Below are 41,980 nucleotides of genomic sequence, written 5' to 3' on the forward strand. Positions count from 1 at the left end.
TACCGAACTTGCGATAAGAACGCATCACGAACCCCAGTCCGGAAACGGCCTGGGGTTTTTTTTGTTGTCGGGCCGATGCATAGGTCACGTTTATTTTTGTTCTGTTGATTTTCTTTCGTTTTTCTTGCACGCTCGAGGTTCGTCAGGGGGGTCCCGCCTTAAGGGACTGAGAGGCTGATTAGTGTTGCTAGGGTAACCTGCGGCACGGTGAAGCGACCCTTTGAACCTGACCCAGTTGATACTGGCGTAGGAAGACCGAGGGAATCACATTTCCATAATCGTATGGGAGTGCTCCTATCGGGCCGATTCGGCCCTGTTTGTGTCTATGTGCACAAGGGACGGCGGCTCCCTTTCTGCTTCACGTTCTCCCTGGGTCTTTTCGAGTGCGCTTGAGGAGACACCACATGAACGCTTCCATTCCCGCTATTACGACCGGCCCTCTGCCGGCCTCCAGCAAGATCCATGTCCGTGGCGTGCATCATGACATCGCGGTTCCCCTTCGGCAGATTGCGGTTTCGGGTGAATGTCCGCTGAATGTCTATGACAGTTCAGGCCCCTATACCGATCCATCCGTTAGCATCGACATCGCAAAGGGCCTGTCGGATAGCCGGGGAAACTGGCTGCGCGATCGTGGAGACGTGGAAGAGTATAAAGGGCGGACGATCACGGCAGCCGATAACGGTTTTGCACAGGGTGACCGCCTGACTCCGAGCTTTCCGCAGCAACGTCGCCCCCTGCGGGCTGTTGGAGATCGCGCCGTCACACAGATGGCCTATGCTCGTGCGGGGATCATCACACCGGAAATGGAATTCGTCGCGATCCGCGAAAATATCGGCCGGACGGAAGCCCTGAAAGAGTTTCGCGACGGCGAGGATTTCGGAGCCAGCATTCCGGATTTCGTGACGCCGGAATTCGTGCGGCAGGAAATTGCCTCGGGTCGCGCCATTATTCCCGCCAATATCAATCACCGAGAACTCGAACCGATGATTATTGGCCGTAACTTCCTTGTGAAGATCAATGCCAATATCGGTAACTCGGCCGTGACGTCTTCGATGGAAGAAGAAGTCGAGAAGATGGTGTGGTCCATCCGCTGGGGCGCGGATACGGTCATGGATCTCTCAACGGGCCGCAATATTCACAACATCCGCGACTGGATCATCCGCAACGCGCCTGTGCCGATCGGGACGGTTCCGCTCTATCAGGCGCTGGAGAAGGTTGGCGGAATTGCGGAAGACCTGACATGGGAAATCTTCCGCGATACGCTGATCGAACAGGCGGAGCAGGGGGTGGATTATTTTACCATCCATGCCGGTGTCCGCCTGCACATGATCCCGCTGACGGCGCGTCGCGTGACGGGCATTGTCTCCCGTGGTGGCTCCATCATGGCGAAATGGTGTCTGCATCATCATCGCGAGAGCTTCCTGTACGAACATTTTGATGAAATCTGCGATATCTGCCGTCGTTATGACGTGTCGTTCTCACTGGGCGACGGACTGCGCCCCGGTTCGATTGCGGATGCCAATGACGCGGCGCAGTTCGCGGAGTTGGAAACCCTTGGCGAACTGACAAAAATCGCCTGGTCGAAAGATTGTCAGGTTATGATCGAAGGGCCGGGCCATGTGCCGATGCATAAGATCAAGGCCAACATGGACAAGCAGCTTGAGCACTGCCACGAGGCACCGTTCTACACGCTTGGCCCGCTGACGACCGACATTGCGCCGGGTTACGACCACATTACCTCCGCCATTGGTGCGGCCATGATCGGCTGGTTCGGAACGGCGATGCTCTGTTATGTGACGCCCAAGGAACATCTGGGCTTGCCGGACCGAAACGACGTCAAAACCGGTGTCATCACCTACAAGCTTGCAGCGCATGCGGCGGATCTGGCGAAGGGGCATCCGGGCGCGCAGATGCGTGACGATGCACTGTCCCGTGCGCGGTTCGAGTTCCGGTGGGAAGACCAGTTCAATCTGGGTTTGGACCCCGATACGGCGCGGTCCATGCATGACGAGACCCTCCCGAAAGAGGCGCACAAGGTCTCGCATTTCTGTTCGATGTGTGGCCCGAAATTCTGTTCGATGAAGATCTCCCATGACATCCGGGCGGAAGCGGAAAAGCAGGCCGGAATGGAAGAAATGGCCGGGAAGTTCCGGGAAGGCGGCGAGCTTTATGTTCCCGTGACGGAACCGGCGGAATGATTTATTCCGTCCTGGGGGAGGGGGTTGCGGCGCTATGTTGTGCCACGGCCCTTTCCGACCGGGGTCTTGACGTGGAAGTCATCGTCCCGGAGGGCAGTCGAGAGGCGGCATCACGGTTCGCAGGGGGAATGCTGGCCCCATTCTGCGAGGGGGAAAGCGCGCCCGACCTGATCGTAGCGCAGGGGCAGGCGGCGGTAGATTGGTGGGCGGCTCATGTTCCGGGCGTCACAAAGCGTGGCACGCTTGTCGTCGCCCCACCGCGTGATGGTGCCGAACTGGATCGTTTTGCGCGCGCTACGCAGGAGCACGACTGGGTCGTCCCCGGCGATCTGGAGCCGGATCTGGAGGGGCGGTTTGCACGCGGACTGTTTTTCCCGACCGAAGCGCATCTGGACCCGCGTAAAGCGCTCGCCAGTCTGCGCGATAGCTTGCTGGCAAAAGGCGTGACCTTCCGTTCCGGGACGCCGCGCGGTCATGTCGTGGATTGTCGGGGGCTGGCATCGCGGGACAGTCTCGCCGATCTGCGTGGCGTGCGAGGGGAAATGCTGATCGTGCATGCCTCGGACGTAACGCTGACGCGGCCGGTCCGGCTGCTGCATCCGCGCTTTCCCTGTTACGTCGTGCCAAGAGACGGGGATCGGTACATGATCGGGGCGACCATGGTGGAAAGCGCCCGCCCCGGCCCGGTGACGGCACGGGCGGCGATGGAACTGCTTTCGGCGGCCTATACGCTTCATCCGGGCTTTGCCGAGGCTGAAATCCTTGAACTGGGCGCGGGACTGCGCCCGTCTTTTCCGGACAATATTCCGGCCGTCCGCCATGTCGCGGGGCGGAGTTACGTCAACGGGATGTACCGCCACGGTTTCCTCATGGCGCCCGTCTGCGCCGAGCAACTGGCGGCAGAACTTGCGGAGGTTTATGCGCATGCGGATTGATCTGAACGGCGAGATCGTCAGGACACAGGCCCGGACGCTGGCCGACCTGCTGACCGAACAGGGTTTCGATGCCCCCTGCGTGGCGACGGCCTTGAATGGTGATTTCATTGCCCGTTCCATGCGTGATGCAACCCGTCTGGACGAGGGCATGAAGGTCGAAGTCCTGTCTCCGATGCAGGGAGGCTGACATGTTTTATGGCGTTGATCTGACGTCGCGGTTGATGCTCGGGACGGCTCAGTACCCGTCGCCAGCGGTGTTGCTGGAGGCGATCGAGGCATCTGGCGCGGAGATCATCACGGTTTCGCTGCGGCGGGAGGGCGTTGCGGGGGCTGCGTTCCGGAACATTCTGTCCGAAAGCCGCTGCCGACTGCTGCCGAACACGGCAGGGTGTCATACGGCCCGCGAAGCCGTCACCACGGCGCGCATGGCGCGCGAAGTGTTTGGAACATCGTGGATCAAGCTGGAAGTCATCGGCCATGCCGACACACTCCAGCCGGACCCGTTCGCGCTCGTCGAAGCCGCGCGCGTGCTGTGTGCGGAGGGGTTCGAGGTGTTCCCCTACACAACCGAAGACCTGATCGTGGGGGAAAAACTCCTTGAGGCCGGATGCAGGGTGCTGATGCCGTGGGGCGCGCCGATCGGATCGGGGCAGGGGTTGCGCAATCCTGAAGGTCTGCGGACTATGCGGGCGCATTTCTCCGGGATTCCGCTGGTTGTGGACGCGGGGATCGGCGCGCCAAGTCAGGCGGCACAAGCCATGGAAATGGGTCTGGACGCCATCCTGCTCAATACGGCGGTGGCCAAAGCCGTGGACCCGGCAGCCATGGCGCGGGCATTTGGGCGCGCCATTCAGGCGGGGCGGGAAGCGTTCGAGGCCGGGCTGATGCCCAGACGGGACATGGCCTGCGCCTCAACGCCAGTCTTCGGTTTGGCGGAGCTGGCGTGATGACAGTGCTTGATCCGTTTTATCTTTTGGTGGGCGATGTGGCGTTTCTGGAAACGCTGCTGCCCTGTGGCGTGCGTCTGGTTCAGCTTCGGCTGAAGGACATGACGGAGCCGGAACTGCGCCGTCAGATCCGTCATGCGCGGACGCTGTGCGCGACACATGGCGCGCAGCTTGTCATCAATGATTACTGGCGTCTTGCGCTGGAACTGGGATGCGATTTCGTCCATCTCGGGCAGGAAGACATGGAGACCGCTGATTTTGATGCTCTGCGGCATGCGGGGATCCGGTTCGGACTGTCCACCCACGATCCGGCGGAACTCGAACGGGCCCTGTCTTACGACCCGGCCTATGTCGCACTTGGTCCCGTATATCCAACGCTTCTGAAGAAAATGAAATGGGGGCCGCAGGGGCTGGAGCGCGTCAGGAACTGGAAAACCCGCGTCGGGGAGACGCCGCTCGTCGCCATCGGCGGCCTTACGCCGGAGCGCCTTGAAGGGGTTTTTGCGGCGGGGGCGGACAGCGCGGCCGTTGTGACGGACATCCAGCAGGCCGAGGACCCGGTGGCGCGCTGTCGGGAATGGGTCGCAGCGACGCAGGCCTACAGACGATGAGCCGTTATTCGCGACAGACCGGGCTTTTCCCGCAGGGGGAAGCGGACCAGAAGCGCCTTTTGGACGCCCATATCCTGGTGGTGGGCGCGGGAGGTCTGGGTGCGACTGTTCTGCCTGCGCTTGCCGGAGCCGGATGCGGGCGGATGACGGTGGTCGATCATGATCGTGTGGATGAGAGCAACCTGCATCGTCAGACGCTCTTTCGCACGGACGATATCGGCCGCTTCAAGGCATCCTGCGTGGTTAGCCGGCTGTCGGACCTGAATCCGGACTGTCAGATCGTACCTGTGGCAGAGCGTCTGGAGCCGGCACTGGCCCGGAGCCTCCTGACGGATGTGTCCGTTGTCGTGGATGCGGCGGACAGCGTGGCGGTCACCTATCTGTTGTCCGATCTGTGTGCTGAAGCAGGTCTGCCCCTCGTGAGTGCTTCGGTGCTTGGACGGTCGGGATATGCGGGCGGGTTCTGCGGCACGGCGCCGGATTACCGGGCTGTTTTCCCGGATCTTCCCGCCATTCTGCCGAATTGCGCGGAAGCCGGTGTGATGGGGCCTGCTGTGGCGGCGCTCGGAGCCATACAGGCGCAGTTGGTGCTCTCCGTTCTGCTTCAGACACAGCCCTCTCCGCTGGGGCAGATCATGACGCTGGATCTGGAGCGCTGGAGAAGTTCGTCTTTCCGCTTCGATACGGCTCCTCCGGCGGAAGGAAACGGCCCTTTCGTTCTTGGTCTTGCAGAGATTGCGGAAGCGGATCGGGTGTTCGATCTTCGTGGGGCGGACGAAGAGGGCCCCCCTTCCGTGGAATGGGCGGTTCGTGGCGCGATCGAACACCCGGAAATGCTGGCTCCAGCGGCCGGAAGAACCGTTTTTGTCTGTGCCAGTGGCCTGCGGGCTTGGCGTGCCGCTAAGCGTTTTTCCGGGAAGAACGGTGGCGCCGCGTTCATTGCGGCAACGGGCCGGTGACGCGTCCCGTCCTTCTGATCGGCGGTATGGATTCCAGCGGCGGGGCCGGACTGGCGCGTGACCTGCTTGCGGTTCATGACGCGGGTCTGACGGCGCATATGGCTGTCACGATCGTCACGGCCCAGACCGATCGCGCCGTGCTGGCCGTGGAGCCTGTCTCACCGACAGTGCTGATCGCCCAGATTGATGCTGCGCTGGAAGACGGCGTGGGAGCCGTTAAGATCGGAGCCATGGGGAATGCAGCGTTCGTGCGTATTGTGGCGGCACGTCTGCCCGATGTGCCGGTCGTTCTGGATCCGGTCCTCTGTTCCAGTTCGGGTCATACCCTTCTGGAGCCGGCAGGAATTCGGGCGCTTCTTGAAGATATCCTGCCGCACACGACTGTCCTCACGCCCAATCTGCCGGAACTTGCCACGTTGGGAACTGCTCTGGGGTTTGACGTGTCCGCAGGGCAGGGGGATGTGGTGGCTGCACTTCTGGCCCAGGGCTGTCAGAGCGTTCTGGTCAAAGGCGGGCATGATCATCAGGCCCCGTCTGCGACCGATATCCTCTATCAGCGCGACGGCCTGCCTTTGTCCTTCGGGTCCGTGAGATACCCGTTCGACCTCAGGGGAACGGGATGCCAGCTCGCCAGTGGGCTGGCTGCGGGACTGGCGCAAGGAAACTTCATACCACAAGCTGTGAGAGCCGCCCGGGCCGGGCTTGAGGACCGTTTCAGAATGGAGCAGGCGAGACTTTCCCGTGCCTGCTCTGTGTGAGCCGACGGCTCAGCGATGATCGAACGGTCGTTCGTCGCTGCCGACCTGACGGAGATACAGATGACGAAAGTCAGGTTTCGTATTGACGAAAACCGGCAGCGTCATGCCGCCGATGACAGGACCATCGGTGAGGAGCGTTGCGGTTGTCAGACGGGGTAATTCCCGCTCCCGGATAGCGCTTAACGAGGGGAGGAGCGGATAGGCGCGTTCAACCAGTGCCGACAGGACCGAGTGCGGAAAGCCGCCGCTGAGAAAAATCGTTTCGGGATCAAAGGCCGTCTCCACGATCGCAACCAGAACGCGCAGGGTTCTTGCAGCTGTCTCCATCCAGTGCATGAGGGCGCTGTCGCGGCGGGCGTGCATGTTGCCAATGGCCTCTGGTGTCAGTTCCGCGACCGGACAGCGCAGCATGCGGGCGATCGCATGGAGGGAAAGCTGGTCATCGATTACGTTCCCCGCGCTGTCGGGCACACAGAGCGAGAGCGGCAGAAGACCGAGCTCGCCCGCGTTGCCACGCGCCCCTTTCATGGGCATGCCGTCCACGACGATGCCGGCTCCGGTTCCATATCCGATATAGATCAAAACGGCATTTCGCGGTGAGATGCCGGGATGAGAAAACAGTTCGGCCATCGCGGCCGCGGTCGCGTCATTTTCCATGAGGACGGGCAGGCCCAGCAGGGAGCCAAGTTTGCCCGCCATATCAAAGCCGCGCCACAGATCCCAGCCCGGCATGGTCATCTCGGCTTCATACGTATCCGCGTTCAGCGTCGGAAGAACGAGGCCTATTCCCCAGATCTTGTGTTTTTCGATACCGCTCTCACGGATCATCGTTTCCGCAAGACGTGCCATGACTGTCGCCGTAGCCGTGGGATCGGTTGTCTCTCCCGTCCACTCGATCCGCTGGCGGATATTGAGCAGAAGATCGCCGAGGACAACGGAAATCCGCCCCTGATCAACATGCATCCCCAGCGAATATCCCGCATCCGGATTGGGGGCGAGATAGGTCTGGGGCTGGCCGCGCTGGCCTACGGATTTGCCGACCTCGTGGATCAGACCCTGCGTCAGAAGTTCGCGGGTGATCCCTGAGATCGTCTGCGGTTTGAGGCCGATGCGGTCCGCGATATCCACGCGGCTCAGCGGCCCCGCCTGATGGAGAAGCTCGAAGATCAGGCGACGGTTGTAAATCCGGGAATAGGCCTGCCCGGCACCGTCTGATCTCGTATTTTCAGTCATTTGACAGCCCCCGCAGTCAGACCGGAGGCAATGCGGTTCTGAAAGAACAGGACGAGCAGGATCGGAGGGAGAGTGGCGAGGAGAGATGCGGCCATGATGGTTCCGAAAGGAAGTTCAAACCGGCCTGGGGCGGAAATCAGTCCGATACCGACCGGGAGGGTACGGGCTGAGTCGTTCAGTGTGAAGGTCAGGGCAAAAAGAAACTCGTTCCAGCATGTCATGATGTTCAGAAGTCCTGTGGCGGCAATTCCCGGCCAGACGAGTGGCAGATGAATGCTGAGGATACGGCGCGTCAGGCCACAGCCATCAAGTTTTGCAGCGTCGTCCAGTTCTGCCGGAAGGTCCCGGAAGAAGCCGCTCAATAACCAGATCGTGAAAGGCAGGGCAAAGAACAGATCAGCGAAAATGAGGCTTCCCACATGGTCATACAGCCCCAGGGCCGAGATCAGTTCAAAAAGTCCCGACAGGATGGCGATCGGGGGCAGCATGGAACACAGGAGCAGAAGAACCAGTATCGTTTTCCGGCCGGCAAAGGTCATCTGCCCAAGGGCATAGGCGGCGGGAATGCCAAGAATGAGGGACAGGAGTGTAATCGAACCGGCGCAAAGGACCGAGTTGAATGTCTCCCGCCACAGCGCCGGACCGCCAAGAACTGTTCTGTAATTGCCGAGATCCGGTGTGGTGAGCAGGGCCGTGGAAAAGAGTGTGGTTCCGTGACGGAAGGACGTAACCAGCGCCCAGTAGAGAGGGAAAAGGGTATGCAGGAGGATGAAAGCCAGCATGATCAGGCGTCCGGCTCCCGGCATGTCCGTTGTCACTCTCACGAGGAACGCAGCCACGTGGGAACCTTCAGGCACATCGCATAGAGAACGCCTGCAAGACCGATAATGCCAAGGGTCCCGAGCGCCGCTGCTGCGCCATAGCCAGGTGCGCCGAACTGGACGATCTGGGTCTGGACGAATGCCGAGAGGGTCATGCCACCTGTATCCGTTCCGTACAGCACACTGGCCAGATCGAACATCCGCAGCGCATCCAGCAGACGGAACAGCACGGCAATGGACAGGACCGGGGCAACAAGGGGCAGGGTTATGGCGATGAAGCGCTGCCGGGCAGAGGCACCATCCAGTCTGGCCGCTTCGAGAACATCCGTGGGGATGGACTGCAATCCTGCAAGCGAGAGCAGGGCCATGAAGGGCGTGGCCTGCCAGAAATCTATGGCGACCATGACGGCGATCATGCTGCGCGGATGGGTGGTCCAGGCCCCCCCCTGATGCAGCAGACCGGCGCGGACCAGCAATGCGTTGATGATGCCGTACTGGTCGTTGAGCATCCAGTTCCACAGCCGTGCGGCTACCACCGCGGGTACGGCCCAGGGCAGAAGGATGATGGCAAGTAGAATGCCCCGGGTCCTCATGCCGTAGCCCTGAAGAAACCCCGCAATCGCCAGCCCTGCACAGGTTTCGCTGATGACGGCTGCGGAGGCGAAAAGCAGGGTCGTGCCGACGGCTTTCCACCATGCCATGTCCTGAAGAAGCGTTCTGAAATTGGTCAGGCTCCACCCCGGCTCTGCCGGCATGAAGCCGTGTGGATCATCATGAAACGCAAGCCAGACTGTCCGCGCGAACGGGAGAGCGATCACCCCTGCCAGAACGATCATGGCCGGGGCAACGAGAGCCCAGGGCCGCCAGTCGAAACTCCTGAATGCAAGCCTCATCGGGCGCGGTACAGTCAGCACGGAGCAGTCAGTCCGCCGCCAGCGCGCTTAGCGCCGCACCGATGATGCCGGACTGTTCGCCCAGCCCGGCGATCAGGATGGGAATGTCCGCACAGGACCGCTCCCAGATATTCGCGCGGACATGTTCCTCCAGTTTCTGACGGTACAGCCCCTCGGAGCATCCCAGGCCGCCCCCCAGAACAATTTTCTCGGGGTCGAGCATGTTGATGGTCTGGGCGATGAGACGGCCTGTCATGTCGGCGGCATCCTCGATGACGCTCCGGGCGAGCGTGTTTCCCGCAGAGGCAAGGGTTTCAAGCGTATGTCCCCCTTCCTTCAGGCTTTCACCGCCCCGCGCGGCCCACAGGCGCTCCATCCCCAGTCCGGACGCGAAATCCTCTGGAATGGCGACGCTAAGACGGCCGCGATCCTGTGTGGGAACGGCAAGGGCGGAACTGGCAAAATGAATGGCGAACCCGTGTGTTCCTTTGTAGGGACGCCCCTTGAGGCACAGCGTATAGCTGATTCCCGATCCGAGCGAGAAATAGGCAAAACTGTCGCAGGACTGTCCTGAGCCAAAACGGGCTTCCGCGAATGCCGCGGCCCTGACATCGCTTTCCAGACGAACGGAAACCCCTGTGCGTTCACGGATGATACCTGCGAGACCGGGAAGAGCGAAATTCCAGGTGCTGCGGATCTGTCCCTGCCTGTCAACAAGTTCCGGTACCGCAATGCCCGCTGTCTGCGGCATATCCTCCGGACCGTTGGCATCCCGCCGGGCATCGGTCAGGACCTGCGTGACGACATCGCTGATATCGGAAACGATTTCGTCCGGTGTAACATGACGCCGTGTGGGAATGCGCGTGAGAAAACGGATGTCTCCCGTGCTGGGATCGACAACGCCCGCAGCGATCTTGGTGGCACCAACATCAATTCCGAGAACCGGGGTGCAGGAGAGGGAAACGGTCACAGGCCGAGCCGTTTCAGCACGTTTCTGTTGTGCCGTGCGATGGGAAGAGGCTTGTCAGGCGCACAGGGATACATGTCCTGTTCGACGACGATAAAACCATCGAAGTTCCGTTCGCGCAGGAAATCCACGACTTCGCCAAAGTCCAGAACGCCTTTGTCCAGTTCGCACATCACACCGTTCTGGAAAACGTCCATGAAGGGTGTTCCCGCAGCCATTGCCTTGGCATGGATGTCTCCGTCCAGATTCTTGAAATGATAATACGGGATGCGCGATGCGTGCTGCCGCATGAAAGCGAGGGCGTCCGCGCCCGTATAGGCATGGTGGCCGAAATCGAAGCAGAGTTCGACCTGATCGGCGGGCGTGTCATTCAGGAGCCGCAGAATTTCAGCTTCGGTCTCGATGGCGGTGCCGACATGAGGATGGAACAGGAGGCGCAGGCCGTGCTCCTGCCGGATTTCCTGCGCGATCGTCGTGATGACATGCATCATGCGTCCCCAGACCCCGGATGTTGCGATCCGGGCCTGAGGGGTAAGATACGCGTCGGAATCGTCCATCAGCAGCAGCCACGGAGTGCCCGTGGCAACCAGGTTCCGGCACAGGGGGCGCAGCCGTTCCCGCAGCGTCGCCAGAGCATCCGGGGCACTCAGGGAATGGACGACCGCTGCGCCGCAAAGGCCGAGGCAGCGACTGGACAGGGCATCCTGAAGCTGCACGGGATCAGTCGGCAGATAGCCCCACGGTCCCAGTTCGGTCCAGTCATAGCCGGATGCGGCAACCTCATCGAGATAACGCTCCCAGGGGGTCTGCTTTGGGTCGCTGGCATACCAGACGCCCCAGGCGTCAGGTGCTGTGGCGGTTCGGAAGGTCATGGCTGTTGTCTCTCAATGAGTGAACTGGAAGAGGATCGGAAAGGGGACTGTCGCGACCACTGACCCAGCAGGGCAAGACGTTGCAGATCGGAAACAAGCTCGGTAAGGGCCTGTTGCGTGACCCCCGGAGTACGAAGAACATCCTTGAAGCGGTTCGCCATCATCCATGAGACGCGGGGATAATCGACGCCCGTCTGCGCCACGGGACGCAGCTCCAGCGATGACAGGGCGGGGCGAATGGTGTCGAGGATGGGGATCGCGCGCCGGACTTCAGGATCGTCCAGAAGGTCCGTTCGGGCGGGGATATAGCCTCCTGCAAGCGCCTGATGGCGTTCGGTGCTGCCGCTGGTCAGAAAACGCAGCAGGGAGAGGGCTTCGGCCGCATGCTCCGTATTGCGTGCGATGCCGAGATAGACTGTGCCGTCCATCCCCGTTGCGGAACTCGTGGCATCCCGTGGAAGGGGGGCAACGCCGATCTTTCCCGAGACCGGGCTGTCGGGATTGTTGGCGAGGGCCCAGGCATACACCCAATTCCGCATGAACACTGCCTGACCCGACTGAAAAATACCGCGGGCATTTTCCTCGTCGTAATTGAGAACGCCGGGAGGAGAGACCGTTCCGACCCAGTGAGCGGCCCGCATCAGGGCATGCTGCAGTCCGGGCAGACTGTTTTTGACCGTTCCATCGGCTTCGACCGGATTTTCCGAAGCGTCCCATTCCAGAACATTGCAGACAAGACTTTCCGTTGTCCGACCCTGCCACACATACCCCCAGACCGGGCGGCCTGCCTGACGTTCGGCGCTCTGGATGAACGCTGCGGTCCGTTCCAGTTCGTCCCAGTGCGTCGGAACGGGCATGTGGTAGCGCTCAAGAAGGTCACGACGATAGAACAGCAGACCGATGTCGCGGTACCAGGGAAGGGCGACCCGCCGACCCCCGACCTGAAAAAGACCGGGCTGGATGCCTCTGTCATCGTCGGCAGGAGGAATATCAAGAAGAAGCGGCGCCAGGGTTCCGATCCAGGTACTATCAAGGATCAGGATATCGGCAGCAGGGTGGGCGGCCGGGAGAAGCTGCCGATACAGTGGCAGGACTGTTCCCCAGTCAGACGGAAGGGCTATGACCCTGACCTCCTGTCCCGTTTTCGCCGTCCAGGTTTGAACGGCCTGATGGCACAGTGACAGCTCGGTGCCACTGGAAGAGCAGAAAATGGTCAAAGGAGCGGCTTCGGCCGAACGTGTGGCGACCATTCCTACCAGAAGCGCGCCGCAAAATATCCATGAACGGCATTTCTGCTTCCTGCGCAGGAAATCTCTTCGATATTCTCGCTTTCTCACGGCGTTTCCGCACTCCGGGTCAGAGCATCAGCCATGAAGAGAGAGGCCGCCGTAATCTGAGCCTGTACCGACGGGTGAAACGGCCTGTCGCTCCATGTGTCGCTGATTCTGGTGCCCGCTTTTCTGGTCGCCCAGGCAGATCGTGCCTGTTGCGACAGCCAGGCTGCTATTTCGGTACATGCTGCGGCGTCGATTCCGGTTGCTGCAATATGCCCAAGTGCCCGAACGAAGATACCGCGAAAAATCCTCGCATCCGTGTTCATTGGTCCGCCGGGCTCCCTGAACGCTCCGGCCGCTGGTGTGAATGCCCGAATGGCGGCCAATGCAATCCGTAACGCTGTCTGTTGGGGCGCACCGTCGTTCGTTAGTGGGACAATTTCCAGAAGTCCATCAAGAATAACGCCCTGATTATAGCTGTAAGCCGGACCGCCATTATTGCGGCACCGGCTGTCCAGCCCATCACTGATCAGGTTGGCGGACGTGATCATTCCGCTCTGCCGAAACCATGCCCAGCTTTTGAGGGCCCAGTTTTTGTAAGCAGGATCATGCGTGGCCTCGTAGAGCCGCGCCGCCGTGCTCAGAAAAAGCTCGTTGGTGATGGCGTTCTTGTAAGTCCGCGCATGATCCCACCAGACGCCGCCTCCGCAATGCCCGTCCCAGTATTTTGAGGCAATGGTATCGAAAATGGCGCGTGCATCCTGAGCCTGGCTCGGGTTGTGAGTGAGGCGCACCATGTCGAGATCGGCCTGTGCAACCCACAGGTCATCGTCGTTTCCATCAAGACCCCGACGGTTCTGAAGTGCGCGTAAAGCAGTACGGCGGAAGAGAACGTTTCCTGAGAGGGCTTCGTAATCCGTCAGCATACTGACTGTCACAAAACGCTGCCAGGCATGCAGTCCCCGCCAGTCCGGGCCGTCAGGCATGCCGTAGCGGGTCATGAGTGTCTGGAGTGTTTTCTCAGCCCGTTGCTGATTGACGGTGGGAGCATCGTGCGACTTCCGGGAGGTCTGTGCGCAGGCATTCCGCACAGAAAGTATTGTGCCGGACGCCAACAGGGTCAGCAGAGCAATCATCCCGACTGCACGGCCGGTCCATCTCCGCCCAGCTCGCATGTGAGCTGAGGGTTTTTCAGCCTGAAATCCTGTGGGGCCTGGGCGGGGCGAAGAACAGTCTGGCATGACGTATCCGTGGTTTATCGCTTAAATTGATACTCGGAGTGGAATAAATCAGGCAAGTTGCTTTTTTATGCTGGTTCGAGCGAGAGCATGCATTCGAAAGTGGCTCAGGTGGAGCAATGGTGACAGATATCATTCGTTCTAAAAAATCCTGTTTCTAAGAGTTTTCAGGTCTTTCCTAATTAAATCTATTATTTTGTTCTAAGTCTCAAAATTTAACGTCATACGTTCACCATTGAGCCCTTCCTGACCCGCATGAGTCATATTTTTCACAGTGCTCAGGCTTTGAGGGACTTCGTAAGAAGTAAAGTGAAGTTTTTGCGAAAAACGTTTACTTCTCGGTCTTATAACATTGAAATACCTAGATATCCCCCTGTTTGTATGGAGATGTTCATAAGAATCACGATCGGTCTCGGGGGATGTCAAAAAGGGTTTTTGGGTGTCATGATAGTTTCATCAAGTTCCCGTTGCTAAACAGGCCTGCTGTCCAATAAATCAACTCCGGGAAATTAATTCGCGGCAGGGATCATTCATGATGGTGAAACGGGTAACTCTCGGGCTGATCGGTGCTGGCGAAGTGGCCCAGCTCATTCATCTCCCGATTCTTCACCAGTTGTCGGATCGGTTTGAGGTTGTTTCGCTCTATGATCCGTCCCCTTCGGTCGCGCAAATGGTAGGCGCGCACTGGGGCGTGCCGCATATCCATACCGATATCGAAAGCTTTTTCTCTGATCGGGTTTTTGATGCCGTCATGGTCCTTAGTCCGGATCAGTACCATGCCGAACATGCGCGCATGGCATTTGCGGCCGGACTGCATGTTTTTCTCGAAAAACCGGCCTGCCTGACGGAAGCGGAATTCAGTCTGCTGAACGCCGATTTTGAACGCGCCGACCGTGTAGGTATGGTCGGTTACATGCGCTGTTATGCGCCGGCGTTCCAGAAAGCGCGTGCGTTGCTGCCGGAATTCGGTCCGATCCGCCATGTCCGCATAAGGGACGTTATCTGCGAAGGGCCATGGTTTTTTGGACAGGTAACGCCCGTCGTTGTGCCGGAAGGCGATATCCCGGCCGATCTGCTGGATTCCGGCCGACGGGCACGACGCGATGCTCTTCTCTCCGTGTGCGGAGCAGATGCTTCACCGTCGCTTTTGCGGGGATATGAAGTTCTGACCGGGCTGGGCATTCATGCTTTCTCAGCGATGCGGGTTCTGCTGGGTAGCCCCGTTCGTGTGATTGCGGCGCATTTTGGCGCCACGGGAACGGAAATCAGTATCTGGTTTGATTATGGAAATTTCATCGCGTCTTACGAATGCCTGATTGACGACGTTGCACGATTTGAGTCGTCCATTGAAATACTGTCGAACACGCAGAGCCTCAAGGTTCGTTACGACACGCCGTATATCCGGAACCTGCCCGCAGGGGTCACTTTTCAGGAAACTGTCGGGGCCGGGAACCGTGTGACGGAATATGGTCCATATTACCAGGATCCTTTCAACGCCGAACTGATCGCGTTTTACGATGCCGTTGTGGCGGGTGTAGCGCCTGTCGATCGGTTTTCGAATGCGCTCGCTGATCTGACCCTGTGCCGGCAGATTATCGAAGCCGCAAAAACCACCATGTCGCCCGCCTGAGGCCACGTCTTTCCAACTGAAATCGACGCATGAGCAGGATCTTCCGGATGGGGAGGCTGTTCGTGTGTCCGCTGGAGAAATTCTGATGTCCAAATCTTACCGGCAGCCTTCGCCCTGGAAGGCGTTCAGCTGTCTTATTCCGGTGGTGATTGCAGGGGTCCAGCTCGGACATCCGGCAGCGGCCGAGACGAAATCGTTCAAGAAAGTTCATGCCCGCAAGGCTTTGAAAGCGCATGAGGTTCCTGTCGTTGCCCATGCAAAACCTGCTGTGCCTGCCCCGGTTGTGGCACCGTCCGGGCATGCTGCCCCAAGCGATCTGGTGAGCCATGATCAGGAGCAGATGCATGTCACGGGGTTCGGCACATCTTCAGGACGGCAGCTTAAAGCACCTAATGAAATGATGAGCCTGAGCGCAAAGGATCTTGCACGTCTGCCGGCGCAGAACGTGACGGAAGCGCTGGCTCGGCTGCCGGGCGTCACCGTCATGCCGACCAGCATGCAGGGCAATTTCGGCGGTATCGATACCGCTGCCCGTGGGGCAGGGGCCACGGTGTCCCTGCGTGGCATGAACGGGCAGTATAATATCAACCAGATCAACGGGATCGATGTTGCGGAAGCCGCACCGTTCAGCCGGACCGTATCTCTGGATCTGTTGCCGCCCACCGGTTTTTTCCGGATTGATGCCAATAAGACGCTGACCCCGGGCATGGACGGAGACGCGATCGGCGGTATCGTCAATTTCGAGATGCCGAATGCGTTCGATTATGGCCACGGGACGCACGGTTCCGTGCAGCTTGGCGGTCAGTATAATGAAAAAGCCGCCGATTATGGTGCGAGCGCCATCGGTGGAAATGGTGCGGCGGAAATTTCTTCGGTTTTCGGAAAGTCGGATGAATTCGGCTTTTACATGAGCGGATATTACAACCAGCGCTATTTCGCGGCCGGGGAGCAGACTTATTCAGGCGGCGAATGGGGTGTCTCGCGTGCGATGAATGCGCAAGGTGAGCTTTATCCCGGACAGGACCCGGTCAAAAGCCTTCAGCTTTTCGGCGTCGATCCCCAGGCCAGTATTGGTGTTACGAAGCGCTATGGCGGCACCGCAGGCTTCGAATGGCGCCCCGACAGTGCCACACGCGTATATATCCAGGGAACGGAATCCTATTCGGACACACAGCAGGACATTTATCAGGTCGCGGTGCATGGTAATGATGGCGGTGCTGCGGATAACGGCATGATTTCTTATGTAGAGCAGGCTGACGGCTCTTACGCGCCTTCCATCACGAGAACAAACGTCCATTACTGGTACGAAACAAACCCGACACTGGAACAGCTTGGCACGATGAAGCTGGGTATGGACAAGAAGCTCGGCCGCTTTTCCATTTCTCCCTCAGCATTCCTGAGCTGGGGCACGATCAGTCGCGATCATATCGAGACATCTGCCTGGAATTCGGGTGAAACCACTTTTGAAGGCTCCCCCAATTTCGTTTACCGGGACGGAATGCCCACACTGGGACTGACAGCAGCGCAGGCGGCGGTTGCGAATAATACGCTGAATTTTCCGTCCCATAACCGCGGCGAATATGTTCAGTCCGACGCCTGGCAGCTTCGCACAGGCGCATCGCTCGACATGAGTTACCGTCTTGAGAAATTTCATATCGACACGGTTTCCGCGGGCTTTAAATACCAGACAAGCTGGCGCAATTACGTCAATCGTGACACCGAAGGTCAGGATAACGGGGGCTCAGGCGGCTATCCCGCCGGGGGAACGCTCGCGCAGAGCGGTGTTGTGGATGGCGGACTGTCCTCGCTTATTCCGGGTGCCTATAATTTCTACACGCCGACCATCAGTCGTTCCGTTCTTCTCGGTAAATATCTGGCCGATCCGTATAACTGGAAGTATATGGACAGGGATTCCTGGAATGGAAATACGATCGGCGGGACGGAAAGCGTTTATGCCGGGTATATTTCCGCGCAGATGCATTTCGGAAAGCTTCAGGTCGTCCCCGGCATCCGGTTCGAACAATCCGACCTGCACAATACGTATTGGGCCAGTGGTAATGAAGGCGTATCGACCGCCGATGCCCATTACGGCTGGTCGGCCAGCAACAGCCATTACTTCAAGGCACTGCCGAGCATTCACCTGACCTATCGTCCCTGGCAGGACACCGTCTATCGCGCATCCGTCTGGACCAGCTATACGCGCCCGTCTTTCTTCCAGCTCAGTGGTGGCTCCCAGACCACACGTAATGATGACGGCACGCTGAACATCACGACGGGCAATCCAAACCTCAAGGCCACAACCGCCGTCAACTACGATCTGTCATGGCAGTGGATGCCGAGTTCGACCACGAGCGTTTCAGTGGCCGGGTTCTACAAGCAGCTTTCCAACTACATCTATGACAACGGCGGGTCGTATAATAACCAGACTACGACCGCAGGGATCGCCAACAGCGTATCCCACCCTGAAAACGGGGGAAGTGCTACGCTTTTTGGTGTGGAATTCGCGTTCGAACATCAGTTCAAGGGATTACCTGCTCCTTTTGACGGGTTGGGTGTCCGCGGTACGGCGACCTGGGAAATGTCCCGTGCGCATCTGAACAACGCCTATCTCAGCCCGACGGAAAATATGCAGGATGCACCGCGCTGGATGACCAATGCCGGAGCTTTCTACAACAAGGGACCGTTCCAGTTCGATGTGAACTGGCGCTTTGTGGATGCATATCTGTACCAGTATGGCCTGTGGGGGACGCCCAACAATTTCAAGACGAACCTGAACAGCAGTTCGCTGAATGCGTGGGTGCAGCCGAGCCTGAATCTGGATGCACATATTGGTTATGCGGTGACCAAGCGGCTGCATGTGGATTTCTCGGCGCAGAACCTTGGTGTGAATCGTTTCTATCGTCTGACGATCGGGCGGCACAGCAATGCGGTTCCGCAGAACATCCTGACGTCCCGGACTTTCTTCCTGAACGCCGGTTATCGTTTCTGATTTCCGGCCCGGTTTCCGGAATATCAAAACGCGCCGCCCGGACCTCGCAGTTCGGGCGGCTGCGTCAATTCTTCCACTGACGTGCCAAGACCTTAATGCGGAACACAGCCATGATCTCTTTTCCCCTTGCGTCGCGTCTGGCCATCGCCCTCATGGCGGCGGGAGGTGTCCTGACAGCCACAGGCGCTGTGGCGCAGGACAGTCTACGGCTGGATCAGCTCCAGGTGATCGGTTCGCATAACAGCTATCATGCCGGGCTGGACCCTGCGATCCGCTCCAGGCTTCTGGTTTCTGATCCTGACCTCGTAAAGGAACTGGATTATCAGCATCCGTCATTGACGGCCCAGCTTGATGGCGGCGTCCGGCAGCTTGAACTGGATCTCTATTCGGACAGGGCAGGTGGACGTTTCGCCCATCCGCATCGACCCGGTATTCCGGGAGAGGCGTGGCCGCTGTCGTTATCGGATCAGGCCGTCATGAACCAGCCCGGGTTCAAGGTCATGCACATTCCGGACCTTGACCAGCATGCAAGCTGTCAGCCCCTGCTCAGATGCCTGGGGCAGATCCGGGACTGGTCCAACGCCCATCCGGATCATGTGCCGGTTTTTGTCATTCTGGAAGTCGAGCAGCATAACGACGTCCCCGGCGGAACGGATGTGGAGCCGTTCGATGCGTCGTCATACGATGCGCTTGATGCGGCCATCCGCAGCGTATTTCCTCCTTCCGGGATCGTGACGCCGGACGATGTGCGGGGCGATGCTCCCGATCTGCGCGCGGCAATTCTGGACAGGGGATGGCCTGCCCTGAAACAGGCGCGTGGTAAGGTGATTTTCCTGCTGGATCAGCGGAATGACCGAACGCTTTACCTGAAGGGCCATCCGTCGCTTCGCGGGCGCGTGGCCTTCACGAACGCCGATCCACAGGCGCCGGATGCTGCGTTCACGGAACTCAATGACGGGCCGGCTGCCGACATTGCGGCACTTGTGCGCCGTCATTTTCTGGTCCGGGCACGGGCTGACGCCGATACGGTCGAGGGGCGTTCCGGGGACGGACAGCGTCGGGATGCGATCCTGGCCAGCGGAGCGCAGATTGTCAGCACGGATTACCCGGATGCCGAGCCTGCACGATGGAGCGGCTACCATGTCGGATTTCCTGAGAATACCCCAGCTCGCTGCAACCCCGTTTCCGCGCCGCCCGCGTGCCAGTCTCGTTTGATCGAACCACCCGCTCAGGGAGATTTTCATCTCACGCGGATGATCATGGTGATGCGCCATGGAATTCGTTCCCCGCTTGTCGGTCAGGTGCCTCCCGGCGTTGGAATTCCCGGAGGATGGCCGGCATGGAAGGGCGCGCCGGGCGATCTGACAGCACACGGCGCTGTGGGGATGATGGCGCTTGGAACCTTTGACCGGACCTGGATGACGGATGCGGGACTGATTCCGGCAAAAACCTGCCCGGCAGCAGGGAGCGTGGCCGTCCGCGCCAACTCTTCCGCCCGGACGATTGCCAGTGCCGAGGCTTTCGTGCGCGGTTTCATGCCGGGTTGTCCAATAACCGTCCAGCACAAGCCGCTTGGGCAGCCGGATGTTCTGTTTTCGCCGCTGGATGCGGATCCGGGGAGGTTCGACATGCGTGCAATCGTGCCGCAACTGCCTGATGCAGAACGGATTTTCCGCGAGAGGGAAGCAGCCCTCAGACTTCTGGGCAATGTTCTGACCTGTGCTCCAGGCGCCTGTGATTTTCTGCATGCGCCTGCGCATATTGCTGCCGATGCTACGGGACATCAGCTTGTGCTGTCGGGGCCGGTCGCGCAGGCCTCGTCGCTGTCAGAAGCGCTCATGCTGGCGTATCTGGACGGACGTCCTCTTTTGCAGACTCCATCCGGCACTCTGGATGTTGGACAGCTTGGGACATTGAGTGCGTTGCATGCCGGGATGCTGGAAGCGGTGGTCCGTCCGCGGGCGCTGGCCGAACTGTTGTCGCGCGACATGAGAACGCGGCTGCTCAAGGATCTCATGCAGGAAGACGGTCCTGTATTCAGACTGTATATGGGACACGACGACACGATCGCCCCGCTTCTGACCATGCTGGGAATTCATATCCGTGTTCCGGGTTATGCGGAGGATGAAATTCCCATCGGCTCGGCTCTGGGTTTTGCGGTGTATGATAACGGGAACGGAGAGCGACGTGTACGTCTCCTGATCCAGTCCCAGACACCCCAGGCTCTTCGCGAACCTGATAGGGCTGAACTGCCTGTCGTGCTCTACCCGCAGGTTCCTGACTGTATCCTTTCCGGCGGAATGTGCCTTCTGGAAAATCTCGCAGGCCGCCTCTCGGCGTCGCTTTAGGCTTATGGATCGTCGGCCGTTCGCGCGCTCTGCTGGGAATCAGGGCGCCGGGCGGCTTTCACAGCGTTTTTTCGATCTGACTGAGGAAGGCCGTAGCGGCTTTGCCTGGAGAGCGCTCTTTGTGCCGCAATCCGAAAAATGTTCGCGTTCCCAGATCCGCGGGGATGATGTGAAGCGTTCCCGCGGCGACGGCCGGCGCCACAACAAGCGAGGACAGGGCCGCTATTCCGAAGCCTGCCTCGACTGCGGTCCTGACACTTTCGTTTGACGGCAATACAAGAAATTCTTCAAGATTTTCCGGTCGTACACCGATTTTCCGCAGACAATCGTCGGCGCAGGACCGTGTGCCGGATCCCCGTTCGCGCATGATCCAGGGAGCCTTTTCAAGCCATGTCGCACTCACCGTACGGGTCTTGAATACTCCGGCCTGCACCAGATGAAGACGGTCCTCCCCGACAGCCCACTGGGCAAGGAGCGGGTCACGGATTTCGCCTTCGATAAAGCCCAGATCAGATTGCCCTTCCCGAATATGGGCTGCCACCTGTTCGGTATTGCCAATTTTCAGATCGACGGTCACTCCCGGGAACTGACGGCGAAATGCGCTGAGCGGTGCAGGCAGCCAGTAAGCCGCAATCGTCTGGCTGGCGACGACCCTCAGAGTGCCGCGCTTCAGGCCATTGAGTTCATCCAGAACGGCTTCCGCGCTCCTCGCCTGGGCCAGAACGCGACGGGCTTCTTCCAGAAAAACCTGACCTTCCTCTGTCAGGACGATGTTTCGCCCGACCCGGTGGAAGAGCTTGACGCCGTGGCGCTCTTCGAGAGCCGCAATGGCCGCCGAGGCGGTTGACTGGGTGATATTGAGCATGCGCGCAGCCGCAGTCACATGCTCCAGCTCTGCAACACCAACGAAAATCCGCAGTTGTTCGAGGGTCATGAGCAGCTTCAATCAATCGTTTTTGACGAACGGAATAAGGAAAACAATTTGTTATATTAATTATTTCCTCGGCGATAGAGGAGGACGCGAAAGGACAGTGTCTTGCCTCGAAATACAGCCTCACGCTTTTTTACAGGGGCCTGCGCCTCTCTGCCCGGCCTGATCTTATGCTCCGCCGTCACCCTGTTTTCTTACGGGCTGGAGGCAGGAGAACGCGCGCTGTTCGGCCGGGCATGGCTGGAAGCTCTGGTTCTGGCCATTCTGAGCGGGGCCATTGTCCGCAGTATATGGAAACCCGGGCCGCGATGGGACGCGGGAATGGCCTTCAGTTCCGGCTTCCTGCTGGAGCTTTCCGTCTGTCTGCTCGGAGCCTCTGTCCGTGCGGCGGATCTTCTCGCCATGGGGCCGCTGCTGATCGGCGCTGTTGCCATTGTTGTGGTGGGTGCTCTTGGCGCAGGATACGGGATTGGCAGAATGCTTGGGCTGTCATCGCGCATGGCGCTGCTGGTTGCCTGCGGAAACGCCATTTGTGGGAATTCGGCGATCGCTGCTGTGGCGCCTGTGATCCGTGCGAATGCGAAAGATATCGCCGCTTCCGTTTCCTTTACGGCGGTTTTCGGAATTGCTGTCGTTATCACGCTGCCGGTTCTGGGACAGGCCTTCCAGATGACGGACGTGAGGTTCGGGGCATTTTCCGGGATGACAGTCTATGCCGTTCCGCAGGTTCTTGCCGCCACGGTCTGCATGGGAAGTACCGCAGTCCAGACGGGCACGGTCATAAAACTCGTTCGGGTTCTGATGCTCGGGCCGGTCTGCTTCATGCTCTCGCTGCTGGTATCGCGCCTGCCAGACGGACCAGCCGAAAACACTGGGGTGAAAGTCGGTGAACGTCTCCAGTACGCTGGGCTGTTCAGTTTCGTCCCCTGGTTCATCATCGGATTTATTGTGCTTGCTGCGTGCCGCTCCTTTGGCCTGCTGCCGTCATGGTTTTTTCATACTGTCAGTCCTGCGGCAACGATAATGACGGTAGTTTCAATGGGTGCTCTGGGTCTGAGTGTCGATATCAGGGCGGTTGCTTCTGCGGGGAGGCGTGTGGCGGCCTCCGTTATCCTGTCTCTCTTGTGTCTGGGAGTCTTCAGCTACGGCGCGCTCACACTGTTGCATGTCGGATAAATCCAGACGTCGATCGCCTGCACGGCCTGCAGATGTCAGCCCGGGGGATGTCATGAAACTGTCAAGTGTTCCCGCGTTGAAAACAGCTACATGCAGACGCGCTCACGCTCATGCAGGTTGCTGGATTGGAAGATTTTTCAGACAATAGTTCCGGGCAGAACGCGAAAATCGAATGGCTCTCCCGGCATATCATCCCTCACGAGGGAGCCCTGCGGGGATGGCTGGCGCAGTTTCGCGACATCGATGTCGATGATGTCGTGCAGGAATGCTACGCGATGCTTCTGGACATCGAGACCGATCGGATCCGTACACCCCGCGCCTATCTTTTTCGGATGGCCCGCAATGTGGTGCTTCAGAGTTATCGGCGCGCGCGGATTATTTCCATCACCGCACTGGCGGATTTCGACACCCTGAGCATCATGGATGATGCGCCGTCGCCTCACGACGTGATCGAGGCACGGCAGGAGCTGGAAAACCTTCATCAGATGGTAACCCAGCTTCCGGAACGCTGTCGGCAGGTTTTGTTGCTGCGCCGGCTTGAAGGATTGTCACAGAAACAGGTTTCGGAGCGGTTGGGCATTTCTGAGAACATCGTCGAAAAGCAGGTGGCCCGTGGATTGCGTGCCCTCAGCCGCCTGTTTTCGGATGAAAACAGGGTGACTGCGCGCCCGTGCCCACGCTCCGGGTCTCGCGGGAAGGTAACGACAGTCGTTGACAGGTAAGGAACTGAAGGGAAACCCGGTTGACGCCATAGCCTTTGAGTGGGTGGCGCGGTCTGACAGAGCACCGCTTCATGATGCCGAACGTGCGGCCCTGAAGGCGTGGCTCGAACAGGATGTCCGGCATCGTGGGGCGTTCATTCGTGCGCGTGCGCTGTGGGCGTCAGCAGAGCGGCTGGCAGCGTTTCAGGGCATGTCGTCGTCTCCTGTGTCGTTACCCTGTGTGCCTTTGCCCGTTACGCGTCCCCTTGCAGCATCTGTCTCCCGTCGCGAGACCCGTCTGACGACAGGGCGGCGCTCTTTTGTCCGAATGGCGATTGCGGCCGGAATGGCAGGGATGGCGTTGGTGCCCGGATCTCCTGCCGAAGCGGCGCGTGTCTATCAGGCGCGCGATGGCCTGATGCATCTGCATGACGCGCATTGGGGTGACATCCTGCTCGATCAGGGTGCGCTGCTGCGGGTCCGCGAAGGACGCGGGCAGCCCTGCCTGGATCTGCTGGAAGGGCAGGTGCATCTGATTGCCGGCAATACGGATATGCAGCTCAACATGAACGGGCTGTCTCTTGTCCTGCCGCGCGCTGCCAGTCTGATGGCTCATGCCGGAAGCGGTGAAAGCGATGCCCTCGTCATGGCGGGGAATATTTCTGCGCGCTGCGCCGGGGAGCGTACCGGGCGGCTTCTGCATGCCTGCGACTGGATCCGTTACGACCACCGGCATGTTTCGATAAAGAAGGTTTCCCGGAATGATATTGACCGTTTGACGGCCTGGAGTCGGGGTCTGCTGGAATTTCGCTCCGTCGAGGTGGTGTCAGCCATCGCGCAGATTAATCGCTACAATGCCCGGAAGATCGCCTTGAAAAACTCCCGCTTGGGCGGAGAAAGAATCAGTGGTGTGTTCTCGCTCAACGATCCGGAGGCTTTTGCGCGTGTGCTGGGGGAAATCTTTGGCGCGGAAATTCTGATGTCTTCCGGCGGGATCACTCTGCGGTGAGAGCGTCGCGCCATGTCGGGCAGTGAGCGTGTAAGAAAAGCTTCATAACAGCAGGGCGGCGGATTTTCGCGTGCGTCACACCGTTTGGGCGAACCTATCCATACGGGGATCCAACCTGCTGTGTCTCGCTTGATCAGTCGTCGGTATTTCTTTCCTGTCCTTGCCACAACATGTCTCGCCGGAGGGGGGCTGACACAGGGCGCGTACGCCCATGCGGTGTTTTTCAATATCGGCCGGATGCCGATTTCCCGTGCCATCGTCGCATATGGGAATCAGGCCAATGCGCGGATCGTTCTTGCCGACCCGGCACAGCAGGGGATCGCTGGCAACGCTGTCCGGGGAAGCATGGACAGCGTAATGGCTTTGGACCAGCTTCTGTCCGGGACGGGACTTGCGGTTCTTTCCCGGCGTGGGGATGTGATCGTGGTGGGGCGTATGACATCCGCCACACATCCAGCCCCAAGGTCTTCGAAAAAAAACGGAGTGGGTGCTCTGAAAGCGGAAAGCGTCATGGTGCATGCCAGACGCGATACCGTCTCGACGAAGCGTTATGCCGCACAGATCGTTGATACGCTGAGTGCCGAGCAAATGCGGACCGCTCCAGACCTTACGGTCGTGGAGGCAGCGCGGCGTATCGTGGGTATTTCCGTGATGCCGAGTACGGATGACAACCGTTCGGACAACAACATCGAAAACATTACCATCCGTGGCCTGAACAATTCCTATAACCTGATCACGATCGACGGGGCGCAGCTGGCGAGCGCGAATAATACCTATCGTGGTGCCCGTCTCGATCTCATCCCCTCGTCAATGCTGGGCGAACTTCAGGTTCTCAAGACCATTGACGCCTATAACGATCCACAGGGGATCGGCGGTCAGGTGAACATGGTCACCAAAAATGCGTTTGATTATGGCAACAGCTTTGATACCCAGCTTCTGGGCGGCTGGAACAATCTTGCAGGCAGTGTCGTCCAGCCATCACATGAAAACTGGCGTGTTGATGGCGCGCTGACGCGTGTTTTCGGAAAACACAAGGAGTTCGGTTTCGTCCTTTCCGGAAACTATCAGGAACTCCACTCGGCGACCCATGCCATTCTCCCGGGAGACAGCACCGGAGATGGCTGGAATTACTATGCCGCTTCCGGGACCTCTGTTGGATCGCCGACGAATACGGACGCTCAGGCCGCGACGGGTAGTGCGGTGCCGGTTCGCTCACAGGACTACGCGTTTGATGACGCCTATCGCCGATACAGCCTGACCGGGAAGTTCCAGTACCGTCCTTCGCATCGTTTCGATCTGTCGGTATTCGGCGGATACTTCCACACATTCGATCAGGAGACCCGGAACGAGGCGCTGTCGATGCCGTCAGGAACATGGACGCAGGGAGACACGCCCAACACCGGTTCCGTCACGCAAGGGCAGTATCAGTTCGGTATCACGCAGCAGCCGGAAACGCAGCGCACATGGTTCGTCAATGGAAAAATCCATTATGACATCAATGACCATATGCATCTGAACTTTCTGGCGTCGGATTCCATCGCGTGGGACGACAGTTATCGCACGATGATCAAATACAACACCGGAATGAACGAAAATACCAACAAGACGACATATCAGACTAATTATGGCTACAGTTATTCCGTCGATAACGGTGCCCCCGTCATCTCGCTCAATGATCTGACATCTGCCAACAATCCCGACAATTACAATCCGCGTTACTGGCGGTTTTACGGATTTCACGTCAAAAACAATGTCCGTTTTCTGCGTGGAGACTGGCGTTGGGAGGCAGGACGGGGATTCTGGATGAACGCAGGTGTCACCCAGACCATGACCCATGTCACGAATAGTGAAACCTACACGCAGTGGATCCCGAAAGATGCGGTTGCGGCTGCTGAAATCGGCAATATGGATCAGGTCCTCGCCTCGAAAACCCTGACGATGGAATCGGCGCCAGGGCTGAAATATTTCACTCTTGATTACCAGCAGGCGCTGAACAGGCTTTTGAATAACAAATCCCTGTTCAAAACGACCAATACGCTCTCCACCACGAAGCCCGCTTATTACCGGCTGCAGGAATCCATTACGGCGGCCTATTTCCAGACGGGCTGGCACAATCGTTTCGTGTCGCTTCAGGGCGGTTTCCGCTGGGATCATACGCGTGCCAGCATAGGTAATTTCGATGGCATCACACAGGACAGCGCGACTGATTATGTCTTCCAGACCCGTGGGTCCGGCTATGACTATCTTCTGCCTTCGGTGCTCGCAACATTCAACGTGACGCCGACGATGAAGCTGCGCGCCGCCTTTACCGAAACGGTCGGGCGGCCCAATTACGGCAATTACGGTGCTGCGACGAGTACGACATTTGACGGCGCGACGGTCAATATTTCCCAGGGCAATCCCAACCTGAAACCCCGTCATGCCTGGAACTACGATCTGTCCTACGAATGGTATCCGCAGAAGGATACGATCCTGTCCGTCGGACTGTTTTACAAAGACATTCATGACGAAATCTATACCCGGACATCCTATGGGAGCGTCATGATGGACGGTGCCTCCTATGCGGCCGTCATCTCTGAGCCGCTGAACGCGCAGGGGGCGGGACTGCGGGGTGTGGAAATGCAGATCGCCAGACAGCGTTTCGGGTTTCTGCCGGGTATTCTCAAGAATTTCGGAGTGTCGTTCAATGCGACCTTCCTTCAGGGTTTCTATGAAGAGACCATGGATGACGGCTCGCAGCGCAGGGTCAACGGGTTGTCGAACCAGCCGTCCCATATCTACAACGCGTCACTCTTTTACGCGGACAAGCGCCTTGAAGCGCGTGTCGCTTATAACCGTATCGGAAAATCGCTCTATTCAACCTCCGGGACTGCCCGGTGGCAGGATATGTGGCTTCAGGAGCGGGGACAGCTTGACCTTCAGGCGAGCTATCGTTTCTTCAAATGGCTGTCCGCAACCGGTCAGGTTCAGAACCTGACGGGAGAAGGCTATGTCACCCGGATGGGGCCACGCGAAAATCTCATTCAGGATCGTCACCCCGCCGGGCGCAGTGTCTGGCTCGGTCTGCGTTTCCAGCCGGATTTCTGAGTCTATGAAAAACCTTCTTCTTGCTGCTTGTCCGCTCCTGATGATCTTGTGTCTGGGGTCAACCGCTGTGGCCGCTACGCAGGGTGTGTCGTCAGGTGACTTCACCGTTCTGCGCACGCTCCCGGCTCGGGAGGCCACGCAGGGCGTCGCGAACGACAGGCAGTTTCTGTATGCAGTCCAGAACAGCAGTATCGGAAAATACGACCGGGAAACGGGAAAACGTGTTGGCGGCTGGTCCGGGGACCCAACGGTTTTCATTCACATCAACAGTTGTCAGGTCCGGGGAAAGGACCTTGTCTGCGCGATGTCGAATTATCCTAATGTGCCGATGTGGAGTTCTGTGGAGTGGTTCGATACCGCGACCATGACCCATGTCCGCACGCACAGTTTTGGTCCAGGGCGGGGATCTCTGACCTGGATCGACTGGCATGACGGTAACTGGTGGGCGTGCTTCGCCAATTATGATGGGGATGGCGGCGAGGCCCCGCGCGATCATCGGGCTACGGTGCTCGTCAGGATGGACGAAAATTTTGTCCCGCAGGAACAGTGGCTTTTCCCTGAGGATGTCCTTGAGCGGTTCGGGCATCATAGCGCGTCCGGTGGCCGCTGGGGCAGGGACGGGCGTCTTTATGTTACGGGGCATGATGCCCCGGAGCTGTACGTGCTCGAGCTTCCCTCGGCGGGAGGGCGCTTGCAGCATGTTGCGACCTACCGCCTTCCGACACATGGGCAGGCCTTTGACTGGGATGCCGTGGATGACAGTCGTCTGTGGACGATCGACAGGGAAAGCCAGACATTGGTGACCAGCCAGCTTGCCGCGCCTCGGGCACATCTGTCGCAGGGGAAGTAAATTTTGACCGGAAGGGTTTCCTTCAGGCTCATGCCATCCCCTGGTCATAATAACTTAACTTTTAATCGTCGGCCGTTCTGACGGACAACGCTCACGGCACAAAGGGCCTTGGTGAAAAGGGAGGATGCCTTGTCCGACACAACGATATCGCGCGGGCGCTTTTCGCGAATTTCCATGAAGGGGGGAGAAAAACCCGTCTTCAGAATGATCTTTCTCGCGGTTCTGGTGGTTGTGCTGGCTTTTGTGGGTTACAGCGTGTTTACAGATCTCAAGGCCGCGGGAGAGCACGGTCTGGCAGTGAGCGCTTTCGCTCTACTCGCCCTGGCCCTTATCACCGCGCTGGGCTTCGAGTTCGTCAATGGCTTTCATGATACGGCGAATGCCGTCGCGACGGTGATCTACACCAACAGTCTTCCGCCTCTGGTTGCAGTGGTATGGTCGGGGATGTGGAATCTGTTGGGCGTCCTCGTGTCCTCGGGGGCGGTCGCCTACAGCGTGATCACACTTCTTCCGGTCGAACTGATCCTTCAGACCGGCAGTGGCGCGGGTCATGCGATGATTTTCGCTCTGCTGATTGCCGCCATTCTGTGGAACCTTGCCACCTGGGCGATCGGAATTCCCAACAGCTCTTCGCATGCTCTCGTCGGTTCGATCATGGGTGTCGGCGTCGCTAACCAGCTTATGGCGCCTGCCGGCGTGCCGACTTATGGCGTGGACTGGTCGCAGGTCGGAAAGGTGTTTTCCTCGCTGCTGTTCAGCCCGATCTGCGGGTTCGTCTTGTCCATGTCGCTGTTCTGGACCTTCCGGATCCTGATCCGTAACCGGGCCCTGTTCGAAGCACCGGAAGGTAAGACGCCACCCCCTCTGTGGATCCGCAGTCTTCTGATCGGAACCTGCACGGGCGTGTCCTATTTTCATGGTGGCAATGACGGGCAGAAGGGAATGGGCCTCATCATGCTCATTCTGATCGGCGCGGCCCCCACGGCCTATGCGCTCAACCGTGCGATGCCTGAGGCGGCCATGCCGGCCTTCGTGCAGTCCGCCAACGAGGCAACCTCGATTTTCCATACGCATGCGCTGGGCACCGACACTGTGGACGCGGCCACAGCCCGTACGATCGTCATGAACGGACTGCATGAAAAAGCGCTTGCGGATCGTCAGGTCTACGGTGCGCTGGCCGTTCTTTCGCGCGACATTACCGGTGCGGTCGAGGGCTACAAATCTCTTAACGCAATTCCAGCCGCGCAGGTGCCGAACGTCCGGACCGACATGTATCTCGTCTCCGATGCGATCCGCACCCTGAACCAGTCCCCTGCATTTGGTGGGGCGGAAGCCCAGCACCTGAAGCAGTTCATGGGGCAGCTCGATGCCGGAACACGCTTTATTCCCACCTGGGTGAAAATTGCTGTTGCCGTTGCGCTGGGGATGGGCACGATGGTCGGATGGAAACGCATCGTGGTGACCGTTGGAGAGAAGATCGGCAAGACCCATCTGAACTATGCGCAGGGCGCTTCGGCGGAGATCGTCGCCATGGGTACAATCGGGCTGGCGGAAGGTTTCGGGATGCCGGTCTCCACCACGCATATCCTGTCGAGTGGCGTTGCCGGCACCATGGCGGCTGCCGGTTCGGGCCTGCAATGGCGCACCCTGCGGACCATGGCGATGGCGTGGGTCGTGACTCTGCCGGCCGCGATGCTGATGAGTGGCGTGCTGTTCTGCATTCTGCGATACGTTTTCTGACTGTTTCGCTCCGGTACCGCAGACCTGCCGTCTCTTATCGGGCGGAAGGTCTCGTGGTGCTCATGTTTTTCTGCTGTTTTTCCGGGATGGTGGCCCGGGCAGAAACACGACCTCTGGTCACTGACGTCCTGCCGTCGGGCGTGCCCATTCCTGCTCCGGCCCCTTCTTTTCAGGTGCCCGCAGAAGATCCAGACGCGGAACTTTTGGGAGAGGCATGGGGCGCCCGGCCCTGGCTGCGGCATTACGGCGTCCATCTCAATATTCAGGATGTGGAAGAACTCTGGGGCCTCGCTGCGGGAGGCGTTCATCCCGGTCCCACCTATGACGGGATCACCGCCGCCACCCTTCAGGTCGAAACGCAACCCCTGTTCGGATGGCATGACGGACTGCTGAACATCAGCGCGCTCCAGATCCGGGGCCGCTCGCTCACTGGCGAGAGGCTTGGGGCGCTGAATGCGGTCAGCGGTTATGATGTCGGACGTTCGACGCGTCTTTTCGAGATGTGGTACGGGCAGGGCTTTTTTTCGAACCGCCTCGACATCCGCGTGGGATCGCTGGACCTGGATACGGAATTTCTCGTCAGCTCAAATGCCTCTTTTTTCCTTAATTCCAGTTTTGGGTGGCCTCTCTCGACGGCAAGTAACCTGTATTCCGGTGGGCCGTCCTGGCCATTCTCCGCATTGGGGGGGCGCGTCAAATGGGCACCCGTCGATCCGCTTGTGCTTATGGGAGCGGTGACGGACGACAATCCGACTCATGGACCATTTTACAGCTCCGTTTCCGCAACGCAGCGCGATCCGTCGGGAACAACTTTTTCCACGGCAGGTGGTGTTTTGTTCATGGGTGAAGCGCAGTATTCCCTGGACCTGGGGCAGCCCCACCCGCATCAGGACGGTCCCAGTCTGCCAGGAACATGGAAGTTTGGCGGCCTTTATGATACCGGCCGCTTCCCCGATCAGGCCTATGACAGTCGCGGCCTTCCGCTTGCTAGTCCCGGCAGTTCGGGTCAGCCACGCTATCATCGCGGAAACTGGCTGGCTTACGCGGTGTTTGATCAGATGATCTGGCGAAGCGGGCGGGACGAGCGCAAGACCATCAACCTTTTTGTTCGCGGTACGACCAGCGATGCGGTCCGCAACCGCTTTTCGCACGAACTCCAGGCCGGTCTCACTTTTGACGGCCTGATCAATGGTCATCCGGATGATACGATCGGTATCGCCTGGGGAACCAGTTTCTATTCCCATTCCTTCAAGGTGAATGCGCGGAACGCCGAGTACTTCGGTACGGATGCCTCGGGCCATCTCCAGCAGGAGCATTATGTCGAACTGACCTATCAGGCAGCGATGACACCCTGGCTTATCCTTCAACCTGATCTCCAGTATTTCCGGCATGTCGGTGGTGTGTCCCTCAATCCCGATACGGGGCGTCCGGTTCGTGACGGATTTGTACTGGGTCTGAACGTGACGACTACGCTCTAAGGCTTTGCAGCGGGTTCTCGCAGAGGCGTCTCCAGGACGATGAAGGGTTTCTGATGTGCCAATGAAGAACACTCTCCAGCCGGCTTCGGCTCTGGCGCAGCGTTCTACCAGGCTGGCTTTCCTGACCACGGTGCGTCATGTCGATGTACGGTATACGGGGCTGGGCTACGTTGCGTTTGCCAGTACGATGACGATCGGCCGACTGCTGGGCGACTGGCTTGTGAAACGTGTTTCAGGTCGCGTGCTTGTCACGGGGGGCGGCCTTCTGGCGGCACTGGGGATGGGTCTTGTAACAACGGTTCCGGTCTGGCCCCTCACGCTTGCGGGCTATGCGATGGTCGGGGCCGGATGTTCCAATGTGGTTCCAGTGCTTTACTCAGCCATAGGGCGACAGGATTTCATGCCTGAACATCTTGCCGTGTCTGCCATCACCACGCTCGGGTATTCGGGAATTCTGGCGGGGCCGGCGGCTCTCGGGGGCCTGGCGCAGGTCACCGGCCTGCCTTTTGCACTGGGAAGCGTCGGCGTTCTGCTGGTCGCGGTTGCGGTCATGGGTCTGTGTCTGCCCCGCCTGCTGCTCAACGGGGCGCCGTCAGAGGCATCGTCCCCTTCGGCCGACTGAAGCGGTGCGGGATCTGTCGTCTGGCAGGGGCGTGTTCTATAATAGGGCTCTCGGAGACGAAGGGACTGGATTTTCTTGATGCAGGGCAGCGGTGTGGGTGTTCTGGACAAATGCATGGAGCTGACGACCTGCCTGTCCCTCTCCGCGCGTGGTCAGACCGCACTGGAACTGGCGCGGCAGACCGGAATTGACCGCGGGACGGTCCATCGACTGCTCAAGGCCCTCGTGTACTGGAAACAGGTTGAGGCCGAGGACGGCCTTTACCGGCTTGGGGCAGGGGCGCTTCTGTCGGCCAGTTCCTATCTGACGCGTCTTCCGCTGCGGCGTGTCGCGCTGCCTTACGCCATCGATCTGCAGAATGTGATTTCGGATCGCCCCGCGATCGTCTCCGTCGCACTCCCCGTCGGTGACCAGATCGTCCTGATCGACCGCATGTGGACCGCCACGACGCCGTTCAATGTCATTGCCGATCTGGATGACCGCTTTGATATTGACGGCTGCACGAGCGGCCGCGCCGTTCTGGCGACATTCCATCCCTCTGCGGTGGAGATCCTCCTGGGGCAGGAGCGTTTCATAGCCGTGGAGCCCCGGCTGGACGCGATCCGGGAGAATGGAGGTTATTCACTGGGATACAGCGAGCAGCGGAAGGGGCTCTCCTCCATCGCCTATCCCATCTGCCATGCGGACAGGCCTGCCATGGGCGCCCTCGTCGTCGCGGGGCTGGATATGGAGGCAGACATGCGGGCCTCTTCGTCCCTGGCACACCATATGCAGCGCGCCTGCGCCGGGATTGCCGAGCGGCTGGTCATGTCGACCCCTTCGTGATGTCCTCCCCGAGCATTTCCAGAAGTTTGGTCTGCTGAACCTTCCCATAGTGGGATCGGGGAAGATGCGGGACGAACAGGATCTGCTTGGGCACCTTGTGACGGGACAGGATGCCCCGGCAGTGCTCGATGAGTGTTGTTGCCGGAACGTGCCTGTCGGCCTGGAGCACGATAGCGGCGCAGATGCGCTCACCCCATTCTGGATCGGGCAGCGCGAAGACATGGACGTCCTGAACGACAGGATGTTCCATCAGCGCCTCCGCGACTTCGCGCGGCTGGACGGACATGCCGCCCGTCCGGATGATCTCCTTGCGTCGACCGACGACATGGAGCAGCCCGTCATGGTCGCGTTCTCCCAGATCCCCCGTTGCAAGCCATCCATCCCGGAGGATGGCTGCCGTAAGGTCCGGACGTTTCCAGTAACCGGCCATCAGATGAGGGCCGCTAATTTCAATTTCTCCCTTCCGGGATATCGGATCCTGATCCGTCAGCCGCGCCTGTACGGTATTCAGTGCGAAGCCGACGGCACCGCTGGACTGTCCGGCTCTGCGAAGGGAGGCCAGCACATCTGCGGGAAGATAGAAGCTCCAGGGGGCTTCCGTCATGCCATAGAGAATGCTGAGACGAGGCCCCAGAAGAGCGGTCGCGCCATCAAGGACATCCTGTGACAGTGCGGCGGCCCCGACGTCGAGCGATCGGAGATTCAACAGGTGTTTCGGGGCGGACGGCGCTTCAGCTTCATGCCGGACAAGGCGACCAAGTTGTGTCGGGACGAGGGAGCTGAAGACGGCGGCTGTGGTGTACAGTTGGGACAGGAAAGCTGCCGGGTTGAAGCGGCCCCCGAGCACCACGGTGCCGCCGCTGCACAGATGAGCCAGAACGGAAATGGAGGCAATCGGCCATAGGGGGCGCACATTCAGCAGGACATCCCCCACAGAGGTGGGGCGTGCCAGACGGATGTTGCTGATGACGGCTGTAAGACTGCCGTGGGTATGCATGACGGCTTTTGGCTGCCCGGTGGTGCCCCCGGTGTAGTTCAGGGAAGCGAGAGTGTTTGGAGCAGTGGCTGGAAAGGAGGCCCCACGTCCGGCCCATGCGGTTGGGAGGGGCTGGCTGGGCACGCTCCCGAGGTTCAGAGCCTGTGCCTGTGCGGCTGTTCCGTACAGCAGAAGACCAATATCCGCGTCTTCTATCTGGCTTTCCAGTTCCCGCGGAGACAGTGAAGGATCAAGCGGAACGCGCACATAGCCGTTTGCCATCGCGCCATAATCAGCGACGAGATAGGGAATGCTGGCGTCCGAAAGAATACCGATCCGCGCGCCCCTGGGCAGGGAGAGCCCGGTCAGAAAATCTCCGAAGCCGGCCAGCGCTGCCACAAACTGGCTGAAGGTCAGGTGGTTTCCTGTGGCCAGGTCCTGAACCGCGACGGTATCGGGCCACTGTTCGGCAGCACTGGAGAAGAGAGCGCCCAGCGTCATGACGTTACCATCCGCTCAGAATGATGCGGCCGTCCACCTGTCTGGATTCAAGCAGCGCGTGGGCCCGTGAGGCCTCTGGGAAAGGCAGGATGCGATCGATCTGCGGCCTGACGATTCCCGAGGAGATCATGGCAAGAGACTGTCTGACCTCGTCGAGCGTTGCGCTGCCAGAGCCCTGCACCCGGATGCGGCGGCCAATCAGAAGGCCGGGCGAAACTGCCACATCGGCGGGCGAGACATTTCCCAGAACGACGACCCGTCCCCCCATTCCCATGCAACGCAGGGTCTGGGGGAGGGTGAAGCCCAGATTTTCCATGGCGATGTCCACACCCTGTTTTGCTGTCGCAGCCCAGACATCCCGACTGTACTGACCGTCTGAGACGAGAACCGTTCCGGCGCCAAGCTCCCTGAGAAAGCCGACTTTCCGCTCGCTGCCTGTGATGGCGATGACATGGGCCCCCAGTGCCTTTGCGATCTGGACCTGATGAACGCCCAGACCACCGCTGGCGCCATTGACCAGAACAGTATCGCCCGCCTGTATGCCGGCCTGGGAGACCAGGGCCCGCATTGCTGTGCCAATGGGACAGGACGCAAGAGCAGCCTCCGGATAGGGAACGTTGTCAGGAATGCGGATGGCCGAAATGGCGGGCAGACGAATGTATTCGGCGTAGGCGCCTTCGGTATCGATGGCTGGCAGGGAGAGGGAACGACACAGGTCCTGACGCCCGCGCAGGCAGTCCCGGCAGGTGCCGCAGAAGCGCCGCTGATACCCTACAATCCGGTCGCCGACGGTCAGGGCGGTGACGGAAGACCCTGTCTGGACGATCTCACCCGAGACTTCATGTCCCAGAATCACACCGGCGGGGGCACCAGGCAGCTTTCCGGCACGGTGCAGCAGGTCGTGATGACAGATCCCCGCCGATTCGACGCGGACCAGAACATCGTCCGGACCCACCTGAGGCACCGGAATTTCGCGGAGAACCAACTGCTCCGGGCCGCCGAAATCCTTGAGAAGAATGGCTTTCATCATGCGGTTCCCTGCATATATGTTCATATTATGAACCATTAGATCGAATTGCGAACTTTTTTATATTCCACATGGATTTCCGTTGCTATGGTAATTTAACGATCAAAAAATATGAGCGATCAGGGTTATACTATGATTTCAAGTGATATATCGGAAAACGTTCTGACGCTCACCCTTGATCGTCCCGAGCGTCTGAATGCTCTGGACAGTGCGGGCAAAGCGGCTCTGGGGCGTGCCTGGCATGATGCGCTCCGTAATCCTTCGGTGCGCGCGGTGGTGTTGCAGGGAGCGGGCGAACGCGCATTCTGTGCCGGGTCGGACCTCAAGGAGATCGGCGCAACGGGGCAGGTCGCACGGACCGATGTTCTGGCGTCGTGTCTGCCGGGCGTGGCTGAAGATTTCACCAAACCGGTTGTCGCAGCGCTTCATGGTCATGTGATTGGCCTCGGCATCAGCATCGCCATGTACTGTGATTTCAGGATTGCGGCTCCAACGGCGCGTTTCCGTTTTCCAGAAGTCGAACACGACATGCTTTCCGGTTTCAGCGCCATTGAACTGCCCTCCCTGATTGGTGAGGCCGCGGCTCTGGATATCATGCTGACCGGTCGTTCATTTGACGCGTTCGAAGCACAGAGACTGGGTCTTGTCTCGGTTGTTGAAGAGGACCCTCGGGAAGCCGCCCGTTCTCTGGCCCTTAGACTGGCGGCGTTGCCTGTTTCTGCGATGGGCTGGAGCAAGCGGCTGCTTCTTGCGGAGCGGCGGACCCGTATCGACAGGCATCTGGCTCTTGTGGACCAGGCGCGCAGGGAGGTGGGCGAGCATGAGCGCTGACGACCTTTCCCTCGCCACGCAAAACGCTGTCTTCAGGCGGATTGCCTGGCGTCTGATGCCGTTTCTCTTTGCGTGCCTGGTCTTTAATTGGCTGGACCGGGTAGCCATCAGCTTCGCCCATCTCCAGTTCCGTCAGGATCTGGGCATTACCGACACTGTATTTGGACTGTCCGTCGGCCTCTTTTCAGCCGGTTATCTGCTGTGTGAAATTCCGAGCAATCTGGTTCTGGAACGTTTCGGTGCCAGACGTTCTTTGGCACGGATCATGATTCTGTGGGGAATCGTTACGATCAGCATGGCGTTCGTGCAGGGACCATACAGCCTCTATCTGACCCGGACGCTGCTGGGGATGGCCGAAGCGGGATTCTTCCCCGGCGTGATCCTGTATCTGACGTACTGGTTTCCGGATGCCTACCGCGCCCGGATTACGTCACGCTTCATCATGGCGATCGCGGTATGCGGCATTGTGGGCGGCCCGGTTTCCACATGGATCATGACGCATCTCGCAGGGGTGTGGGGCTGGCATGGGTGGCAGTGGCTGTTCGTGGTGGACGGTCTGCCGCCGGTTCTCGCCGGGCTGTTGGCCTATCGCTGGCTGTCCGACCGCCCCGCAGACGCGCACTGGCTGAGCCCTGAGGATCGTGCCACGGTTCAACAGACACTTGGGCAGGCTCTCGGACCCGCGCAGGACCAGCGAGGCGTGGTGCTGAAAAGCACTCTCAGGGACGCTTTGGCGAACCGTACGCTCTGGCTGCTCTCCCTGAGCTACTGCATGACGATCATGTGCACCGGCAATGTCGTCAATTTCTGGGTTCCGTCCATTCTGCGGGCTTCGGGGGTGCGGGACCTTCAGACACTCGGAAATCTCAGCGCTCTGCCCCATGTCATCGGGATCGGCGCCATGCTGCTGGCCTGCAGGAGCTCCGACCGGAAGGGTGAGAGGCGCTGGCATTTTGCAGCGGGCGGCGGTCTGGCCGTGCTGGGCATGCTGCTGTTGCCCTGGAGCCTGCATCATGCGGCGCTGACCATGGTCTTCCTGACGTTGATGGTCTGCGGATATCTGATTGCCACCGCTATATTCTGGAGCATTCCGGCGACGCTGCTTCCGGTCGGTGAACGGGCGGTCGGGCTGGCCGTCATCAATTGCGCCGGTCAGATCGGCAGCATCCTAACGCCCGTAATGATCGGGTTTCTCAAATCCAGGCTGGGCGGCTTCGAGGCTGCCCTGACCACCGTCAGCGTTCTGGTCGCTCTTGGCGTGCTGGTCCTGCTGCGATGTACAGCCCCATCTTCCGCCAGACGCTCCTTTTTTTTCCTACCGGACGCAAAGTCATGACCGATTATTCAGCCCTTGCCAGACAGCTTGCTCCGGCCATCGCGGCATCCGCTTCGGAGCGTGATGCCGAGAGAATCCTGCCCTATGATATTTTCGACAGTATCCGGGCATCGGGTCTGGGGGCTGCCCGCGTTCCACTGGCGCTTGGTGGCGGAGACGTCAGTCAGACTGTCGTAGCGGATATTTTCATTACGCTTGGGCAGGCGGATCCGAATGTTGCGCAGGGGCTGTTTCCCCATTTCATGAATATCGAGCAGTTCCGCCTTATGGCGCCGTCTGCGATGCAGGAGCTCTATCTTGGGAAAATCGGCGAGGGCAAGCTGAGTTCCGGTGCGGTTGCAGAGCGGGGCGCAGGCTTCCGTGGCGATATTCACACCCATGTCGCCCTGGAGCACGGACAGAAAATCCTCCGGGGGAGCAAGTTCTACAGCACAGGCTGCCTGTTCGCGGATTTCATCAAGGTGCAGGCTGTCGATGAAGACCGCCGCGCACTCTATGTCGTTCTTCCCCGGGACGCGGAAGGGCTTGTCCTGAAAGACGACTGGGACGGGATGGGCCAGCGTCTCACGGCGAGTGGCACGACGGAGTTTCACGATATCGTCGTATCGGACGAGCAGGTCATTCCGGTTCATCACTGGTCAGGACGGCGAAACTATGCGGGGGCGGCGGCGCAGTTGATCCACTGTGCCATTGATGTGGGGATCGGACGTGCTGTCGTGGAGGACGCCATAGACTGGGCGAAAAACCATACGCGCCCTCTCAGGGAGAGCGGAGTGAGCAGGGCGAGTGACGACCCGTACATTCTTTATGCGATCGGAGAGATGTCCACCCGTGTTCGCGCTGCTGAAGTTCTGGTGCGTCATGCAGCGCAGGACATCGAGCGCGCAGCCCGCGCGCAGCTTGAGGATGTCGCACGCGGCAGTTCGGAAAATTCTCCGGAGACGGAACAACATCTGGTGCAGGCGTCCATCAGCACTGCGGGGGCAAAAATCGCTTCAACCGATGCTGCGCTTTTCGTCTCCCAGCGCATGTATGATGTTGGCGGTGCTGCGACCACGCAGAAGCGCTTCAACTATGACCGGCACTGGCGCAACGCCCGCACACACACGACACATGACAGTGTGGCTTACAAATACAAGGCGATCGGCAACTTCCTCCTGAACGACACGCCTCCGCCCATCACCTTCACCTACTGAAACGGTCTCCCATGCGTCGAAGGGCGCATTCCCTCTATATTAAACTATATAAAATAGTATATAAATAAAAAGGACTCAAATCTATGGTTGTTAGAGCGTTTCCGGTCAGGCGATACCTGTCCGTTCTGACGGTTGTTTCCGTTCTCCCGTACTCCGTTTTTGCAGCGGAAGACCCTGTGCGGAAAAACGAGGCCGGATCGAAGGTGAGGACCATCGTTACCCATCGTCATGCTCCAGCAGGTCAAAAGCCACCTCGAAATGTGGCTTCCGGAGCGGGACGAACAGGCCGTATTTCCGCTCTTCGTCAGCCGCCCGTCCAGTCTGCTCCGGAGAGCATTTCCGTTCTCGGGCGGCAGGAGGATCCTGTGCTGTCCCCGTCCACCCGTCGCCACAGCACAGTCAATGTGCAGGTTGTCAATGCCGAGGAAATCGTAAGGACGGGACAGAGTAACGCCATGGCGGCTCTGGAACAGCTTATCCCTTCGGTCAGTTCCCCGTCTTTTAGCGGCGTGGGTTCCAACCGCTTTATCCGGACTATGCAGTTAAGAAACCTGTCGGCCGATCACACGCTGATCCTCGTGAATGGGAAACGCCGTCATCTGACGGCCAATTTTAACGCAAATGCCGGACCAAACTCAGGAACGGAGCCTGCGGATCTTTCCCTGATCCCTCTGAGTGCCATCGACCATATCGAAGTCATAACGGAAGGGGCTTCAGCGCTTTACGGGCAGGACGCGATTGCCGGCGCGGTCAATATCGTTCTCAAACATAATACGAGCGGCGGATCGCTTAATTTTGTCGATAGCGGATATTATAAGGGCGATGGCGTCGGCGTGAACGGGTATGGTGATTATGCGTTCAAACTGGGGAAAAATGGCGGTTATCTAGACCTCGCGGCTCAGGTATCCAATCAGTTGCCGACCAATCGGTCGGGCCTTTACACCGGCTCCATGTATTTCCCTCTGGCTGACGGAAGCGTTGACCCGCGCCAGACGAAGGCTGGTCGGAACTACAACCGGCTGGAAGGGCTGGGGCATACGACGATGGAAACGGTGTCGGCAAATGGTGCCATACCGCTAACCGATCATATCCGCGCCTATATGACGTCTACATACGGCCATCGAACCGTGGAAAATCAGGTGACGTTCCGAAATCAGTCCAACAACAATACGATCCGCGCGCTGTATCCGGATGGCTTTATTCCGCTGATGGGGATGACTGAAAACGACTTTCAGGTGAATGGCGGCGTACAGGGAACAACAGCAGGGTGGAACTGGGACAGCTACGTTACATATGGCCGTGATTACGAAAGCTATACCACGCTGAATTCTGACAACCCGACATTTGGCCTGGCCAGCAAAAGAAATTTCTATGATGGCGCCGATATTGCAACGCAGCTTGTTGCCGGCTTCAAGACATCACACAATTTCCATCCCTCGTTTCTCTCCGGTCCCCTTCTGCTCGAACTCGGGGGAGAGTACCGGCATGATACCTTCCAGTTGACCGCGGGTGAATATCAGTCCTGGGCAGATGGCGGGGTAACGGTTCTTGACGGTCCCAATGCAGGTGCCCGGGCCACCCCCGGCGCATCGGGACATATCGGCGCATCGCCAGACACGGCCAGCAATACGGCACGGGACGTTTTCGACGGGCATGTTAATCTTTCGTTTCATATTCTGCCCAAATGGGAATGGACGCTGGGTGGACATGCCGTGAGTTATTCGAACCTGACCACCACGGAAACGGGTTCGATCGGAACACGATACGACTTCAACAAACGTTGGGCCATTCGCGCCAACATCAACACCGGCTACCGGCCACCCACCCTCGGGCAGGAAAACTATTTCTACACGTCGACCTTTCCAACCTATACCTTCGCCCAGCTCCCAACGACGAGCGCGGCGGCCAAGGCGCTGGGGGGAGGCAACCTGAAAGGCGAGTATTCGCGCAGCTACAGCATTGGAATTGATGCCCATCCTGTAGAAAATTTTACGCTGACCGCCAATCTGTACCGGATCGCGATCAACGACCGTATGGCCAATTCTACCCAGTTCGGTGGAACTTCGGTCGAGAATATTCTGAACAATCTCGGGCTTAACGGGATCCGTTATGTGCAGTATTATACCAATCCGGTTGATACCGTCACGAATGGCGGAGACGTCAATGCATCTTATGCTGTCGATCTGCATGATTTCGGGCATTGGCTGTTTTCGATAGGTGTGAATTTCGCGGATACGGAAATCAGTCATTTCAACCAGACGCCCTCTGCCCTCGTGGCGCTCAATCAGACTTATTTCGACGGGTATGCCCGTAATACGCTGCTTCATTCAGCCCCGAAAAATCGCGAGACGCTTGGTATCACATGGAACCTGAAAAAGTGGACGGTCGCGTTTGAAGAACAACGCTATGGCGAACTGACATTTATTGCGAACCCTAGTCTGGCCTCAAAAGACTGGAGCGTTGTCAAGCCGGGATTTATCAGCAATCTGACTGTCGGGTATGATATCAACCCGCGTTGGTCAGTCAGCGTCGGCGCCCAGAACCTGTTCAACAAATATCCTGCACAGGTTTCAAAAACTGCTCAGGCGTCATCTAGCGGCGCTTTCAAATATCCTTATTATTCCGCTTATGGATTCATGGGGGGATATTACTTCGCCAAAATCAGCTTCCATCTCTAAAAATTACAGAAAGTCTTCTAAATTCTATTGAGTGTTATCTGATCTCTCCAGTCTGTCAGCTTTATCTACCCGACGGGGTTGCCGTCAGTGGGACGATCAAGGGCGAACTCTATGTTAATTCGGGTGACGTCATGTTCCGCTCGACTGTCCGTAGTGGAGGGAAAGTCGAAGTTAATTTATGGGGACGGGGCCAAGATAAGATCGTGGCCCCGTCCGGCTCTGAAGTTGGTGGCACGATTGTCGAAATAGGCGTTTACTTTGTGGAGCTCAATGGCAATCATGGTGCCGGAACCCTCCTGTCTGGCGGAGCTCTCGTCTCGAGCGGTGTCATGGAACACGAGGT

The 41,980-nt window shown here is 58.9% G+C and carries 33 protein-coding genes and 1 riboswitch; of the genes, 23 read left to right on the forward strand and 10 right to left on the reverse strand.

Going from position 1 to position 41,980, the window contains the following annotated elements:
* Positions 1-134: 134 nt before the first annotated feature.
* Positions 135-270, forward strand: a riboswitch (TPP riboswitch).
* Between the two features lie 134 nt (positions 271-404).
* Genes thiC through thiD form a run of 7 tightly spaced genes read left to right on the forward strand, consistent with a single transcriptional unit; the run spans position 405 to position 6,408 of the window.
* Positions 405-2,198, forward strand: coding sequence for a phosphomethylpyrimidine synthase ThiC (gene thiC, locus GKA01_RS12165; protein ID WP_146863512.1), 1,794 nt, complete (start codon positions 405-407; stop codon positions 2,196-2,198).
* The gene (locus GKA01_RS12170; protein WP_146863515.1) at positions 2,195-3,133 is read left to right on the forward strand and encodes an FAD-dependent oxidoreductase; all 939 of its coding nucleotides are present in this window, start codon (positions 2,195-2,197) and stop codon (positions 3,131-3,133) included. The genes thiC and GKA01_RS12170 overlap by 4 nt, the downstream gene beginning before the upstream one ends.
* Entirely contained in the window at positions 3,123-3,320 is a 198-nt protein-coding gene (gene thiS, locus GKA01_RS12175) for a sulfur carrier protein ThiS (RefSeq protein WP_146863518.1), read from the forward strand. The genes GKA01_RS12170 and thiS overlap by 11 nt, the downstream gene beginning before the upstream one ends.
* Position 3,321: 1 nt before the next feature.
* Entirely contained in the window at positions 3,322-4,080 is a 759-nt protein-coding gene (locus tag GKA01_RS12180; RefSeq protein ID WP_146863521.1) for a thiazole synthase, read from the forward strand.
* A complete protein-coding gene (locus GKA01_RS12185) occupies positions 4,080-4,691 on the forward strand; it encodes a thiamine phosphate synthase (protein ID WP_146863584.1) in 612 nt (203 codons plus the stop codon). The genes GKA01_RS12180 and GKA01_RS12185 overlap by 1 nt, the downstream gene beginning before the upstream one ends.
* Positions 4,688-5,650 (forward strand): HesA/MoeB/ThiF family protein, encoded by a 963-nt coding sequence (locus tag GKA01_RS12190; protein WP_146863524.1) that lies wholly within the window; start codon positions 4,688-4,690, stop codon positions 5,648-5,650. The genes GKA01_RS12185 and GKA01_RS12190 overlap by 4 nt, the downstream gene beginning before the upstream one ends.
* Positions 5,647-6,408: a bifunctional hydroxymethylpyrimidine kinase/phosphomethylpyrimidine kinase gene (gene thiD, locus GKA01_RS12195; RefSeq protein ID WP_146863527.1), complete on the forward strand. Its 762-nt coding sequence runs from the start codon at positions 5,647-5,649 to the stop codon at positions 6,406-6,408. The genes GKA01_RS12190 and thiD overlap by 4 nt, the downstream gene beginning before the upstream one ends.
* A 9-nt stretch (positions 6,409-6,417) precedes the next feature.
* Here the strand turns inward: thiD and GKA01_RS12200 are convergent, their stop codons facing one another.
* The 7 genes from GKA01_RS12200 to GKA01_RS12230 form a co-directional block, all read right to left on the reverse strand.
* Positions 6,418-7,641, reverse strand: coding sequence for an ROK family transcriptional regulator (locus tag GKA01_RS12200; RefSeq protein ID WP_146863530.1), 1,224 nt, complete (start codon positions 7,639-7,641; stop codon positions 6,418-6,420).
* Positions 7,638-8,480 carry a carbohydrate ABC transporter permease gene (locus GKA01_RS12205; protein WP_306309785.1) on the reverse strand — a complete coding sequence of 281 codons (843 nt, stop codon included), beginning with the start codon at positions 8,478-8,480 and terminating at the stop codon, positions 7,638-7,640. Before GKA01_RS12205 ends, GKA01_RS12200 begins: the two co-directional genes overlap by 4 nt.
* The gene (locus tag GKA01_RS12210) at positions 8,462-9,376 is read right to left on the reverse strand and encodes a carbohydrate ABC transporter permease (RefSeq protein WP_244289211.1); all 915 of its coding nucleotides are present in this window, start codon (positions 9,374-9,376) and stop codon (positions 8,462-8,464) included. The genes GKA01_RS12205 and GKA01_RS12210 overlap by 19 nt, the downstream gene beginning before the upstream one ends.
* 7 nt (positions 9,377-9,383) lie before the next feature.
* On the reverse strand, positions 9,384-10,325 hold the full coding sequence (locus GKA01_RS12215; protein WP_146863536.1) for an ROK family protein: 942 nt from the start codon (positions 10,323-10,325) through the stop codon (positions 9,384-9,386).
* Entirely contained in the window at positions 10,322-11,194 is an 873-nt protein-coding gene (locus GKA01_RS12220) for a sugar phosphate isomerase/epimerase family protein (protein WP_146863539.1), read from the reverse strand. The genes GKA01_RS12215 and GKA01_RS12220 overlap by 4 nt, the downstream gene beginning before the upstream one ends.
* The gene (locus GKA01_RS12225) at positions 11,191-12,444 is read right to left on the reverse strand and encodes an extracellular solute-binding protein (RefSeq protein WP_146863542.1); all 1,254 of its coding nucleotides are present in this window, start codon (positions 12,442-12,444) and stop codon (positions 11,191-11,193) included. Before GKA01_RS12225 ends, GKA01_RS12220 begins: the two co-directional genes overlap by 4 nt.
* An 83-nt stretch (positions 12,445-12,527) precedes the next feature.
* Positions 12,528-13,604: a glycoside hydrolase family 76 protein gene (locus tag GKA01_RS12230; protein ID WP_228120055.1), complete on the reverse strand. Its 1,077-nt coding sequence runs from the start codon at positions 13,602-13,604 to the stop codon at positions 12,528-12,530.
* 634 nt (positions 13,605-14,238) lie between these two features.
* On the opposite strand from GKA01_RS12230, the gene GKA01_RS12235 reads away from it, so the two are divergent.
* From GKA01_RS12235 to GKA01_RS12245, 3 genes are all read left to right on the forward strand, one after another.
* Positions 14,239-15,336: a Gfo/Idh/MocA family protein gene (locus GKA01_RS12235; protein WP_228120056.1), complete on the forward strand. Its 1,098-nt coding sequence runs from the start codon at positions 14,239-14,241 to the stop codon at positions 15,334-15,336.
* Between the two features lie 85 nt (positions 15,337-15,421).
* The gene (locus GKA01_RS12240; protein ID WP_146863545.1) at positions 15,422-18,325 is read left to right on the forward strand and encodes a TonB-dependent receptor; all 2,904 of its coding nucleotides are present in this window, start codon (positions 15,422-15,424) and stop codon (positions 18,323-18,325) included.
* A 110-nt stretch (positions 18,326-18,435) separates the two neighbouring features.
* The gene (locus GKA01_RS12245) at positions 18,436-20,673 is read left to right on the forward strand and encodes a Ca2+-dependent phosphoinositide-specific phospholipase C (RefSeq protein WP_146863548.1); all 2,238 of its coding nucleotides are present in this window, start codon (positions 18,436-18,438) and stop codon (positions 20,671-20,673) included.
* 58 nt (positions 20,674-20,731) lie between these two features.
* Here the strand turns inward: GKA01_RS12245 and GKA01_RS12250 are convergent, their stop codons facing one another.
* A complete protein-coding gene (locus GKA01_RS12250) occupies positions 20,732-21,607 on the reverse strand; it encodes a LysR substrate-binding domain-containing protein (protein ID WP_228120057.1) in 876 nt (291 codons plus the stop codon).
* Positions 21,608-21,709: 102 nt separating this feature from the next.
* Here GKA01_RS12250 and GKA01_RS12255 point away from each other — a divergent pair, with 102 nt between their 5' ends.
* The 9 genes from GKA01_RS12255 to GKA01_RS12295 all read left to right on the forward strand — a co-directional run bounded on the left by GKA01_RS12255 (position 21,710) and on the right by GKA01_RS12295 (position 33,092).
* Positions 21,710-22,780, forward strand: a complete 1,071-nt coding sequence (locus GKA01_RS12255; RefSeq protein ID WP_146863554.1) for a YeiH family protein — start codon at positions 21,710-21,712, stop codon at positions 22,778-22,780.
* Positions 22,781-22,905: 125 nt separating this feature from the next.
* Positions 22,906-23,502: an RNA polymerase sigma factor gene (locus GKA01_RS12260; protein ID WP_167506377.1), complete on the forward strand. Its 597-nt coding sequence runs from the start codon at positions 22,906-22,908 to the stop codon at positions 23,500-23,502.
* A complete protein-coding gene (locus GKA01_RS12265) occupies positions 23,492-24,490 on the forward strand; it encodes a FecR family protein (RefSeq protein WP_146863559.1) in 999 nt (332 codons plus the stop codon). The genes GKA01_RS12260 and GKA01_RS12265 overlap by 11 nt, the downstream gene beginning before the upstream one ends.
* A 120-nt stretch (positions 24,491-24,610) precedes the next feature.
* Complete coding sequence (locus GKA01_RS12270) at positions 24,611-27,577, forward strand: TonB-dependent receptor (RefSeq protein ID WP_146863562.1); 2,967 nt, start codon at positions 24,611-24,613, stop codon at positions 27,575-27,577.
* Positions 27,578-27,581: 4 nt separating this feature from the next.
* On the forward strand, positions 27,582-28,427 hold the full coding sequence (locus GKA01_RS12275) for a hypothetical protein (RefSeq protein WP_194265891.1): 846 nt from the start codon (positions 27,582-27,584) through the stop codon (positions 28,425-28,427).
* A 129-nt stretch (positions 28,428-28,556) separates the two neighbouring features.
* Complete coding sequence (locus GKA01_RS12280; RefSeq protein ID WP_228120058.1) at positions 28,557-30,167, forward strand: inorganic phosphate transporter; 1,611 nt, start codon at positions 28,557-28,559, stop codon at positions 30,165-30,167.
* Positions 30,168-30,229: 62 nt separating this feature from the next.
* The gene (locus GKA01_RS12285) at positions 30,230-31,645 is read left to right on the forward strand and encodes a carbohydrate porin (protein ID WP_146863598.1); all 1,416 of its coding nucleotides are present in this window, start codon (positions 30,230-30,232) and stop codon (positions 31,643-31,645) included.
* Between the two features lie 61 nt (positions 31,646-31,706).
* Complete coding sequence (locus GKA01_RS12290) at positions 31,707-32,267, forward strand: MFS transporter (RefSeq protein ID WP_228120059.1); 561 nt, start codon at positions 31,707-31,709, stop codon at positions 32,265-32,267.
* 78 nt (positions 32,268-32,345) lie between these two features.
* Positions 32,346-33,092 carry an IclR family transcriptional regulator gene (locus GKA01_RS12295; RefSeq protein ID WP_146863566.1) on the forward strand — a complete coding sequence of 249 codons (747 nt, stop codon included), beginning with the start codon at positions 32,346-32,348 and terminating at the stop codon, positions 33,090-33,092.
* On the opposite strand, the gene GKA01_RS12300 is transcribed toward GKA01_RS12295, so the two are convergent.
* Both GKA01_RS12300 and GKA01_RS12305 read right to left on the reverse strand, forming a co-directional pair.
* Positions 33,073-34,569, reverse strand: coding sequence for a class I adenylate-forming enzyme family protein (locus GKA01_RS12300; RefSeq protein ID WP_146863569.1), 1,497 nt, complete (start codon positions 34,567-34,569; stop codon positions 33,073-33,075). The two genes, GKA01_RS12295 and GKA01_RS12300, sit on opposite strands and share 20 nt — an antisense overlap.
* 4 nt (positions 34,570-34,573) lie before the next feature.
* Positions 34,574-35,599, reverse strand: coding sequence for an alcohol dehydrogenase catalytic domain-containing protein (locus GKA01_RS12305; protein ID WP_208653417.1), 1,026 nt, complete (start codon positions 35,597-35,599; stop codon positions 34,574-34,576).
* A 108-nt stretch (positions 35,600-35,707) separates the two neighbouring features.
* On the opposite strand from GKA01_RS12305, the gene GKA01_RS12310 reads away from it, so the two are divergent.
* From GKA01_RS12310 to GKA01_RS12325, 4 genes are all read left to right on the forward strand, one after another.
* Positions 35,708-36,427 carry an enoyl-CoA hydratase/isomerase family protein gene (locus GKA01_RS12310; protein WP_208653418.1) on the forward strand — a complete coding sequence of 240 codons (720 nt, stop codon included), beginning with the start codon at positions 35,708-35,710 and terminating at the stop codon, positions 36,425-36,427.
* Entirely contained in the window at positions 36,417-37,763 is a 1,347-nt protein-coding gene (locus GKA01_RS12315; protein WP_146863575.1) for an MFS transporter, read from the forward strand. The genes GKA01_RS12310 and GKA01_RS12315 overlap by 11 nt, the downstream gene beginning before the upstream one ends.
* A complete protein-coding gene (locus tag GKA01_RS12320) occupies positions 37,760-38,959 on the forward strand; it encodes an acyl-CoA dehydrogenase family protein (protein ID WP_146863578.1) in 1,200 nt (399 codons plus the stop codon). Before GKA01_RS12315 ends, GKA01_RS12320 begins: the two co-directional genes overlap by 4 nt.
* A gap of 203 nt (positions 38,960-39,162) precedes the next feature.
* Positions 39,163-41,637: a TonB-dependent receptor plug domain-containing protein gene (locus tag GKA01_RS12325; RefSeq protein ID WP_244289212.1), complete on the forward strand. Its 2,475-nt coding sequence runs from the start codon at positions 39,163-39,165 to the stop codon at positions 41,635-41,637.
* Positions 41,638-41,980: the final 343 nt, after the last annotated feature.

Source organism: Gluconobacter kanchanaburiensis NBRC 103587 (assembly GCF_007988905.1).
GTDB lineage: Bacteria > Pseudomonadota > Alphaproteobacteria > Acetobacterales > Acetobacteraceae > Gluconobacter > Gluconobacter kanchanaburiensis.

Bases quoted from the DNA above. Each gene is read 5' to 3' on its own strand.
- thiC (WP_146863512.1), top strand. From the start codon at position 405: ATGAACGCTTCCATTCCCGCTATTACGACCGGCCCTCTGCCGGCCTCC.
- GKA01_RS12170 (WP_146863515.1), top strand. From the start codon at position 2,195: ATGATTTATTCCGTCCTGGGGGAGGGGGTTGCGGCGCTATGTTGTGCC.
- thiS (WP_146863518.1), top strand. From the start codon at position 3,123: ATGCGGATTGATCTGAACGGCGAGATCGTCAGGACACAGGCCCGGACG.
- GKA01_RS12180 (WP_146863521.1), top strand. From the start codon at position 3,322: ATGTTTTATGGCGTTGATCTGACGTCGCGGTTGATGCTCGGGACGGCT.
- GKA01_RS12185 (WP_146863584.1), top strand. From the start codon at position 4,080: ATGACAGTGCTTGATCCGTTTTATCTTTTGGTGGGCGATGTGGCGTTT.
- GKA01_RS12190 (WP_146863524.1), top strand. From the start codon at position 4,688: ATGAGCCGTTATTCGCGACAGACCGGGCTTTTCCCGCAGGGGGAAGCG.
- GKA01_RS12200 (WP_146863530.1), bottom strand. From the start codon at position 7,641: ATGACTGAAAATACGAGATCAGACGGTGCCGGGCAGGCCTATTCCCGG.
- GKA01_RS12220 (WP_146863539.1), bottom strand. From the start codon at position 11,194: ATGACCTTCCGAACCGCCACAGCACCTGACGCCTGGGGCGTCTGGTAT.
- GKA01_RS12225 (WP_146863542.1), bottom strand. From the start codon at position 12,444: ATGGTCGCCACACGTTCGGCCGAAGCCGCTCCTTTGACCATTTTCTGC.
- GKA01_RS12230 (WP_228120055.1), bottom strand. From the start codon at position 13,604: ATGATTGCTCTGCTGACCCTGTTGGCGTCCGGCACAATACTTTCTGTG.
- GKA01_RS12235 (WP_228120056.1), top strand. From the start codon at position 14,239: ATGATGGTGAAACGGGTAACTCTCGGGCTGATCGGTGCTGGCGAAGTG.
- GKA01_RS12240 (WP_146863545.1), top strand. From the start codon at position 15,422: ATGTCCAAATCTTACCGGCAGCCTTCGCCCTGGAAGGCGTTCAGCTGT.
- GKA01_RS12245 (WP_146863548.1), top strand. From the start codon at position 18,436: ATGATCTCTTTTCCCCTTGCGTCGCGTCTGGCCATCGCCCTCATGGCG.
- GKA01_RS12250 (WP_228120057.1), bottom strand. From the start codon at position 21,607: ATGACCCTCGAACAACTGCGGATTTTCGTTGGTGTTGCAGAGCTGGAG.
- GKA01_RS12275 (WP_194265891.1), top strand. From the start codon at position 27,582: ATGAAAAACCTTCTTCTTGCTGCTTGTCCGCTCCTGATGATCTTGTGT.
- GKA01_RS12285 (WP_146863598.1), top strand. From the start codon at position 30,230: ATGTTTTTCTGCTGTTTTTCCGGGATGGTGGCCCGGGCAGAAACACGA.
- GKA01_RS12290 (WP_228120059.1), top strand. From the start codon at position 31,707: ATGAAGAACACTCTCCAGCCGGCTTCGGCTCTGGCGCAGCGTTCTACC.
- GKA01_RS12295 (WP_146863566.1), top strand. From the start codon at position 32,346: ATGCAGGGCAGCGGTGTGGGTGTTCTGGACAAATGCATGGAGCTGACG.
- GKA01_RS12300 (WP_146863569.1), bottom strand. From the start codon at position 34,569: ATGACGCTGGGCGCTCTCTTCTCCAGTGCTGCCGAACAGTGGCCCGAT.
- GKA01_RS12305 (WP_208653417.1), bottom strand. From the start codon at position 35,599: ATGATGAAAGCCATTCTTCTCAAGGATTTCGGCGGCCCGGAGCAGTTG.
- GKA01_RS12310 (WP_208653418.1), top strand. From the start codon at position 35,708: ATGAGCGATCAGGGTTATACTATGATTTCAAGTGATATATCGGAAAAC.
- GKA01_RS12315 (WP_146863575.1), top strand. From the start codon at position 36,417: ATGAGCGCTGACGACCTTTCCCTCGCCACGCAAAACGCTGTCTTCAGG.
- GKA01_RS12320 (WP_146863578.1), top strand. From the start codon at position 37,760: ATGACCGATTATTCAGCCCTTGCCAGACAGCTTGCTCCGGCCATCGCG.